44 protein-coding genes, 1 tRNA gene and 2 other RNA genes (2 of these 47 cut by a window edge) are annotated in these 57,671 nt (G+C 61.8%); 14 read left to right on the top strand and 33 right to left on the bottom strand.

What is annotated here, in order from left to right; genetic code table 11:
- Positions 1-556 carry the 5' portion of a DUF58 domain-containing protein gene (locus H4I92_RS14530; RefSeq protein WP_077531258.1) on the bottom strand. It extends 416 nt beyond the left edge of the window, so the window shows 556 of its 972 coding nt (coding positions 1-556); its start codon is at positions 554-556; its stop codon lies beyond the left edge, outside the window.
- Between the two features lie 122 nt (positions 557-678).
- Here H4I92_RS14530 and H4I92_RS14525 point away from each other — a divergent pair, with 122 nt between their 5' ends.
- A complete protein-coding gene (locus tag H4I92_RS14525; RefSeq protein ID WP_218668228.1) occupies positions 679-1,311 on the top strand; it encodes a hypothetical protein in 633 nt (210 codons plus the stop codon).
- A gap of 46 nt (positions 1,312-1,357) precedes the next feature.
- Here H4I92_RS14525 and H4I92_RS14520 read toward each other — a convergent pair whose 3' ends face one another.
- The 5 genes from H4I92_RS14520 to H4I92_RS14500 all read right to left on the bottom strand — a co-directional run bounded on the left by H4I92_RS14520 (position 1,358) and on the right by H4I92_RS14500 (position 9,492).
- Positions 1,358-4,366: a pyridoxal phosphate-dependent decarboxylase family protein gene (locus tag H4I92_RS14520; protein ID WP_077531257.1), complete on the bottom strand. Its 3,009-nt coding sequence runs from the start codon at positions 4,364-4,366 to the stop codon at positions 1,358-1,360.
- A gap of 23 nt (positions 4,367-4,389) precedes the next feature.
- Positions 4,390-6,246 carry an acylphosphatase gene (locus H4I92_RS17090; protein WP_179105724.1) on the bottom strand — a complete coding sequence of 619 codons (1,857 nt, stop codon included), beginning with the start codon at positions 6,244-6,246 and terminating at the stop codon, positions 4,390-4,392.
- Between the two features lie 253 nt (positions 6,247-6,499).
- Positions 6,500-7,480: a DUF6160 family protein gene (locus tag H4I92_RS14510; protein ID WP_077531255.1), complete on the bottom strand. Its 981-nt coding sequence runs from the start codon at positions 7,478-7,480 to the stop codon at positions 6,500-6,502.
- A gap of 244 nt (positions 7,481-7,724) precedes the next feature.
- Complete coding sequence (locus tag H4I92_RS14505) at positions 7,725-8,378, bottom strand: hypothetical protein (protein WP_077531254.1); 654 nt, start codon at positions 8,376-8,378, stop codon at positions 7,725-7,727.
- A 163-nt stretch (positions 8,379-8,541) separates the two neighbouring features.
- Entirely contained in the window at positions 8,542-9,492 is a 951-nt protein-coding gene (locus tag H4I92_RS14500) for an IS5 family transposase (RefSeq protein ID WP_077528626.1), read from the bottom strand.
- A gap of 184 nt (positions 9,493-9,676) precedes the next feature.
- On the opposite strand from H4I92_RS14500, the gene pabB reads away from it, so the two are divergent.
- Positions 9,677-10,981 (top strand): aminodeoxychorismate synthase component I, encoded by a 1,305-nt coding sequence (gene pabB, locus H4I92_RS14495; protein ID WP_077531253.1) that lies wholly within the window; start codon positions 9,677-9,679, stop codon positions 10,979-10,981.
- Positions 10,982-11,052: 71 nt separating this feature from the next.
- On the opposite strand, the gene thrH is transcribed toward pabB, so the two are convergent.
- A complete protein-coding gene (thrH, locus tag H4I92_RS14490; RefSeq protein WP_077531252.1) occupies positions 11,053-11,667 on the bottom strand; it encodes a bifunctional phosphoserine phosphatase/homoserine phosphotransferase ThrH in 615 nt (204 codons plus the stop codon).
- Between the two features lie 148 nt (positions 11,668-11,815).
- Here thrH and H4I92_RS14485 point away from each other — a divergent pair, with 148 nt between their 5' ends.
- Positions 11,816-12,544, top strand: coding sequence for a phosphoadenylyl-sulfate reductase (locus H4I92_RS14485; RefSeq protein WP_179105723.1), 729 nt, complete (start codon positions 11,816-11,818; stop codon positions 12,542-12,544).
- A 6-nt stretch (positions 12,545-12,550) separates the two neighbouring features.
- Here H4I92_RS14485 and cysB read toward each other — a convergent pair whose 3' ends face one another.
- Positions 12,551-13,525, bottom strand: coding sequence for an HTH-type transcriptional regulator CysB (gene cysB, locus H4I92_RS14480; protein ID WP_077531250.1), 975 nt, complete (start codon positions 13,523-13,525; stop codon positions 12,551-12,553).
- A gap of 163 nt (positions 13,526-13,688) precedes the next feature.
- On the opposite strand from cysB, the gene H4I92_RS14475 reads away from it, so the two are divergent.
- A complete protein-coding gene (locus tag H4I92_RS14475) occupies positions 13,689-16,391 on the top strand; it encodes a winged helix-turn-helix domain-containing protein (protein ID WP_077531249.1) in 2,703 nt (900 codons plus the stop codon).
- A 299-nt stretch (positions 16,392-16,690) separates the two neighbouring features.
- Positions 16,691-18,280, top strand: coding sequence for a BCCT family transporter (locus tag H4I92_RS14470; protein ID WP_077531248.1), 1,590 nt, complete (start codon positions 16,691-16,693; stop codon positions 18,278-18,280).
- Between the two features lie 9 nt (positions 18,281-18,289).
- On the opposite strand, the gene dinG is transcribed toward H4I92_RS14470, so the two are convergent.
- The 3 genes from dinG to H4I92_RS14455 all read right to left on the bottom strand — a co-directional run bounded on the left by dinG (position 18,290) and on the right by H4I92_RS14455 (position 22,823).
- Positions 18,290-20,446, bottom strand: a complete 2,157-nt coding sequence (dinG, locus tag H4I92_RS14465) for an ATP-dependent DNA helicase DinG (protein ID WP_077531247.1) — start codon at positions 20,444-20,446, stop codon at positions 18,290-18,292.
- A gap of 67 nt (positions 20,447-20,513) precedes the next feature.
- On the bottom strand, positions 20,514-21,977 hold the full coding sequence (locus H4I92_RS14460) for a DUF3336 domain-containing protein (protein WP_077531246.1): 1,464 nt from the start codon (positions 21,975-21,977) through the stop codon (positions 20,514-20,516).
- Positions 21,978-22,031: 54 nt separating this feature from the next.
- Positions 22,032-22,823 (bottom strand): MlaA family lipoprotein, encoded by a 792-nt coding sequence (locus tag H4I92_RS14455; protein ID WP_218668226.1) that lies wholly within the window; start codon positions 22,821-22,823, stop codon positions 22,032-22,034.
- A gap of 83 nt (positions 22,824-22,906) precedes the next feature.
- On the opposite strand from H4I92_RS14455, the gene H4I92_RS14450 reads away from it, so the two are divergent.
- On the top strand, positions 22,907-23,332 hold the full coding sequence (locus tag H4I92_RS14450; RefSeq protein ID WP_077531245.1) for an acyl-CoA thioesterase: 426 nt from the start codon (positions 22,907-22,909) through the stop codon (positions 23,330-23,332).
- 7 nt (positions 23,333-23,339) lie between these two features.
- Here the strand turns inward: H4I92_RS14450 and H4I92_RS14445 are convergent, their stop codons facing one another.
- From H4I92_RS14445 to ffs, 13 genes are all read right to left on the bottom strand, one after another.
- Entirely contained in the window at positions 23,340-24,461 is a 1,122-nt protein-coding gene (locus H4I92_RS14445) for a beta-ketoacyl-ACP synthase III (protein WP_077531244.1), read from the bottom strand.
- Between the two features lie 70 nt (positions 24,462-24,531).
- Positions 24,532-28,425 (bottom strand): ATP-dependent RNA helicase HrpA, encoded by a 3,894-nt coding sequence (hrpA, locus tag H4I92_RS14440; RefSeq protein WP_218668225.1) that lies wholly within the window; start codon positions 28,423-28,425, stop codon positions 24,532-24,534.
- Positions 28,426-28,673: 248 nt separating this feature from the next.
- Complete coding sequence (locus H4I92_RS14435; RefSeq protein ID WP_218668292.1) at positions 28,674-30,332, bottom strand: AMP-binding protein; 1,659 nt, start codon at positions 30,330-30,332, stop codon at positions 28,674-28,676.
- A gap of 102 nt (positions 30,333-30,434) precedes the next feature.
- Positions 30,435-31,613, bottom strand: a complete 1,179-nt coding sequence (locus H4I92_RS14430; RefSeq protein ID WP_077531242.1) for a vWA domain-containing protein — start codon at positions 31,611-31,613, stop codon at positions 30,435-30,437.
- Between the two features lie 41 nt (positions 31,614-31,654).
- A complete protein-coding gene (locus H4I92_RS14425; protein ID WP_077531241.1) occupies positions 31,655-32,497 on the bottom strand; it encodes an AAA family ATPase in 843 nt (280 codons plus the stop codon).
- A 161-nt stretch (positions 32,498-32,658) separates the two neighbouring features.
- Positions 32,659-35,151: a VWA domain-containing protein gene (locus H4I92_RS14420; protein WP_179105722.1), complete on the bottom strand. Its 2,493-nt coding sequence runs from the start codon at positions 35,149-35,151 to the stop codon at positions 32,659-32,661.
- A gap of 115 nt (positions 35,152-35,266) precedes the next feature.
- Positions 35,267-35,611, bottom strand: coding sequence for a hypothetical protein (locus tag H4I92_RS14415; RefSeq protein WP_077531239.1), 345 nt, complete (start codon positions 35,609-35,611; stop codon positions 35,267-35,269).
- 4 nt (positions 35,612-35,615) lie between these two features.
- Entirely contained in the window at positions 35,616-35,876 is a 261-nt protein-coding gene (locus H4I92_RS14410; protein WP_077531238.1) for a YcgL domain-containing protein, read from the bottom strand.
- Positions 35,869-37,005, bottom strand: coding sequence for a ribonuclease D (locus tag H4I92_RS14405; RefSeq protein ID WP_179105721.1), 1,137 nt, complete (start codon positions 37,003-37,005; stop codon positions 35,869-35,871). The genes H4I92_RS14410 and H4I92_RS14405 overlap by 8 nt, the downstream gene beginning before the upstream one ends.
- A gap of 11 nt (positions 37,006-37,016) precedes the next feature.
- Complete coding sequence (gene recR / locus H4I92_RS14400; RefSeq protein WP_077531236.1) at positions 37,017-37,619, bottom strand: recombination mediator RecR; 603 nt, start codon at positions 37,617-37,619, stop codon at positions 37,017-37,019.
- A gap of 12 nt (positions 37,620-37,631) precedes the next feature.
- Entirely contained in the window at positions 37,632-37,955 is a 324-nt protein-coding gene (locus tag H4I92_RS14395; RefSeq protein WP_077531235.1) for a YbaB/EbfC family nucleoid-associated protein, read from the bottom strand.
- Positions 37,952-39,730 (bottom strand): DNA polymerase III subunit gamma/tau, encoded by a 1,779-nt coding sequence (gene dnaX / locus H4I92_RS14390; protein ID WP_077531234.1) that lies wholly within the window; start codon positions 39,728-39,730, stop codon positions 37,952-37,954. Before dnaX ends, H4I92_RS14395 begins: the two co-directional genes overlap by 4 nt.
- A 108-nt stretch (positions 39,731-39,838) precedes the next feature.
- An RNA gene (ffs, locus tag H4I92_RS14385) (signal recognition particle sRNA small type) lies at positions 39,839-39,935 on the bottom strand.
- Positions 39,936-40,100: 165 nt separating this feature from the next.
- On the opposite strand from ffs, the gene H4I92_RS14380 reads away from it, so the two are divergent.
- The 3 genes from H4I92_RS14380 to H4I92_RS14370 are packed head-to-tail and all read left to right on the top strand — an operon-like array spanning position 40,101 to position 43,389.
- Entirely contained in the window at positions 40,101-40,916 is an 816-nt protein-coding gene (locus tag H4I92_RS14380; RefSeq protein ID WP_179105720.1) for an ATP-dependent zinc protease family protein, read from the top strand.
- Entirely contained in the window at positions 40,913-42,436 is a 1,524-nt protein-coding gene (locus H4I92_RS14375; RefSeq protein WP_077531232.1) for an inactive transglutaminase family protein, read from the top strand. The genes H4I92_RS14380 and H4I92_RS14375 overlap by 4 nt, the downstream gene beginning before the upstream one ends.
- Positions 42,436-43,389, top strand: coding sequence for an alpha-L-glutamate ligase-like protein (locus tag H4I92_RS14370; RefSeq protein WP_077531231.1), 954 nt, complete (start codon positions 42,436-42,438; stop codon positions 43,387-43,389). The genes H4I92_RS14375 and H4I92_RS14370 overlap by 1 nt, the downstream gene beginning before the upstream one ends.
- Before the next feature lie 30 nt (positions 43,390-43,419).
- Here the strand turns inward: H4I92_RS14370 and H4I92_RS14365 are convergent.
- The 4 genes from H4I92_RS14365 to H4I92_RS14350 form a co-directional block, all read right to left on the bottom strand.
- Positions 43,420-43,563: non-coding RNA, RtT sRNA (locus H4I92_RS14365), on the bottom strand.
- A 28-nt stretch (positions 43,564-43,591) separates the two neighbouring features.
- Positions 43,592-43,680: transfer RNA gene (locus tag H4I92_RS14360), tRNA-Ser, on the bottom strand.
- 83 nt (positions 43,681-43,763) lie between these two features.
- Positions 43,764-44,594 (bottom strand): CheR family methyltransferase, encoded by an 831-nt coding sequence (locus H4I92_RS14355; protein WP_077531230.1) that lies wholly within the window; start codon positions 44,592-44,594, stop codon positions 43,764-43,766.
- Positions 44,595-44,611: 17 nt separating this feature from the next.
- Complete coding sequence (locus tag H4I92_RS14350; protein ID WP_077531229.1) at positions 44,612-45,553, bottom strand: chemotaxis protein CheV; 942 nt, start codon at positions 45,551-45,553, stop codon at positions 44,612-44,614.
- A 164-nt stretch (positions 45,554-45,717) separates the two neighbouring features.
- Between H4I92_RS14350 and flgA the strand changes: the two genes are divergently transcribed.
- The 3 genes from flgA to H4I92_RS14335 all read left to right on the top strand — a co-directional run bounded on the left by flgA (position 45,718) and on the right by H4I92_RS14335 (position 47,407).
- Positions 45,718-46,449: a flagellar basal body P-ring formation chaperone FlgA gene (flgA, locus tag H4I92_RS14345; RefSeq protein ID WP_245800990.1), complete on the top strand. Its 732-nt coding sequence runs from the start codon at positions 45,718-45,720 to the stop codon at positions 46,447-46,449.
- Between the two features lie 136 nt (positions 46,450-46,585).
- Positions 46,586-46,909 (top strand): flagellar biosynthesis anti-sigma factor FlgM, encoded by a 324-nt coding sequence (gene flgM / locus H4I92_RS14340; protein WP_143512716.1) that lies wholly within the window; start codon positions 46,586-46,588, stop codon positions 46,907-46,909.
- A gap of 6 nt (positions 46,910-46,915) precedes the next feature.
- Positions 46,916-47,407 (top strand): flagella synthesis protein FlgN, encoded by a 492-nt coding sequence (locus H4I92_RS14335; RefSeq protein ID WP_077531226.1) that lies wholly within the window; start codon positions 46,916-46,918, stop codon positions 47,405-47,407.
- Between the two features lie 13 nt (positions 47,408-47,420).
- On the opposite strand, the gene H4I92_RS14330 is transcribed toward H4I92_RS14335, so the two are convergent.
- Positions 47,421-48,161 carry a cyclic di-GMP-binding domain-containing protein, MshE-related gene (locus tag H4I92_RS14330; protein ID WP_077531225.1) on the bottom strand — a complete coding sequence of 247 codons (741 nt, stop codon included), beginning with the start codon at positions 48,159-48,161 and terminating at the stop codon, positions 47,421-47,423.
- A gap of 105 nt (positions 48,162-48,266) precedes the next feature.
- Between H4I92_RS14330 and mnmC1 the strand changes: the two genes are divergently transcribed.
- Together mnmC1 and H4I92_RS14320 are read left to right on the top strand one after the other, a co-directional pair.
- Positions 48,267-49,382: an FAD-dependent 5-carboxymethylaminomethyl-2-thiouridine(34) oxidoreductase MnmC1 gene (gene mnmC1 / locus H4I92_RS14325; RefSeq protein ID WP_077531224.1), complete on the top strand. Its 1,116-nt coding sequence runs from the start codon at positions 48,267-48,269 to the stop codon at positions 49,380-49,382.
- Between the two features lie 69 nt (positions 49,383-49,451).
- Positions 49,452-50,078 carry a CBS domain-containing protein gene (locus H4I92_RS14320; protein WP_077531786.1) on the top strand — a complete coding sequence of 209 codons (627 nt, stop codon included), beginning with the start codon at positions 49,452-49,454 and terminating at the stop codon, positions 50,076-50,078.
- Here H4I92_RS14320 and H4I92_RS14315 read toward each other — a convergent pair whose 3' ends face one another.
- From H4I92_RS14315 to smc, 4 genes are all read right to left on the bottom strand, one after another.
- Positions 50,079-52,805 carry a hypothetical protein gene (locus H4I92_RS14315; RefSeq protein ID WP_143512714.1) on the bottom strand — a complete coding sequence of 909 codons (2,727 nt, stop codon included), beginning with the start codon at positions 52,803-52,805 and terminating at the stop codon, positions 50,079-50,081. It lies immediately after the preceding gene.
- A gap of 126 nt (positions 52,806-52,931) precedes the next feature.
- Positions 52,932-54,953 (bottom strand): NAD-dependent DNA ligase LigA, encoded by a 2,022-nt coding sequence (ligA, locus tag H4I92_RS14310; RefSeq protein ID WP_077531222.1) that lies wholly within the window; start codon positions 54,951-54,953, stop codon positions 52,932-52,934.
- Between the two features lie 14 nt (positions 54,954-54,967).
- The gene (zipA, locus tag H4I92_RS14305; protein ID WP_077531221.1) at positions 54,968-56,089 is read right to left on the bottom strand and encodes a cell division protein ZipA; all 1,122 of its coding nucleotides are present in this window, start codon (positions 56,087-56,089) and stop codon (positions 54,968-54,970) included.
- 115 nt (positions 56,090-56,204) lie between these two features.
- On the bottom strand, positions 56,205-57,671 hold the end of the coding sequence (gene smc / locus H4I92_RS14300; protein WP_077531220.1) for a chromosome segregation protein SMC. 2,031 nt of this gene lie beyond the right edge of the window; only the last 1,467 of its 3,498 coding nucleotides appear in the window; its start codon lies off the right edge, out of view; the stop codon is at positions 56,205-56,207.

Here is a 57,671-nt window from a genome sequence, read left to right as displayed (position 1 = left end):
GTGGTGTCACCAGGCCCTGGGAGGCAGGACGGAACCAGGTCCAGGCCCGGATGAGACCAAACGGGAAGTCCGTTTCCAGCCGGATCGACGGCAGCTTGAGCGGTCCCCGACGGCGGGTGGCCACCGGCAGCGCGACCACCCGTCCCTCACCGGCTTCAAGGCTGACTGTGACCGGCTCGCCACCGTCGATCAGCAGTCGCAGCGCTGCCCGGGGGCGGTTTTCCTCATCCCGGATGCGTATCGCCATGGGCAGAGATTCACCGGCCTCCGATTCACCCGCGCGCACCAGGCTCAGGTGCAACCCCTCAAGATTACGGTAGGTCTGGAAGATGGTGCCGTAGAACAGCGCTCCCAGGATGAAGGTGAACAGATAGATCAGGCTGTTCTGGTAGTTGATGCCGGTGAGCAGCGAGATCACAAGCACCCCAGTGAACATCAGCCCCTCGCGGGTAGGCAGGACAAAGATGTTACGCCGCCCCGGGCGGTAATCGTCCGCCCGCGGAATCCGCCGGTTCACCCACCGGCGCCAGGGACGTTTCACAATCTTACCGGGCATTTGACCCCTGTCACGCCTGTTAACGGACCCTTACGGTTAGGCACTAATCACTATTGCAATACGCTGTCAAACATCAAATACTGATTGGTGAACAATCAGCTTACGCGCAGGAGCATACGACCATGGCTTTCAGACCGATTCTTACCGTTACCGCACTGGGTGCAGGCCTGATTGCCGGCAGTGCGCTCGCCGATGGTGTACGCAGCCTGTCCCAGGATGAAATGGTCGAGACCTACATTCAGGATTCCGCCATTGTGGTCTCTCCGCGCGGTGATCGCCAGACACAGACCCTTGAGGAAACCCGGACGCGTGCCATCCGGGCACTGGTGCGCCCCGGCGAACCCATCCGCACCGAGGCGGACGAGACGCAGACCGTCATGGACATGCAACGCCACCGTATGGACAGCCTGGAACAGGCCCAGAATCACGCGGAGCAGGAGTTCATCCGCCAGGCGCTAGCCTCCCCCGCGGATCAACTCCAGGGCCTGCAGCCGCAGTTCGATACCAGCCTGCCGCAGCCGGTGATTCCCGGTTACGGCACGCCGGATATCCCCGAGGGCCCCTTCACGCGCAACTATGCCAACGACCAGCTTGGTCTCAGCTTCGATGGTCAGACCCTGAATTTCTCAATGGGCAACAACCCGCCGGGTGTAGGCGCCATTGATCTGCCTAAGGGGATTAATGAGGGGCCGGTCAAGCTGACCCCCAGGGCCGGTGGCGGGTTTGATCTCTCGATCGACGTGCCGCAGCAGTAAGCCCCGCTGAAAGAGCTGTGTACGCGGGCCACCCCGCTCCTGAAAGTCAGAGAAGGGACTGGCTGACGCACAGCTCGATCTTGTCGAGGATCATCCGGATCTGGCGCACTTCCCCTTCCAGATGGTCCTCGAACCCCCCTCCTGACGCGTAGCTGTCCGAGATGATCCGAGCACCCATGCTGATCCGCAGCGCGGAGGTGCTGATCCCCTTCAGCGGAACCGGCTGGCCGATATGGCAGCACTGGCCGGCAGCCCTGCGCATAGCCTCACCCAGCGGCCCCAGACAGTCCCGGTCCAGTTCCTGGTTCAGCAGTTCGTACAACCGCCGGGCCTGGTCCGGGTCCAGAAAGCCACCACCGGGTGAGGACTTCACCACAAACGGAAATATGCTGCGACGGTTCGACAGCTCCCGCCCGGCAAAATCATCCCGGGCCCACCAGTCATCATCCGGCGCAAAGAGTGGCTCGACCAGTGGATGCTCACGGAGAAGGCTCACCACCTGTTCACTGAACCGGTTCAGTCCATCAACCCTGATGTGTTCCGGCACTGTGTAATAGCGCGCCATCTCAGCCAGCGCCGCGCGCCACCGCAGAAGAACCCCGGTCTGGAGAGCCGGACGGGCGCCCGACACCATGGACTGCCAGGTTCCGAGGCCATCTGAGGTTATGTAATCAGCGAACCCTTCGGGCAGTACCGCCCCATGGGACAGCCGCCGCCCCACCCGGGCCGGGAAAACGGCGGCACCGCTGAACGGGGGCCCGGTAAAGAACTTGGAACCGGTCAGCAGCAGAATATCGCCTTTTTCCAGGTGGCTCCGCAGATCCTCCCGATCCGTTCGCAACTGGCAGGCGTCCACCACGATCTGGAGACGGTCACCACAGCTCTCCCTGAGACGGTCCATGGCTCCCCGTGACGGGCACCACCGGCCCAGCTTGGACTGCTCCATGGCATGCAGGATGACGGAGTGGCCCTCGCTGACCAGTGACGTGACACACCCCTCAATGGCGGCATCCATTTCCACCGGGGAGCGAATTCCACCAGTTCCGTCGTGGACATCAATCGCGCGGTAGCCAATGGGCGCCATACCGGTCAGCCGCTCGCCACGGGTAACGGGCACGCCCAGACAGGTTTCACTGTCAAAATGCCTGCCTGTCACCGACTCGGGGGTACCGGAGCCGGTTTCATCCGCCCCACAGACAACACTGACCCACGAGCCGGGGGAATCACTGGCCGTTACACCCACCGACAGCAATTGGGCATCGGTCCCGGAGGGCACGAGAAAGGCCGACGGCTGAAGGTCGCCCAGTCCCAGAAGATCCACCAGCTGATGCTCCAGCTGACGGAAGCAATCCGGAACAACCTCTTTTGGATCGCTGGAAAGCAGGTCATGCAGCAGCTTCTGGCGGTAGTAGTCAGCCGCTTCGTAGGCCTGCCGGGAAACGGACGACGCCGTGGACGAGGCGAATGTGAAGGCATGATCACGGGGCGCGGGTGAGCAGCCGTAGCGATTGAGCCCGGTCACCGGATCCACGATGAGCCTGCCATCACCGCCCTGCATGAAGTGCCAGTGCGTCGGGTTCAGCAGCTGGGGGTAGTGCTGGTCGAGACGCTCGCCGATGCGCCGAGTATGGTGGAGCAGCTGCTCGAGATGCTTCCACTCCGTTCTGTGGTTCACAATGGCGACCCGGATTGCCAGGCATCCATTCAGTGTGGTGGTGGAAGGCGCGGATACCCCCTGAAGCTGCAGCTGCGTCACGATGGCCCTGTTGAGCGCATCCAGATAATGATCCGAACAGACACCGCCTGCGGCACGGCCACCAGGCGGCTGATACCGAAGGCACACGATGTTGCTGCTGACCGGCGCCAGGCATTCCAGGTCGTCAGCCGCGCTGACACGGATTGCCAGCTCACGCGCCAAGCGGCAGTGCTTCCTGACACTGGCCGCCATGCTTTCAAGCCCCACCCCCTGGAAGGTGAACCAGACCTTCAGGGCCAGGAAGCCACGTGAAAGCTCCGGCCCCAGGTCACAGGGCCAGGGCGCGCCCGCTTCAAGGCCCATGGGCTGGGTTTCAAGGTACTCGACAGGCTCGGAGAACGTGCTTCGGTGCGCCTCCGCATCGCGCACGAGCACACCACCGACCGCATACGGCACCTGGAACCACTTGTGGAAATCAAAGCCCACCGAGTCCGCCCGCTCGAGACCGGCCAGATCGTCCGCGTATTCCTCAAGCAAGGCCAGCGCGGCTCCGAATGCGGCATCCGCATGGAACCAGAGCCGCTCCTCCTCGCAGATATCAGCAATCCCCGCCAGGTCATCAATGGCGCCGGTATTCACGGTGCACACCGTCCCGATAACCGCGAACGGCTTCAGGCCGGCACGACGATCATTCCGGATGGATTCGCGCAGCGCCGCAGTGTCCAGCGAGTGATCATCACGCACGGGCACCCGCCTTAATGCCTCACTGCCAAGACCAAGCAGCTGGAAAGCCTTGACCAGCGCCCCATGCGTCTGGGTTGAGCAGTAACCAACCAGGACCGGTCCTTTCCCTTGGACCCCCTGCCTTTTGACTTCTTCGCCCAGAGCCCATCGACGGGCAACGGCAAGCGCAATGACCGAGGCCATCGAGGTGCCACTGACCAGCAGCCCGGAACTCTGCCGCGGAAACCCGAACAGCTCCCGGCTCCACTGGATAACCTGCCCCTCGACAGCATGGGCGATATGGTTCCGGCCACCGAGGTTGTTATTCAGCAAGGCTGCACAGAGCTCACCCAGGGCGCCATAGAGATTGCCACCGCCGTGGACCCAGCCGAAGAACCCGGGGTGGAGGTTCCCGTTGGTATACGGGATCAGATGGTCCTTGAAGTGATCGAGAAGTTCACCAACGGGCTGACCCTGGCTTGGCGCCGGCCCTGTAAACGCACGCAATGCCTGCTCGGGCGCTGGTTGCCAGACCGGCGCCTCCTCAAGCCCCCGATAATGATCCAGCCCGGCTTCAAGCGCTTCATGGAAGAACCGGCTGAGGGAACCGACGTCCTCCGGATCAAGATTCGCCATTATTACCTCGCAACAGCGCTCCGCTAGGCCTCGGCCGTCTCAACAGCAGCCTTCTCAGGCTCCGTGGCGGTATCCCGGACCCGGATTCTCTTCGGGAGCGGTCCCTTCCAGGCCACAGCCTCCACATTCTCAATGGTGGCGTCCTCGGGCCCTTCCGGGTCTGAAAGCAGCTGCGTCACGGCCGCCTCGCTTCCGGCCACAACCGCCTCCACCCGGTCGTCAGCCAGATTCCTGAGCCAGCCCCTCAGGTTATGCTTGTGCAACTCATGCCGGAGCCACTCCCGGAAACCGTGCCCCTGGAGCTCGCCACTGAACAGCACGTGCCAGGCAACGGGGTTGGCCGGGTCCGCCTCAAAGCCATGCGCCTGGGCGGGCCCCTCGAGCCCTTTCGGTGGGTTGAACTCCCACTCCGAAACGCCGGCGCGCGCGCAGAACATCCGGTGCGTCGCCAGGATGATCGCCAGCGCTGCATCATTCTCCGGTGTGTTCTGGTAGGTCTGGCGCAGGAAGCTGCGCATGCTGGCATTGGTCTCGAAGACGACGACCTTCCCGTGGTTTTCCGCTTCCGTGCAGACCGCGAAGTCGACCCCGAAATAATCCAGGTCCAGCGTCTGGAGCGCCTTTTCAAGATTCTCCCATACACCCGGCTCAAACTGCGCCGCAGGATCCTCTATGTAATCCTGTTCCATGTCGTAGAGCCACGGGAACTTACGGAAGGATTTGCGGGTTTCCTCCCCGTGAACGTTCCAGTCCCCGTCGTGCCCCATCCGCAGGTGCGCCGGGTAAAGCCTGCCATCGACCATGAAGGCGCGGTATTTGGGGTGGAACCGGTGACCGTCCGCACGTGGATCGGTAAAAGTCACATCGTGGTACTGGAGAACGTAGACCTCGGCTTCGTCCGTGATCCTGACGGGGGTGGATTCAGGCTCATCAATACGGTACATGTGCCTGCCGTTCTGGAAGCCCGATGGCCGTACGATGATCGGAGCCCTGAGTCCGTGCTCGTTGCTGGCATCCTGGACCCGGTCACTGATATCCCCCTTCACGCGCCCCAGGGAAACGCTTCTCGGCATGAGAATCCCTTCACACTGGCCAAGCCGTTCCGCATTCTCTTCCCGGGTGGTGCGCAGCACCTCTTCCGGCGCATTGATGACTGGTGCACTGAGTTTTCTGCATACCTTAATGGCTTTCCTGAGGCCTTCCTGGCAACGGCCCGCATCGGTGATACTGTTGTAGATGAGGTCAATGCTAGGCAGCTCATCCAGGACCCCGGGGTGGCCGTCGATTACATCCACACTGAGGGAATTGAGCGTGACCGCACCAGTGTCCACCATATGCATCAGATTGTTATGCCCCTCAGTTACGGTGAGCTGCCCAGTCGTGGGGTCATAGTGATAGGGAGCACAGCCTACTGTTCCCAGCACCAGTATCCGAAGCTGTTCCTTTCCGGAAGAGTCCGCCCTAGCCAAAGGCTGCTCGTATGCGGCCTGAAGACCCCACTGACAGCTGAGTGCTTCCTTTCCAAGCAGACCATAGAGCCCTGACAGGAGCTTTTTCGCCGTCAGTGGCTTTTCCTTCGCGATCGTCACCCAATGACGGGTCGCATTGAGCGCGTCGAGGTAACTGCCCTGTCGAAGCGCAAGGCCAACGTAACGCTCGATCAAGGTTTCGTTATTCGGATCGCCACGGGATGCCCGGGAAAAACTGACAACCGCATCATTCAGTTTCTGGTTGATCAACTGGGCTTCACCCAGCCAACGCCACCCTTCGGCATCCGCGGGATCGATTGCAAGTATCTGTCTGGCAGCGGCGGTCACTTCGGCCGCACTGGATGTGTTCTGGAGCCTTGATCGAGCTTCCGAAAGAGCTTCCGGTTCCACAATACTTCCATTCCCGCTTACCCGTGGTGCTTTTGCGGAGGGTTTCCGGTTTTTCCCGATCGTCTGTTTTTTCTGCTTTCGTGCCATTTTCAGAACTCCGATTCCAGCCGCACCGGATCACCGCCTTCAGGCCCCATGCATTTGCGATGCCCTTTCACGGACTCTACCCAAGAGGCACCGGATTTGATGAGGCTGAATTCCCAAAACAGAAAAGCCACCCCGAAGGGTGGCTTTTTCAGCTTCACAGGTCGTTTTATTCGCGACCGTAGATCGCCATTTCGGTGTTGCTGACCTGCAGGTTGCTGATACCAACAGAGCCTACGCTGGCAGTGGTACCGTCACCGCCACCAACATTGATGGTCGGCATCCAGACGTCAGCCTGGAAGTTGTCCAGGTTGACACGGAGCGTTTCACCGTTGGCAGTATCAGTACCACTGAGTGCTTCGCCCTGGCCGATGTCCATGCTGACGACAGCAGCGCCACCGCCCAGCACGTCACCGTTGCCCTGAGCTGCGCCCTTCAGGATATCGAGCGAGCCGGCACCAGCCATACGCATGCCTTCCAGGCCAACAGCAGCCACGTCGAACTCGGCGTCCAGGTTATCAATGGCGAAGCCAGCTTCGATTTCCAGTGAGCCGGAAGAACTGTCGCCACCAACCACGTTGTCGGTGCGGGCAATGATGTCCAGCTGGCTCAGGAACACATCCATATCAATGGAGGAAACCAGTGTAGCTGAGGAATCCCCATCGGAGGACTCAAGCTGGAGCGCATTGTTATCAGCACCGCCAACGTTGAGGTTCATGTCCACCGGAGCCGCATCGCCGTCCGAATCAGTCTTATAGCTCTGCACAGAAATCAGTGCATCGCCATCGTTGAGCGTCAGGTCCTCACCACCAAGAGCTGTGCCGGCTTTCGAGCCGAAATCCTGCAGGGTCTCTTCTCCGCTCTGGCCGGTGGGCAGGTCGACATTGATGGCCACATCAAGCCCATCACTGACCCCCTCGATGCCGCCGATCGACAGGTTGTTCACCAGCAGGGAACCAGTCGCATCAGCATCAGTGCTCTGGCTGTATTCGATCTGATCCATGCTGACCTGGGTGTTCAGCTCGATGGTGACACCGGCCTGGCCAGTGGTGTTGCCCATTTCCGACTCAGACATCGGCTCCATTGCCTGGGTAGCAAACGGAGCTGCGGCAACAGCTGTTGCCAGTGCAAGTTTATTCAGGCCTTTCATGTTTGTTCTCCTTGGAGATTCTTTGATTGCGTCGTTTATTTTTATTGCCGGTCATATCTGACCGGGCAATTGTGATTCTAGGTCAGACAATCAGATCATAGGGTGAACGGGTTCACAGGTGGTGAGCAGTGGGAGCACGAAAAGCTGAATTGTGATTCCATTAACATTCGGTCAGATATTTGACGAAAACGGCCACCCGAAGGTGGCCGCAGGAGTGATCCTATTTCCGAGTAAAAATGCGTAGTTACCCGTTACTCTTCTGCTGGGCCGCCTTGCGCATCATCTGCTTGACCGCCATCTGAAGTTCCGGATTAATCTGCTGGGAAACGGGCTCACCGAAGACCCACTCATCCTCACTGTTCTGCCAGTAGGGCACAGACATGAGCAGACCCAGGCCACCAAGATGCTGCAGCTCCACCATCAGGAACCGCACGTCATCGATACCCCGGTCCCCCTTGATGGATTCCTCCAGTTGCTTCTGGGTCTTCTCCTTTATCCCTTCCGGCAGCGCCATGGTCATGAAAAGACCACTGGCTGCCAGATTACCCCGAAGCGCATTGGTGATGATGGTCTTCTGGACGGCATGGGCCGCTACCTCAGCTTCCATCTTCTGCTCCGGATTGATATGCAGGAACTGGCCCTTGCCCTGATGGTTCGAGACATAGCCATAGGGCACAAAGCTGCCATTTTCCCGGATACTCTCCTGAGCCTTGACCTTGCCTTCCTTGAAGAGCTTTTTCAGCATCCCGACAACCAGTTTCTGCTGCTTCTCCGAGAGCCGGCCAAATGCCATTTCCTTGGTCCCCTGCTCCTTAAGGGCCTCCCCACCCTCCTGGCCCAAGGCGGCGGACGGAACCAAAGCACAGATAATGAGCGCACAGAGCAGCGTTCGGAACATGATATAACCTCCTGGGCGTTAGGGAACCTCTGAATAACCAGTTTTGAACGCCAATTCCCGATTTCGATCCGGAGATGAACCGATTTCGGCGATAAATGCCCGGTCTATTTGTTCATCTTTTGTCCGGTTAACGCCTTTTTGGCGGCCACCGGACACACTTCCCCTACGCGGGGAGGTATCGTTCACCGACAAGCATGTTGCTGAACGCTGCCAACAGGTAAAGCCGATTGGCGTTCTTCGCCAGGCCGCGGTAGCGGACCTTAGCGTAACCAAACTGACGCTTGATGGTACGAAACGGATGCTCGACCTTCGCCCGAACACTGGCCTTGATCTTTTCCGCCCTGGCAAGGTTGCTGCCTTCCGCCAGCTGTCGGGTAACACCAGGGCGCCGGGCGATGAACCAGTCGACGTTCCGGTGCCGGTGCTCTTTGCGCTTCTCAATGCCCCGGTAACCGGAATCGCCAAAAACCCGTGTTTCATCGCCGTGGAGCAACGCGCCAGCCGCATTGAGATCGTGCTCATTGGCAGCAGTCACTTCCAGCGAATGGATCATCCCAAAACCGTCATCCACACCAGTGTGCATCTTCATTCCGAAATACCACTGGTTGCCCTTGCGGGTCTGGTGCATTTCCGGATCCCTCTCGCCGCTTTTGTTCTTGGTCGAGCTGGGCGCGGAGATGATGCTGGCATCCACGATGCTGCCTTCGCGCAGCATCAGGCCCTGGCGCTCCAGGTGCTTGTTCACTTCCTTGAACATCGCCTTGCCCAGGTTGTGCTGCTCCAGAAAATGGCGGAAGTTGAGAATGGTGGTTTCGTCCGGAATCGAATCGGCCAGGGTCAGGCCGGCAAAGCGGCGCATGGACTCGATCTCGTAGAGTTCGTCTTCCATCGCTGGATCGGAAAGGTTGTAGAACAGCTGCATGCAGTGGATGCGAAGCATCACCTGCAATGGATACGGCCGGCGGCCGTTCTCGCCCTTGGGATAGTAGCGGGCAACCTTGTTCTCCAGCTTCTTCCAGGGGATCAGCTGATCCATGCGCTCCAGGAACTTCTCGCGGCGGGTCTTGCGCTTTTTGTTCTGGTATTCGGCTTCGGCAAAGCTGATCTGGCTCATGGCGTGAAGACCTTCCCGATTGGTGGCTCTGGCGCTATTGTCGCAAATCCGGGGGCTTTTTCAGAGGTTCCTTAGTCTTACCATTCGCGCCAATTGTGCACCACAGCAGCACGGCAGCGGCGTTCACGGGGTCACATCCCGGCCACTGAAAGGTTAAACTGTGACGCTTTTCACCGGAATCATCATGGAATCGACACACGTCCTGTCACAGTTGAGCTGGTCGGCGCTGGCACAGTCCCTTGCGGACGACCCCGGCTTCTGTCTGTTTGATGTGCCCAGCGCAACGCATGAGCCCGCGCCCATCCGGGTCATGACAGCCCTGCCCCGATTCCGCGAAACCTGTTACCAGTGTGCCGACCACACCACCGGGCTCAGCCAGCGGGCAAGACTGTCACCCGGCGATGGCGACGGCTGGCTGCCGCTCAAGCTCGGGTTTGTGAGTTATGGCGATGGTGAAATGGAACTGCCGGCACGCAGGCCCTCGCCTGCCCCGCTCATCCAGGTCAACGAGTATGACTGGCTGATCCTGTACCGCCTGGAAACCGGCGAAATGGAGCTGCGCATCCACCCGGACTGCCCACCAGAACGCCAGCGACACATCCAGGGCCGTCTGGGCGCGCTCCATGAAAGGCAAGACCCGGCCCGGCCAGCCCCCTTCGCGCTCACCTCCGGGTTTGAAGCTCTGCAGTCACGCCCGGAGTACATGGAGCGCATCCAGCGTATCCAGGACTACATCCACGCCGGTGACGTATACCAGGTCAACTACGCCCAGCCGTTCAGGGCAACCTATGGGGGCCACCCCATCCATGCCTTCCAGGCGCTGCACAGTGCCAACCCAGGCCCCTGCTCGGCCTACTTCGATACCGGCGTCAATCGCATCCTGAGCCTGTCCCCGGAACGGTTCCTGAGGGTGCGGCAGGGCCAGGTGGAGACCCGTCCGATCAAGGGTACCCGCCGGCGTGGCGGTACCCCCGGCGAGGACCACGAGCTGGCGCGGGAACTGCTGGAAAGCCCCAAGGACAGGGCCGAGAACCTGATGATCGTGGATCTGCTGCGCAATGACCTGGGCCGTTGCTGCCGGATTGGCTCAGTCCGCGCCGAGCCACTCTTCGCCCTGGAAACCTTTGCCAACGTGCACCACCTGGTCTCCTGCATAACTGGGGAACTGGCCCCCGGGCTATCACCACTGGACTTGCTGCTCAGCGCGTTTCCCGGCGGCTCGATCACCGGCGCCCCGAAGCGTCGTGCCATGGAGATCATCCGCGAACTTGAGGAGAAGCCCCGAGGGGTGTACTGCGGCACTTTCTTCCACTGGACCCCGTGCAACGGTTTCGACAGCACCATCGCGATCCGGACGCTGGAATGTCGGGGTGATGAAATCACCTGCTTTGGCGGTGGTGGTATCGTGGCGGATTCCGAACCCGAGGCGGAGTATCAGGAGTCGATCACCAAGATCCGGCTGCTGATGGATGTGCTCACGAACCTGTAGGAGCCTGCCTGCAGGCGATCAATATTCCGTGTATCAGAGATCGCCTGCGGGGCAGGCTCCTAAAGGGGAGCTCAATCGTGCTGGGCGGTGCTGGCGTTGAGGAAGGCCTGTTTGAGGCTTTCGTAGTCATGCACGGCCGGAAACTGCGGGAATTCCCGGATGACATTCTCCGGCGCATGGAACAGTATCCCCGCCTCAGCCTGGGCCAGCATGGTGGTGTCATTGTAGGAGTCGCCGGTCGCGATGCACTTCATGTTGAGAAGCTGGAAGGCGCGCACCGCCTGGCGTTTGGGATCCGGCTGGCGCAGGTGGTAGTCCTCGATGGTGCCGTCCTCGCCCACGCTCAGCCGGTGGCAGAGCAGCGTCGGGTAGCCGAGCTTCTCCATCAGGGGCATGGCGAACTCGTAAAAGGTGTCTGAAAGAATCACCACCTGGAAATGCCGGCGCAGCCAGTCCAGAAATTCCCGGGCACCAGGAAGGGGCTCCAGCTCACCAATGACTTCCCGGATCTCCGGGAAGCCATAGCCGTGCTGGTCCAGCAGTGCCAGCCGTTGCTGCATCAACTGGTCATAGTCAGGAACGTCCCGCGTCGTTGCCTTGAGTTCCGGTATCCCGGTTTTCTCGGCAAACGCAATCCATATTTCCGGGATCAGAACCCCTTCCAGATCAAGACAGGCCAGCTCCACAACGCCTCCTTTTGCCCAATGCCCTTGCCAGTAGTGTTTTTGGGAGCGTCATCATAAATAAAGCCTGAACTGAATGCACGGGTAATAACGCAACCCAAATGTTAGAATTGATGGTGCTGAATTCACCGCCGATCACGGAATCCCATTGATGGACATCGACAGTCTCAACAGCGAGCTGGCGGACGCCTCGCCCCGCAAGATCATCAAAACCGCACTGGAGCGGTTCGACAGTATCGCGATCTCCTTCAGCGGCGCCGAGGACGTGGCCCTGATCGCCATGGCCCACAGCCTCAGGAAACCCTTCAGCGTTTTCACCCTTGATACAGGGCGCCTGCATCCGGAGACCTACCGGTTCGTGGAAAGAGTCCGGCAGGAATACGATCTCGACCTGGAGATCCTGTTCCCGGACGCCCGGGCCGTCCAGGACCTGGTTAATGCCAAGGGCCTGTTCAGCTTCTATGAGGATGGTCACGAGGAGTGCTGTGGTATCCGCAAGGTCGAGCCGCTGCGGCGCAAGCTGTCGGGTCTCGATGCCTGGATCACCGGGCAGCGCAAGGACCAGAGCCCCGACACCCGCAATGATGTGCCCGTGGTTCAGCAGGATACGTCTTTCGAGGGGCGCAATGGGCCGCTGGTGAAGTTCAACCCCATGGCCAACTGGTCATCCAAGGACGTCTGGGACTACATCCGCACCATGGAGGTTCCCTACAACGAGCTGCACGACCGCGGTTTTGTCAGCGTCGGTTGCGAACCCTGCACACGCCCCATCCTGCCCGGCCAGCATGAGCGGGAAGGTCGCTGGTGGTGGGAAGAGGCCACCAAGAAGGAATGCGGCCTGCACGCCGGCAACATGATCGCCAGCTCCAGCGCTGAGTGACCGCACTCAGTAGCTGGGCAGCACTACATCCTCAAAGAGTTCATCCAGCTCCACCTGGGATGTCCTCTGGGCAGCGGCCTCAATAAGATCCCGGCTCAGGTGTGGCGCGAACCGCTGGATGAAATCAACCATGTAGGCACGCAGGAAGGTGCCCTTGCGGAAAGCGATACGGGTGATGCTCGGCTCGAACAGGTGCTGGGCATCCAGTGCCACCAGGTCCGTGTCCACCTCCGGGTCGTGAGCCATGTGGGCCACAATCCCCACGCCCAGCCCAAGGCGCACATAGGTCTTGATCACGTCCGCATCCGAAGCGGTGAATACCACCTTCGGCGTCAGGCCCTCACTCTCAAAGGCCTGATCCAGCCGTGACCGGCCGGTAAACCCCTGCACGTAGGTCACCAGCGGGTACTTTGCCAGCTCCTCCAGTGTCAGGGTCTTCAGTTCCGCCAGTGGATGGTCCTTCGGCACCACGGCGCAGCGGTTCCAGCGATAACCCGGCATCATGATCAGGTCATGGAACTGGTCCAGGGCCTCGGTGCAGATCGCGAAGTCCACCACCCCGTTCGCCGCCATCTCGGAGATCTGCCAGGGCGTGCCCTGGTTCATGTGCAGCGTCACTTCCGGGTATTCAGCCATGAACTCGCGGATCAGCTTCGGGAGCGCATAGCGGGCCTGGGTGTGGGTTGTCGCGATCCGCAGCTCACCCCGGTTCTGGTCACTGAACTCCTGGGCAATACGCTTGATACCATCGGCACGGCGCAGGATCTCGCCCGCCTCGCGGATGATGCTCTCACCCGCGGGCGTAATCCGGGTCAGGTGCTTGCCCGAGCGGGCAAAGATCTCGACCCCGAGTTCATCCTCCAGCATCCGGATCTGCTTGGAGATCCCGGGCTGCGAGGTGAACAGCTCGGCAGCCGTGGCGGAAACGTTCAGGTCATGGTGGGCCACTTCCCAGATATAGCGCAGTTGCTGCAGCTTCATGCCCGGCGACTCCAATGCTTTTACGTTGATCTAAAAATATAGCGTATTATTCCATTTTTTTCGCAGCCTGTCCCGACCCCCGAATCACGAAGCATCTTGAACGTGCAACCTCCAGACCCGACAATGCGACACTGAGCACAGGAACGGGATCAGGGACTTGCCGATGTTACTGGCCACAAAATTCATGCGCCCGGCGGCGGACCCCCGTGCCATCGCCCGCCCCCGTCTCCTGGAACGGCTGCAGCCCGATGCGGCACGGCGCATAACCACCATCACTGCCCCGGCCGGGTACGGCAAGACCACACTGGTGAATCAGTGGTGCACGACCCACGACGGCACCGTGGCCTGGCTCTCCCTCGACGAACAGGACGACGAGCCGCGCCGTTTCTGGTCTTATGCCATCGGCGCCCTGGAAAACACTCTTCTGGGGCACCAGGAGGGCATCCACCGTTATCTGGACACCCCCGGCGGGGAGCATATTGAAGGTGCCCTGACCGCCTTCATCAACACGCTTATCGACCAGTCAGTCGAGCACGCCAACCTGATACTGGACGACTACCACCTGATCCAGGATCCCGACATCCAGCGCCAGATCACGTTCCTTGTGGACCACGCCCCACCGGCTCTGCACCTGGTGCTGCTGTCGCGCACGGAACCGGCCCTGCCGCTGTCCCGGTGGCGGGTCAAGGGCTGGATGGAGGGCCTCCACGCCAGTGACCTGGCCTTTTCCGAATCCGAATGCAGTGCCTTCTTCAACGATTACATGGGCCTGGCACTGGACGACGAGAACGTCCGCGCCATATGGCAGCGGACCGAGGGTTGGGCGGCCGCCATGCAGCTGACGGCCCTGTCCGGCAAGAGCATGAACTCCGGCAATCTGTCGCGGGCCGTACTCAGCGAGGGCGATCACAGCCGCCAGATCAGCGATTACATACTGACCGAAATACTGGATCAGCAGAGGCCCGATGTGCGCGATTTTCTGCTGCGCACCAGCATCTGTCGGCGGCTCAGTGCGGATCTGTGCAACAGTATTCTGGAACGCGACGACAGCCAGGCGGTTCTGGAGCAGCTGGTCCATGCCAACCTGTTCATCATCCCTCTCGACACCCGCGACCAGTGGTTCCGCTATCACGACCTCTTCCGGGAAGCCCTGGCGCAGCGTTTCAGCCAGACCCAACCGGAAGCCTACCGCGAACTCCAGACCCGGGCCATCCGCTGGCTGCTGGATGAGGACTATCTGCAAGAGGCGATCGTGCAGCTGCTCCAGCTGGAGGACTGGGGCTGGCTGGAACAGGTGTTGGAACAGTACGGCAACAACCTGATCCATACCGGCTTCCATGAGCTGGTCCACAAGTGGCTGCAGTACCTGCCAGATGAACGGACCACGAGTAATCCGCGCCTGATGATGCTCCAGATTTGGGCGCTCTTTTTCCTGAACCGCCTCAACAACATCGAGCCCCTGCTGGAGCAGTTGGAAGACGCTCTGGATATCCGCGTGGCCAATTCCGACGACAATGCCGACGTGGCCCTGGCGCTGCACAACGAAATCGCCCTGATCCGCTCCTACATGGCGCGCACCCGCAGCGACCACTCCAGCGCCCGGCATCTGACCCAGCAGGTCCTGAAGGACATCGACCACACCAATATCCCTCTCAAGTCCGTGACCTACTACGGCATCGGGCTTGACTGCTACGCCAACGGGGACCTGGCCAGTGCCACCCATGCGCTGGAATCCGCCGTAGAGCACGGGCGCCGGGAAAAGAAACATGCCACCACCCTTTCCAGCGGCGGCCTTCTGGCGTGGATCCTGTTCTACCAGGGCGAGATGGATCGGGCACTCGACGTGGGCACCAGCGTGCGGGAATGGGTGAACTCCCATCACACGGATCCGCAACAGCCGCGCCTGGTTTCCTGCTGGCAGAACAGCGCCATGGTCCAGATCCATCGGGAGAAGAACGACCTGACCTTGGCGGATACGCACATGACACCACTGCTGCCCCACCTGGATACGGGCAGCGAACCCGGCCAGCACGTGGTGATCCAGTACACCCGGGCGCACCTCGCCTTTTCCCGCGGCCAGTATCAGGACGCAATGGAATACCTCGAGGACGCAGAGCGGGTCCAGAACCAGAAACGCGATGCCATCCTGTTCGAACCCCCGTGCCTGGAGGCCCTGCATATACGCTGCCACCTGGCGCTGGGCGATCGCACCGGCGCACAGGCTTGGCGGGAACGGCTCGAGAACCATAATTACCGCAACCCCATCAACCGCGAACAGGCCCGGATCGGGCTGGCGCGGCTGTTGCTTGCGGATGGTCAGGCGGAGGAGGCGATCAATATCCTGGCGCCCCTGCGGCTCTCCACCGAGAAAGGCCGCCACATCAAGCACCTGATTGAGCTTCTGGCGGTCTACGCCGTCTGCCTGGAACAGCTGGACCGCGGTGAGCAGGCCGCCGTGATGCTGCGCCGTGCCCTTGAGTTGGCCTCCCGGGAACGTTTCCTGCGGCTCTTTGTCGAGGAAGGGCCCGCGCTCGCTGCCCTGTACCGGCGCATTGATCACCATGGACTGCCGCTGGCCTTTCTGCGCGAACTTGACCCCCTGATGGAAGCGGAATCCGCCACAGGCACAACAGACCCCAAACCGGCCACTGGCGGCTCCGATGAACTCCTGGAGCCGCTGAGCCAGCGCGAGATCGAAGTGCTGACACTGATCCATGCCGGTCATGCCAATAAGGAAATTGCACAGCGCATGTCCGTGGCACAGACCACCGTCAAAGCCCATATCCGCAACCTGTACGGCAAACTGGGTGCCAGCAGCCGGACCGGTGCTCTGGCCCGTGCCCGGGAACTGGGGTTGGTCGACTAGGCAACGGCCAGAAACGTGACTCAGTTCACATTTCAGGCACCTTACGCCCTATTACACCCTCTTTTACGCCCTTTGGACGATCCCTCTACGCCCCCTTACGCCCTAAATTGGGCACCGTGAGACGAGTCAACAGGAATTCGATTTCAGGCCTTTCGGATTTCTCCTCACAAAACTCCTTGTTCAGCCACCAGCGGTTTCCGTTGGTGGCTTTTTTCTGACCATTTAACCTGTCAACCATTGATTTCCTGTAGCAGGCTGTCATCATCGCGCGCTTCACTTTATATGGTCGTGAGGCTCCCATGACTCAATCCGAACAGCCCCCGGGCACTTCGCCTATCGATCACCGACGGCTCGGCGATCCAGTGGTTCTCGGTCTCAGCGCCGGGTTCATTGTTCTCTTCATACTGTTCTCCCTGTACGACATCGGCCTTGTCTCCGACAGCATCGGGCAATGGTTTACCGCGACTGCAGCGGGCCTGGGCTCTTATTTCCAGTTGCTGCTGCTGGCAACCTTCTTTATCGCCCTGGGCGTTGCGATTTCACCCGCGGCCGGAGCGCTTGTGGGGAACCGTACCACGCCGGAAATCAGCACCTTCCGCTGGCTTTCCATGATCATGTGCACCCTGCTGGCCGGCGGCGGCGTCTTCTTTGCCGCCGGCGAGCCGGTCTATCACTTCGTGGTCACACCCCCGGCCTTCACCACCGAGCCAGGGACCGCCGAGGCCGTAGCCGGCGCACTTGCCCAGTCGTTCATGCACTGGGGGTTTCTGGCCTGGGCCATTCTCGGTTCACTGACCGCAATCATCCTGGCGCACAACCACTATGACCTCGGGCACCCTCTGCGGCCCCGCACCCTGCTCTATCCGGTATTCGGCCAGCGCATCATGGGTGGCTGGATCGGCGGCGTGGTGGACGCCTGCTGTGTGGTAGCCGTGGTCGCCGGCACCGTTGGTCCTATCGGCTTCCTGGCCACCCAGGTCAGCTATGGTTTGGAGGTGCTGTTCGGCATCCAGGACCGTTACTCCACCCAGCTGATGATTGTCATCGCCCTGGGGGCAATCTATGTAACTTCGGCGGTAACCGGCATCCACAAGGGCATCCAGCTTCTGAGCCGATTCAACGTGATCCTGGCACTCGCCATCGCGGCGGTCATCTTTGTCTTCGGGCCCACGCTGTTCCTCACCAACGCCTACACACAGGGCTTCGGTGAATACATCTCCTCGTTCTTCCGCATGGGCACAATGACCTCCGAGACCGCCCCCGCATGGTGGATGAAATGGTGGACGGTGTTCTTCTTCGCCTGGTTCATCGGCTATGGGCCGCTGATGGCGATCTTCGTCGCGCGCATTTCCCGTGGCCGCACCATCCGCGAGATGATCCTGGCAGTGGCCGTCATGGCGCCGGTCGCCACCACCGTCTGGTTCACCCTGCTGGGCGGCTCAGGGATCTTCTACCAGATGCAGGATGTAATCGAGCTGGCCGAGCCGCTGCAGAACTTCCAGTTCGATGTGGCCACCCTCACCGTGGCCCAGGCGCTGCCGGGCGGTATGCTGATGGCACTGGCGATCCTGCTGCTGACCACGATCTTTGTGGCGACCACCGGGGATTCCATGAGCTACGCGATCTCGGTCGTGGGCACAGGCCATGATGAACCGAACCGCGCGGTACGCGTCTTCTGGGGTGTTGCCATGGCACTGATGGCGGCGATTCTGCTGTACATGGGCGAAGGCCAGATCAGCGCTCTGCAACAGTTCATCGTGATCACCGCGATTCCGGTATCACTCATCCTGTTACCGTCACTCTGGACCGGGCCCAAGGCAGCCTATGCCATGGCGCGGCAGCAGGGTCTGATCAGCTACGAGCCGCACCCGGCCCGCCAGGAGGACTGAGGGTACGGCTCAGGCGGCAATCACTCGGCGGAACGGCGGCAGCGCATCCAGCAGCATGCTGCCGTAACGCCTGGAGATGATGCGGCGATCCAGAATGGTGACCCGGCCGGTGTCGGACTCACTGCGCAGCAACCGCCCGGCGGCCTGCACAAGCCTTATCGAGGCGTCGGGCACGCTGATCTCCATAAAGGGGTTGCCGCCCCTTTCCTCAATCCATTCGGCCAGGCTGGCCTCAATGGGATCATCCGGCACCGAGAACGGCAGGCGCGTGATCACAACGTGCTCCAGGTAGGTCCCGGGTAGATCAATCCCCTCCGCGAAACTGGCCACCCCGAACAGGATCGAGGTCTGCCCGCTGTCCACACGCTGACGATGACGATCGAGCACTTCGGCGCGGGTATGGTCATCCTGGGTGGTTACACAATCCCGCCACGCCTCCGGCAGCATGTCGCGTACCCGCTGCATGTCCCGGCGTGCCGTGAACAGCACCAGTGCTGCGGTGTCGCCTTCCAGAACACCGGGCAGCCGATCCACCAGCCGCTCCGCATAGCTGGCCGGATCCCCGGGCTCCATGCTTGAGGCCGGCACCTCCACAGTGGCGTTTTCCTGGTAACGGAAGTTCGAGGGGATCACCAGGCAACGGCTGTCCGCCGGCAGTCCGGCACGCATGCTGAGCCGATCAAAGCGACCCAGGGCGGTGAGGGTGGCGGAGGTCAGGATGGCGCCGAAACACCGGCTCCAGAGCCGGCTGAACAGGACGTTATCCGCCAATACCGGGCTGCTGTAGAGGGTGATGTCGCCGTTGTCGCCACCACGGCGGTTGAGCCACCGCGCCGGTGCGGGTGTGCGGGTGCTGTCCTCGCCCTCCTCGGCTTCCGGCACCGCCTCGGACCAGGCCTGCCAGAGCCGCAGCTGATCCTCGGCTCGAGCGTGGAACTGGCCCACGACCGGGTACCACGCTTCAGCGGTCTCCCGGTCAATATCGCCTTCCCGGCGCTCGTCCATGCCTTCGTCGAGAAAGTCGGCCAGCTGGTCCAGGCGTCGCGTCAGCTGCGCCTGATGCTGTTGCAGGGCCGTCACCCGGGTGCTCAGCTCGTCCGGCAGCCGTGCCCCCGGAAAACGGTACTGGCCGGTACCTCCGTCCTCGCCGCCCTCCCACGGGGTGTTCTCTTCCAGCCACTCATGGAGTTCCGACAGCATCGGGTCAATTTCTCGCGCCAGATCCGTCAGTTTCTGGACCGTCCTGCCAGCCTCGGCATCGGCCGGCAGATGCGGCAGCAGCTGGGCCAGGGCCTGGCTCAGGCTGCGCAGCCACTGGCGAGTGCCCTCCAACCCCAGGGAAGCGGCGAAGTGGTTCAGGGCCTTGTCCGGCAAGTGATGGGCCTCGTCCATCACGTAGATGGTGTCCTCGGGCTTGGGCAGTATGGCGCCACCGCCCAGAGCCAGATCCGCCAGCACCAGGTCATGGTTGGCCACGATCACGTCCGCGTGCTCCAGCTCCGCGCGCGCCGAGAAAAACGGGCAGCTGTCGAAGTAACTGCAGCGCCGGTTGGTGCACTGGCGGTGATCGGTGGTGACGCCCTGCCAGATGTCATCGGGAATGTGGTCCGGCCAGTGGTCGCGGTCGCCGTCCCATTCCCTTGCGGCATAGCTGGAGAAGAGCTTTTCGTGGAAGGCGCGGGTTTCCGCCGGTTCCCCAGGCTCCTCCTGGAGCATGAACAGCGGAATGGTGTCGCTGTCCTGGTTGCCGTGACCGTGCAGGCGCTGTTCCACCTTTGACAGGCACAGGTAACGCCCCCGCCCCTTGGCCAGGGACCAGCTCACATCCAGCCCCGAGTGGGCTTTCAGGTCCGGCAGGTCCTTGTTCACGATCTGGTCCTGGAGTGCCACCGTGGCGGTGGAAACCACCAGCTGCTTGCCAAGCTGCCGCGCCACCGGGATGGCTGCCAGCAGATAGGCCAGGGTCTTGCCCGTGCCGGTTCCCGCTTCCAGGACACAGGCCTTGTGGGCGGACGTGCGCTGGCCGTCGTGCTCCGTGATCTCTCCGAGGTAGCGGGCAATCTCGGCGATCATCAGGCGCTGGCCGTAGCGCGCTCGCAGGTCCTTGCCAGCCAGAACGGCCCGATAGGCTGCCTGGATCTCAGCCTTGGTATCCTCGTTGAGCATGCGCTCCTGTCCAAAGGTAGGGTAAGGGACCGCTCATGATAGCGGGCGGCTCCCGGAGCGTACAGGCTCAGCTCGCGATCACGTGCAGCTCGGCACCCTTGCGATTGTGCTGACGCAGACGGCGGATGCAGCTTTCAAGGGTGCGCGAGATCTTGGCATGGGTGCGGATCTGGGAGATCAGCGGCCAGGTGGCCCGTTCCCCTTCCAGCATCATCTCCCGCACGAATTCCGGCGAGGGGTTCGACATCATGCGCCGGAAGTGGCGCAGCCGGTAGCGCGGCGCCAGGGTTACGTCTCCCTGGTACTGCTGCGCCATAATGGTGTAGATCTGGCCACAGGCCTGGCGGGCCAGCTCGGGGCGCATGCGCCGCCTCAACACATCGAACAGCCCCTTGCCGTGGAACTGCATCTCCGCCCGCAGCAGTGACAGTGGCAGGCTGGCGAGACTCTCCCGGGGCTGCCCGTGATCCCGGCGCAGGAACGGCACCACATGGGGGTTGGTCTGGCTGACCAGGGTGAAATTCACATCGTAGAGGTGCATCAGGCGCTCACGCGGCAGGTCACTGACCACGGAGCCGTCCACAAAGCGCAGGCGCGGCATGTAGGGCACCGTGGCGCCCTGATGGTCCTTCTTCTGGAGCTGAACCGGCGGGAACACCCCGGGCACGGCGGAGGAGGCGAGCGCTGCGCTCCAGACCAGCATATAGGGTGAAGTATAGCCACTGAGCAGGCGCGCCCCATGCTGGCCCTGGTCCGAGGAGACGCTGATATTGGTGGAACGGCCGGTGTGCTGGAATGCCTCCTCAAAGGTGAACTCGCCGATATTCTCGCGCAGACACTGTTCCAGAACGCTCTGGTCCATGAACCCGGCCCCGCGCAGGCCGTTGATCACCCCCTTCCAGCGCCAGGCCTTGAGATTGTGGCGCTCCGGCTCCAGCAGCTGGTCAAGCTCATCATCCGGCGTGGTGCCCACCATGGCCGCCATCACAGCCCCGGCACTGGAACCGGAGATTACCTGGGGCAGCAGGTCCCGCTCCCAGAGGGTGCGGATCACGCCAAGGTGGAACAGGCCGAGCGTGGCACCGCCGCTGAGCAGCAGCGCCGGGCGGCCATAGCTCAACAGGGTATCCTTGAAGAACCCCAGCTTTTCGCTTTCAGGCAGCTCCTGCATGGGCGTGTCACACAGCAGGTTGATGGACTCGCACACCTGATTCACGTATTCCTCAATCAGGTGCTTGGTGCCCACATAGCTGTTGTGATAGAGCGCGGGATTCGAGATATTGCCGAGATCGTGGTGCAGGCCTTCACGGATGGCGCGCTTGAGCCGTGCGTAGTCGCCGGTCTGGTGGTAGTGGCGCAGCTCCCGCAGGCGGTCGTGGATGAGGTTGTAGTTGTAGAACTCGGAGGCGAATTCCTCCTTCCACTCCACATTGCCTTCCAGGTAATCCAGCTCCAGCGCCGCCGCCTTCCACTGTTCATAGGTGCGGGCCTGGGCGAGCAGTGTGCGGTAATGCGCGATCCTGCGGTTCATAATGGACTCCACTGACCACTACCCGGTTGCAACTGACCTGAGTATAGCCCCCGATCAGAAATCCTCGAGCATCAGATCCTCATCATCGTTGGCAAAGGGATCACTTTCCACTTTGCCATCATTGACCTGGTACTCACGGCGCTGCAGGTAGATATTGCGTATGAACGTATAACGGTCACCCGTAATCTGCTCCTCGTAGCCCAGCAGCGAGGCCCTGAGATCCACCCCGTAGAGCGCGTAAAGGAAATAGAGTTCGGGAGTGTCCACTTCATCCATGAGATCCGGGACAGCGTAGTCCACCCCTCTGCCCGCCGTACCACGGACCGTTGAGGGGCCAAAGAACGGCAGCATCAGGAAGGGGCCACTGTCAGCCCCCCAGTAGCCGAAGGTCTGGCCGAAGTCTTCTTCCTTTTCCGGCAGTTCCATATAACTGGCTACGTCTACCAGTCCCAGGAGCCCGAAAGTGGTGTTGAAGATGAAGCGGCCGGTGCTGATCAGCGCATCCTCGCCCTTGCCCTGGAGCAGGCTGTTGAGGATGTTGCCCGGCTCGCTCAGGTTACTGAAGAAATTGCTGACCCCATCATTCACGGGCTCCGGCGTAACACGGTTGTAACCACGCGCCACGGGCCTGAGCACATTGCGGTCCAGCACGTCATTGAAGGTGAAAATGCTGCGGTTGAACGACTCCCAGGGGTCGCGGTCGTCAAAGGCGGTACTGTCCGCAACCTCCTGTGGGTCCGCATCGCCGGGCAGTGCATTGCCCGAGCCGTCTTCGGGCTGCTGTGCACTGGCACCCGCGGTCATTGCCAGGGTGAGACTGAGCGCGAGCAGGGTACGTTGCATCATCAATCTGGGAACCTATCTGCAGGGGGATTGAAATCATCTTTTGCGGCCCTAGAATCAACGCCATCCATGAAACAGGAGCCATCATGTCCAAGAACACACCCGAGGGCCGTCTGGTCCATGAGGAAACCTTTCCTGTCCGCTGGGGCGACCAGGATGCCTATGGTCATGTGAACAATACGGTTTATTTCCGGTTTTTTGAAGAGGCGCGGATCCGGTGGTTCGACAGCCTCACACTGACAGCGGACGGCCAGGGCGAGGGGCCTGTGATTGTAACCACCGCGGCGACCTTCCATCAGGAGCTGATCCACCCTGCCACAATCCGGATTGAAGTGCGCACCGGCAGGGCCGGCAACAGCAGCCTGGAGAACATCTACCGGGTTCTGGACGCTGATGACGGTACGCTCTATGCCTCAGGCAGCGCCAAGGTGGTTTGGATCGACCATGACACGGGCCGCCCCACCCCCCTGCCCGACCAACTGCGGGCGCTGGACGTGGAAAGCGGCCAGTAGGGCCGCTTCAGCGCTTGCGGACGACGACGTTGCCGATGGAATAGCCGGCCCCGAAGGAACAGATGATGGCGTAATCGCCACTGTTCAGGTCGGACTGGTACTGGTCGAAGGCGATGATGGAGCCCGCGGAGCTGGTGTTGGCGTATTCGTCCAGAATCACTGGCGCCTCGCCCGGCTCCGCGTCACGCCCCAGCACCCGCTTCGCGATCAGCTCATTCATATTAAGATTTGCCTGGTGCAGCCACATGCGCCGCAGCTGGTCGGTACCGAGGCCAAGGGCCTCCAGATGTTCCCCGATCAGCTCCGCCACCAGCGGAGAGACTTCCTTGAACACCTTGCGGCCTTCCTGAACGAACAGCTTGTCCGGCTGCCCGATGCCGGATTCATCCGCACGGTTCAGGAACCCGAAGTTGTTGCGGATGTTGTTGGAGAAACGCGTCTTGAGCCGTGTACCCAGTACATCAAAGCCACGCCCGGCCGGAACATCATCTGGGTGCTGGACGATGATGGCCGTGCAGGCGTCGCCGAAAATGAAGTGGCTGTCCCGATCGCAGAAATTCAGGTGGGCACTGCAGATCTCCGGGTTCACAACCAGCACCGTGCGGGCATGCCCGTTGCTGATGGCATCCACGGCATTCTGGATGCCGAAGGTCGCGGAACTGCAGGCCACGTTCATGTCGTAGGCGAAGCCTTCCACGCCCAGCGCATCCTGGACTTCCACCGCCACGGCCGGATAGGGGCGCTCCAGGTTCGAGCAGGCGACAATCACCGCGTCCAGATCCCCTGCCCTGATCCCGGCCCGTTCCAGCGCCTGGTCCGTGGCCTTCACTGACATCTCACACTGGATGCCATAGTCCGAATTCGGGCGCTGTGGAATCGAGGGCTTCATGCGCTCTGGGTCAAGAATGCCCTCCTTGTCCATCACGTGCCGGCGCTTTATGCCTGACGCCTTCTCGATAAAACCGGAAGAGGAAGGCTGCAGGGCCTCGAGTTCACCCCGTTCAATGGCCGCCGCGTTACGCACGTTGTAGAGTTCCACGTACGCATTGAACGCCTCAACAAGCTCGTCGTTGTCAATGACGCTGGGCGGCGAGAAGAGACCGGTGGCGCTGATTACTGCTGTCGACACGGTATGGCTCCGGTTGTTGTTGATTACGGAAAATAGTAACACATCGAACCGGGGTGTCAGGTGTATGGGTTTACCGGCGGACCTGCTGCCACTGGCGCTCCAGGCGCTGGGGCGAGACTGTGACAGCGGTTCCCAGCTGCTGTGCGAAATACGAAACACGGTATTCCTCCAGCATCCACCGGTAGGTGATCAGCGCCTCGTCCTCAATGCCCTGCACGGCCAGTGCCTCACGGCGTTCCACATAGCGCTCCCAGAAGGGCTGGAACTCAGAGAGGAACGCCCGTTCCCGGCCTGCCTCTCGGGGCATCTTGTCAAGCCGGATCAGCGCCGCGTCCATATAGCGTGGGAAATGCCTAAGCCACTCTGGGGGCGTTGCCGCCATGAACCCTGGGTAAATCAGCTGGTTCATCTGGAACTTGAGGTCCGCCATGCTCTGGGCAACGTTCAGCGGAATCTTCCCCTTCAGCCCCTTCATCACCCGGTGATAGCGCTCCATGATCTGCAGCAGGAGCTGGCTGTTGGCCTCCAGCGCCGGAATGAACTCACTGCGACCGTTCTCCACTCGTGCCTCCAGGTCCCGTTCACGCCGCGGCAGTGCCTGGTCCGCGAGAAAATGGGACTGAGCGGTTGCAATGAGCAGGTCGTCCAACAGCTCGGTCTTGCGCCCGACAGGGGCGAACAGCAACGAGGCCTCATGAAAACCGGGCAGCCTGCGGTCCAGGTCCCGCAGGGTATTACCAAGGCGGTTCACCAGGATGCGCGCAATGCCCCGACGATTCAGGTACCAGGCATGGACCGGGTCCAGCACCTGCGTCTGACGTACCCCCTGACCCTCATCTTCCAGAACCGGATAGACACGAACCTGCATGCCACCCTGCTCGGTCTCGACACTCTCCGGCAGGTCGCCGCCCGGCCAGTCGGAGACAACCGTCTCAACTTCGGATTCCTCCGGGGCCTCCTGCATGGCACTTTCCAGCGCCTGATGAGCCTCATCCTCGTGGCGTGCGATCAGCCCCTCCACATCCCGCCCCTGATCCAGGATGTTGCCCTTGCCATCAATCACCTGCACGTTCATGCGCAGATGGTCAGGCAGGTGATCCGGGTCCCAGGCATCCTCGGGGATCCGCACGCCGGTCATGCGCTGGAGCTGTTCCCCCAGTCTACGGGGCAGTGGTTCATTGCAGGGGGTGAGATTGGCGAGGGCGGCGTCCACGAAGTCCGGCACCGGCACAAAGTTGCGGCGCAGTGACTTGGGAAGGCTTTTCACCAGCGCAATGGCGCGATCGCGCAGCAGCCCCGGCACCAGCCACCCCAGCCGCTCCACCGGCAGCTGCTTGAGCGCCATTATCGGCACCCGGATGCTCACGCCGTCCTCGGCCGTACCCGGTTCGAAATGATAGCGCAGTTCAAAGGTGAGGCCGTGCCATTGCAGCGTATCGGGATACAGGCTCTGCGTGTCCGTCCCGGGCTCTTTCTGGAAGACATCGGACTCGGTCAGGTAGAAGCGACTGAGTTGCTCGTCGTCAAGCTGCTTCCACCAGCGCTCAAAACCCTTGCCGCTGACAATGTCGGCGGGCAGGCGCTCATGGTAGAACTGGAAAAGGGTCTCCTCATCCACCAGCAGATCCCGCCGGCGAACCTTGTCCTCCAGCGAAGTGACCTCTTCGATCAACTCCTGATTGGCCAGCACGAAGGGGGCCCTGGTCCTGTACTCGCCTTCCACCAGGGCCCGGCGGATGAAGATCTCCCGAGACAGCTCCGGGTCGATCCGGGCGTACCCCACTCGGCGATTGGCCACGATGGTCAGCCCATAGAGTGTGACCGACTCCATGGCCATGACCTGGGCCCGCTTCTTCTCCCAGTGCGGCTCCGCGTGGTTGCGCCGGACCACGTGTTCGGCGAGTGGTTCGATCCACTCCACCTCGATCCCCGCCACCATGCGCGCAAACACCTGACTGGTCTCCACGATCTCGGCGGCCATGATCCACTTCGGAGGTTTCTTCGCCAGTGCGGAGCCCGGAAAGATCCGGAATTTGCGGTTACGCGTCCCGTGGAACCAGCCCTTCTCCTCCTTCAGCGCCACGTTGCCCAGCAGGCCGGCCAGAAGCGCCCGGTGCACGGAACCGTAGTCCGCCGGACGCTGGTTCACGCGCATTCCCTGCTCCCGGGCCAGCAGCAGGATCTGGCGATGGATGTCACGCCATTCGCGCATGCGCAGGAAGGCCACGAAATGCTTCCGGCACCATTTCTGGAGCTGGTTGCCGGAAAGGGTCTGGCGTTGCTCCTCCCAGGTGTTCCAGAGATTGAGCAGGCTGTTGAAGTCCGAGTGGTTGTCTCGGAACAGCGCGTGGGCCTGATCCGCCTGGGTCTGCTTGTCACCGGGGCGCTCACGCGGATCCTGGATGCTGAGCCCGGCCGCGATCACCGCCACCTCGGCCAGACTGCCCTCCCGCTCAGCCGCCAGCAGCATGCGCGCCAGCCTTGGGTCCACCGGCAGCCGCGCCATGCGTTGCCCCGCCTTCGTGACCCGGCGACTCCGATCCACCGCCCCCAGCTCTTCCAGCAGCTTGTAGCCATCATTGACCAGGCGCTTGTCCGGCGGGTCGATGAAGGGGAAACGCTTGACGTCCCCCAGCCCCATGTTCGTCATCTGGAGGATGACCGAGGCGAGATTGGTACGCCGGATCTCCGGATCCGTGAACTCCGGCCGGTTCAGGAAATCCGTCTCGTCATAGAGCCTGAAACAGATCCCCGGCGCCACACGCCCGCAGCGCCCCTTGCGCTGCTCCGCGCTGGCCTGGGCAATGGGCTCCACCGGCAGCCGCTGCATCTTGGATCGCACACTGTAACGACTCAGCCGGGCCAGCCCGGTATCAATCACGTAATGGATGCCCGGCACCGTCAGCGACGTCTCCGCCACATTGGTCGCCAGCACGATCCGCCGCCCGCCGTGCGGCTGGAAGACCCGGTTCTGCTCCCGGTTCGAGAGGCGTGCATACAACGGCAATACCTCGGTATGCCTGAGATCCGCATGCCGCAGCGCCGTGCTCACCTGCCGGATGTCCCGCTCCCCCGGCAGGAACACCAGGATGTCCCCGGGCCCCTTGCCCTGATCCTTCTCATAGTCCTCGATCTCGTGAACGATCGACTCGATCGCCCCAGGCCACCCCGACTCCGGATCCTCCGCATCCGCCAGCGGCCGATACCGCACCTCCACCGGATACGTCCGCCCGGACACCTCCAGCACCGGCGCATCGTCGAAGTAGGCACTGAACCGGTCCAGCTCGATGGTCGCCGAGGTGATGATCACCTTCAGATCCGGCCGTTTCGGCAGGATCCGCTTGAGCGCCCCCAGCAGGAAATCAATATTCAGGCTGCGCTCATGGGCCTCATCCACGATGATGGTGTCGTAACGGTCCAGGAACCGATCATGGGTCAGCTCATTCAGCAGGATGCCGTCCGTCATCACCTTGACCAGCGAATCCTCACTGGTCTGGTCACTGAACCGCACCTGATACCCCACCGTCTCACCGACCCGGGTCTCCATTTCTTCCGCCAGACGCTGCGCCACCGTGCGCGCCGCAATCCGCCGCGGCTGGGTATGCCCCACCAGCCCACGCCGGCCACGCCCGGCCTCGATCGCCATCTTGGGCAGCTGCGTCGTCTTACCCGAGCCGGTCTCACCGGCAACAATCACCACCTGGTGCTGCTCAAGCAGCTCCCGGATATCCGCCGCTCTCTCGGAAACCGGCAGCGAGTCCGGATAGGAAATGGACGGTACCAGCCCCCGACGTCGCTCCAACGCTTCCCGCCCTTCCTTCAGAAGGCCTTCAATACGCTCACGGGTCTTGCCATCCGGCTGCCCACGGCCCATCAGCCGCAGAATACGCGCAGCTTCCCACTGCCGGCAGTCAGCCAGGGACTGTTTGATCTGTTCTCGCCAATCGTTCTTCTGGTCAGTCAATGAAAGATGCGCTCCGGAATGCAGAGGAGATTAAGGTGGAGTGAGGTGGGGACTGTTTAGCGGGAAGCTCTGGAGCCATGGATGGCGGAAGAGCAGCGTACAGGGATGTATTCACAGCGTTTCCCGATAAACAGTCCCCACCTCACTCCATCCTGCAACCCGTTATCGGGCATGTTGTTGAGACTTCATAGAACAAAAAACCCCGCCTGATCCAGACGGGGTTTCAAGACACCAGCCTTCAGGCAGCCTCAGCTGTCCCGAAGCTCCTTCCGCAGAATCTTGCCCACGTTACTCTTGGGCAGTTCATCCCGAAACTCAACATGCTTCGGCACCTTGTAGGCCGTCAGGTTCTCACGGCAGTACTTGATGATCTCATCCCTGGTCACATCCTCTTCCTTCGGGACCACAAAGATCTTCACCGCCTCACCGCTCTTATCATCCTGAATGCCCACGGCGGCACATTCCAGAACCTTCGGATTGCCCATTACAACGTCCTCAATCTCATTCGGATAGACGTTGAAACCGGATACCAGGATCATGTCCTTCTTGCGGTCCACGATCCGCACAAACCCATCATCCTGAATCATCGCCACATCACCGGTGCGGAACCAACCTTCCGAGTCAATGGACTTGCTGGTCTCCTCAGGGCGCTGCCAGTAGCCCTTCATGACCTGTGGCCCCTTCACACACAGCTCCCCGGCTTCACCGACCTGTTGATCATTGCCCTCATCGTCAATGGTCTTGGCCTGGGTACCCGGAATCGGAATACCAATGGTGCCGATCTGGGCGTTCCCCAGCGGGTTAAGGGTCACTACTGGCGAGGTCTCGGTCAGACCATACCCCTCGGTGATCTCGCAGCCGGTCACCTGCTGCCACTGGTCCGCTGTGGGCTTGGTCAGCGCCATACCCCCGGCCACCGTGATCTTGAGGTTACTGAAATCGAGGTTGCGGAAATCCTCGTTGTTGGCCAGCGCCACGAACAGCGTGTTCAAGCCCATGAAAACCGTGAACTGCCACTTCTTCAGCTCTTTGACGAAGCCCGGAATGTCACGCGGGTTCGGGATCAAAATACTGTGGCTGCCACTCTCAAGCATTACGCCGCAGTTCATGGTGAACGAATAGATGTGGTACAGCGGCAGCGGCGCAACCACCACTTCCCTGCCCTCATCCATCTGCTTCTCAACCATCGGCTTGACTTGGAGCAGGTTCGAGACGAGGTTCGAGTGGGTCAGCATGGCGCCCTTGGCCACACCCGTGGTGCCACCGGTGTACTGGAGCACCGCGATGTCCTCACGCTGGATGCTGACGGGCCTGTACGTCAGGCCGGCGCCGTTCTTGAGTACTTTCGGGAAGGCGTGGGCCTTGGGCAGATTGTAGGCCGGCACCATCTTCTTCACGTGCTTGACCACGCTGTTCATCAGCTTGCGCTTGAGCGGCTTATGCAGGTCCGCAAGCTCGGTGACGATCACATGCTCGAGACCGGTGTTCGGCAGCACCTTCTCCACATTGCTTGCCATGTTCGCCAGGACGATCAGCGCGCGAGCGCCTGAATCGTTGAATTGGTGCTCCATCTCCCGGGTGGTATAGAGCGGGTTGGTGTTCACAACCACCAACCCGGCCCGCATAGCGCCGAAAATGGCGATCGGATACTGGGGAATATTGGGCATCTGGATGGCGATGCGATCACCCTGCTGGAGATCCGTCTCGTTCTGGAGCCAGGCCGCGAACGCGCGGCTGTAGTGATCCAGATCCCGGTACGTCAGTGTCACACCCACGCCACTGAATGCAGGCCGGTCCGCAAACCGCGCCACGGATTTCTCGAACACATCCAGCATGGTGCTGTACTGGTTCGTATCCACGTCCCGGGAGAGATCTGACGGGTACTTCTCTTTGAAAAACTGCTCCATATCCATGACGGATCTCCTGAGTAACCTGTCGTTTGATTGGTGTTTTTGTGGCTTTGGATCTTAAAGCCTTTTTACGATCACGTCATCCGTGCGCAATCCGGTTCAGCGGCTGAGATAGCGCATCGCGGACTCCAGCCCCTCCAGGCTCATCGGGTACATCTGGAAACCCACGAGTTTCTGGATCATCCCCATGGAACCGCCCTGCCCCCAGTAGTCCTCGGGCAGCGGATTGAGCCAGACCACCTTGCTGAAGTGGTCCGTAAGCCGTTGGAACCAGGTCGAGCCCGCCTCCTCGTTCCAGTGCTCGATGGACCCGCCCGGATGGCTGACCTCATAGGGCGCCATGGTGGCGTCCCCCACGAAGATCACCTTGAAGTCCGACGGATAGGTGTTGATGACATCCCAGGTGGGCGTTATTTCCGTGGTACGGCGGCTGCTGTCCTTCCAGACCCCCTCGTAGATGAAGTTGTGGAAGTAGTAGTATTCCAGGTGCTTGAACTCTTCCCGGCAGGCCGAGAACAGTTCCTCACAGACCTTCACGTGCGGGTCCATGGAACCGCCCACATCAAAGAACAGCAGCACCTTCACCGCGTTGTGGCGTTCCGGCACCATTTTCAGATCCAGATAGCCGCCATTGCGTGCCGTGTTGCGGATGGTGTCGTCCATGTCCAGGTGCTCGGGCGCTCCCTCGCGGGCGAACTTGCGCAGGCGCTTGAGCGCCACCTTGATGTTGCGCGAACTGATGGTGACGCTGTCATCCAGATCCCGGTATTCGCGCTTCTCCCAGACCTTGACCGCGCGCCCGTGGCGCCCTTTTTCCTGGCCGATGCGGTAGCCTTCCGGGTTATAGCCGTTGGCACCAAACGGTGAGGTACCACCGGTCCCGATCCACTTGTTGCCACCCTCATGGCGGTCGGTCTGCTCGTCCATGCGCTGCTTGAAGGTTTCGATCAGTTCTTCAAGACCACCCAGAGACTCAATCTGCGCTTTCTCTTCCTCGGAGAGATGTTTCTCGAACTCGGAGCGCAGCCAGTCATCGGGAATCAGCGCCTCAAGCAGCTCATCCAGGTTCTCGATGCCCTTGAAATAGGCATCGAAGGCCCGGTCGAACTTGTCGTAATGGCGTTCGTCCTTGACCAGGCAGAGCCGGCTGAGGAAGTAGAAGTCCTCCAGATCCGCGAACGCCAGGCGCTTCTGTAGCGCCTCGGTCAGGTCCAGGAATTCGCGCAGGCTGGCCGGCACTCCGGCACGGCGCACTTCCAGGAAAAAGTCGATGAGCATAGGGCCCCCGCTGTCAGTGGATCCGCGCTGTAACCAGCGTATCAGCGACGCCGGCGCGCCATGAATGCCAGTTTTTGCAGCAGGTGCACGTCCTGTTCGTTCTTGACCAGTGCCCCGTAGAGCGGCGGCAGCGCATTGGACGTGTCTTTGTCCTGGATCACCTTCTGGGCCAGGTCGTCCGCCATAAGCAGCTTGAGCCAGTCGATCAGCTCGGAAGTGGAGGGCTTTTTCTTGAGGCCCGGAACCCGGCGCACATCGAAGAAGATCTCCAGCGCATCCTGCACCAGCTGCTGCTGAATGCCCGGGAAGTGCACGTCCACGATCTCCTTCATGGTGTCGTGGTCGGGGAAATCGATGTAGTGGAAGAAGCACCGGCGGAGGAAGGCGTCCGGCAGCTCCTTCTCATTGTTACTGGTGATCACCACGATCGGGCGCTGTTTCGCCACCACCTGCTGCTGCGTCTCGTACACGTAGAACTCCATGCGATCGAGTTCCTGCAGCAGGTCATTCGGGAATTCGATATCCGCCTTGTCGATCTCGTCGATCAGCAGCACGGCCCGCTGATCCGCCTCGAACGCTTCCCAGAGCTTGCCCTTGACGATGTAGTTACCGATGTCGTGCACCTTGTCGGAACCAAGCTGGGAGTCACGCAGGCGCGAAACCGCGTCGTACTCGTAGAGCCCCTGCTGGGCCTTGGTGGTGGACTTGATGTGCCAGGTGATCAGCTCGGCGCCGACGCCCCGTGCCATCTCCTCGGCCAGCATGGTTTTGCCGGTACCGGGCTCGCCCTTGATCAGCAGCGGGCGTTCCAGTGTGATGGCCGCGTTGACCGCCATCTGGAGCTCATCCGTGGCAACGTAATTTTCGGTACCCTCAAATTTCATGTCAGCAACACCTCAGTCAGGAAACCTGGCGGCCATGAGGCCCTGTTGAGTCAGGGCCCGGCCTTCTGCAAGGTGCGAAGTATATAGGCAGGGCGTCGGGGCCAACAAGTAAGCGGTTGGCCCCGGAGGCGGAACCACCGCACAGCCAAGGGCGGTGGTCCTCAGCGGTTTCGGTTACCATCGTCGTCTTCTTCTCCGGAGTCCGCCTCTTCTCCCTGGTCCGGCAGATCATCGAATTCAGATATGTCGAAGTCCTCCAGCGAGAACTCATCCTCATCAGTGTTCTGCTGGTTCTCCTCCAGTATCTGGTCGGCCAGCGCCTCCGGATCCTCGGGGGCTTCATCATCGCCAAGGGTCGGAATAGCGTCGTCGGGCTCGGCGGTTTCCTCCGGCTCCTCGGTAACCGGTGTTTCTTCCGTCTCAGGTTCCGGTGCGGTCTCCTCTGGCTCTGACGCGACCCCTGAAACCGGTTCGGGTTCGGGGTCAGGCTCCGGCTCCTCGGATGCTTCAGCGGTCTCCATATCCTCCACCGTGGGAACGGATTCATCCGCCGATTCGCCGCTGTCGTCCTCCGACCCGGAGGACGTTTCATCCCCGGAGCCCAGCTGCTGTGCCTGATAGGCGGCAGCAGCCTCCGCAAGTGAGGTTCCTTCGTCCGCTTCAGGCTCAGACTCCGTTTCAAGATCGGCTTCCAGGGCCGGCTCTTCCTGGTCCGATACCGCTTCCGCCTGTTCGGCCTCCGGGACGGTTGCCGTTTCCTCCTGCTCAGGCTCCGGTTCCTTACTGGCGCTGCGGCGACGCAGCCACCACCAGAGCCCGCCGGCGATTGCAGCCAACCCGATCAGGCCGCCACCAGCACTGCCCCAGAGCAGCCAGTTTATGCCGCTGTCCGCCTCTGGCTGCGGCTCTGGCTCGGAGGGGTCTTCCGGCACCTCAACCGGCTCGGGATCAAACAGGGGCTCTTTCTGCTCAGGCTCGGAAGGTGTCTCCGGTTCGGGTGCCGGCTCGGGTTCGGGCGCAGGTTCAGGCTGCCGCGCCTCTGGCTCCAGCGCCTGGTAGTCAACACCATCAGACGTTCGCGGAAATTCCGCTGCGAAAGCGGGCGTATTCAACGACACAGCCCGCCCGTCCTGAGTCTCCGCCTCCATACGGAGCCGTACCTGATAGGTCCCCTCACCCCGGTCACCAGTGAGTGTCAGTATCCGTTCATTGCTCCCGGAGACCGATTCCAGCGCCCGTGTCCGGGGTTCCCCATCCGGACCGGTCACCGCAGCCTCCGCCTGGATGCTGTCCGCCACAAGGCCTGGGTCCCGGGGAATCACCCGGAACGTCCAGCGACTGTCCTCCCCGGTACCTAGACCCTGTATCTCCGTATCAAAAGGTGGCGTCAACGTCACCTGCTGGCGTTGGCTGCGCTGGAAGGTTTCCCCTTTCCCAATGAGGCGGACCTCGTACTGCCCGGGTTCGGTCAGCGTTCCGATTTCGCCATTGAAGACGCCATTGGCAGGAACCCGATCTCCAGAAAGCCGGACGGTTCCCTGGCGATCACCCTCCGAATTGCGGATCTCGGCCCGTACGTTCATAACGCCGAGGAAATCTTCATCCGTAAGCCTGTCACCATCCTCATAGAAGGTCACGTTCAGATCCAGCACATCCGAGGCAAAGAAACGGGTGGGCAAGTCACCGACCGCCATACGCAGCTCACTCACCACCTTGATGCGGCTGTCCGGTCCCACCATGGCGTCCACTTCCCAGCGCCCGGTGGCAGGATCCTCGATGGTCACCAGGTCATAGGTTTCCGCCCGGTGCCAGCGTGAACCTTCCGGAAGGTTGTCACGCGTAACCCGATTGCCCGAGGGATCCACAAGCTCCGCGGAGTCGCTGCCCTGGTCCCGGAAGATCAGCGCCGTGAATTCATCCACGCTGTCATCAATGGAAAAACCGTTGTTCTCAAGCGGCACCTCTTCCGTTGGAGAGGCTGCCCCAAAGGCCGAGAGGAAGGCGCTGATCAGCTCCGAATCGGAACGTGCAATGGCGTGATGGCCACCGGTCTCAGCGGCGAGCTGTTCCAGCAGCGGACGATCGGCTTCATCGGAAAGCGCAATGGTGTGCAGATGGGCCCCGTGCTCCCGGAAGTGCCCGAGTACGTCATCCAGGATGCGTTCGCGCTCCTGCTGGCTGGCTTCCTCTCCCTCCGGGACGTCAACCATACCATCGGTCAACAGAACGACATGGGTGTTGTCGTAACCACCACCGGGCCAGAAATCCTCGGTGGCGGTCTCCAGCGCCCGCCCTATGTGGGTGTATTGGCCCGGGGACTCAATACGGGAGCGGGCATCGCGCATCTCCTGGCGCCACTGGTCGTCCACCTCTTCCAGCGGCACCAGCATGTTTACGTAGCGCCCAAAGGTCCACAAACCACTACGGGCCCCTTCCGGCATGAGCTCCGCAAGCATGGGAACCGCCTGAGCGCGCAGGTTGTCAGGATCGGTGCGCTCCATGCTCCCGGACACATCCACCACAAACCGCACGTCGATGTTATCGGGGAGTTCCGGTGCCTGAGGCTGCGACGCCTGTTCCTGAGCCTGGACCGTCATCCCTGCAATGAGGGAAAAAAGCAGAATGGTCAGGAGGGCGTGAAATGATCTGAGCACTAACTGTCCCATGGCGGCCTTAATTCATGTGGTAGCTGGGAGGAGCGAAAAACGGCTGATTACACTCAACCTATAGCAGGAATCCCGTAGAATGAAAGCGCCGTCCATCAGGGCGTCAGCTTTTGCGGCGTCTGTACCGTATCCAGCCGGAATCCATGGCCAGCACAATCAGCATGAACGCCGCAGCAAAGGTATAGACGAACAGGGTGCTCCCCATGACATCGGGCTGGTCAAGCACCACGGCATAGAAGAAATTCAGCCACGCGGGCACCAGCCATTCCGCGGCCCGCTCCGAGGCCACGGGCGTCAGCAGCACAACGGCGAACAGCCCCTTGAGAAACTGGCGCAGAATGCGCAACGGCAGCCACCATACAATCCCAGCCCAGAACCTGTAGACGATCAGGAATCCAAGCAGATAGACCACCCAGGCAATGTTGTATTCAGTCAGCAGCAGTTCCATGGGCTTATTCCGTGGCCTCCATCTGCTTGGGAGGCATCTGGAGATAGAAGCCCTGGTCCCCGATCGCCTGGAGCACCTCATTGGCACTGGCACGCGCCAGCTTGCGATCCGGAGTCAGCACCAGATCCATGGCATGAACCGGCTGTCCAAAATAGGTCATCAGTGAGGCCGGGAGCGTGGCCGGATCCGTCTCCCTGGGCAAGAACACGTACATGCCCTCACGCTTGCTGCTGCGGTAGATGCTGATCAGGTGCTTATCACTCATGGAAACAGGCTTCCAGTTCCTCTCTGCGGGGTGCCAGTGCCCGACCGCGCCAGCCCTGCGTCAGTAGGTCAGGGAGGCGGCCCTCGCGAAGACCGGCACGGACGGCAGGCTCAAGATAACGCCTCGAGGCGATAAGTTCCAGCGGCAGATCCAGGCTTTCCGCCTGCTCGGCCAGAATTCGTTTTACGTTCCGGTAATGGTTTTTCTCGTTCCGGGTCAGCGGTGCCGGTATGGACTCAACGGCCTGCTCCGGGCCTTCAACCACCTCTGAGATCACCGCCAGGAGTGCGTCTCCCTCACGCCGCACCACCCCGCTGGGCATACCCTCTATGGCCGCAAGCGCCTTGCGGCTGCGCGGCAGGGCTTCGGCCAAACGGATCAGAAGCCTGTCCTCAATGACGCGGCCACGGGGACGGTCCAGCTCCCGGCAGCGGTGCTCACGCCAGGTGCACAGCGCCCGCAGTACCGCCTGTTTGCCGGGGCGCAGCCGCCAGGCTCCAGTGAGCCGCAGGTAATAGGATTCCGGCGTGTCAGCAACACTCTGGCGCTCGCACCAGATCCGGCTCTCCTCCGCCAGCGCTTCCTCGAACCCCCTCGCGGCAACCTGCGCCATCAGCTGCTCATGAAGCGGGCGCAGATAGTGGACATCGGCCACCGCGTAATAGAGCTGGGCATCGGACAGCGGGCGTGCCAGCCAATCCGAACGGGTTTCGCCCTTGCCCAGGGCCACCCCGAGACAGGATTCCACAAGGCGGGCATAGCCCACGGACATGCCGTGGCCGGCAAAGGCAGCCGCCAGCTGCAGGTCCAGTGCGCCGCGAACACGAACGCCGAGCCAGTCCCGGAACAGCTCGATGTCCTCGCTCATGGCGTAGAGATGTTTCGAGCGGTCCGGATCCTCAAGCAGCCCGCGCAGCGCCCCGGAGCCCTCGGCCGCCCGGGGTTCCACCAGCGCGACCTGCCCCGCGGCGGCGACCTGCACGAGGCCGGGAATGGCATGAAAGGTGGTCACCCGTTCAAATTCAGAATCCATGCCAACCGGCTGCTCAGGCGGCAGAGCGGCCAGCCAGTCATCCAGCTGTTGTGGGGTGTCGAGCCAGGCGGCCTGATCAGGGTTGGGTTGATCCATGGGCGACTCCATCAGCCGGCGAAGGGCCGGCGGCCCCGCAGGGCATGGCTGAGCGTGCCGCCATCGACACCGCCGAGCTCACCCCCAACAGGAAGGCCCTGAGCCGGCCGGGTGATTGTGACCGTTTCCGGATCCACACGGTCCGCAATGTAGTGGGCGGTGGCATCACCCTCCACCGTGGCATTGGTGGCCATGATGAGTTCGGTCACACCCCGTTCATGAATCTGGGCCAGCAGCTGATCCACTCCGATATCCTCCGGGCCTATGCCATCAATGGGTGACAGATGCCCCAGCAGCACAAAGTAGTAGCCCCGGTAATCCCCTGACTGCTCAATGGCGGCAAGATCGGCGGGAGACTCCACCACGCACATCAGTGAACGGTCCCGCCTTTCATCGGCACAGACCGGGCAGAGGGCATCCTCGGCAAAGGTCTGGCAGCGTTCACAGCGGCCAATGTTGGCCAGGGCATCGTCAAGCTGGCGTGCCAGAGCGGCAGCCCCGGAACGATCCCGTTCCAGAAGCTGGAACGCCATGCGCTGGGCGGACTTGCGCCCCACACCAGGCAGGCACTGTAATGCATCAATCAGCGCCTCAAGACGCGGACTCAGACTCATGGGCCCTCCGGCTCAGGACGGCATGTTGAAACCAGGGGGCATGCCCATGCCCTGGGTCATATTGCCCATCTTCTCCTTCTGGTATTCCTCGACGCGGCGCACGGCATCGTTCACCGCCGCCGCCATCAGGTCCTCCAGGACCTCGCGGTCCTCGTCCATCAGCGAGGGATCGATGTCCACGTTGCGCACGTCATGGCGCCCGTTCATGATCACCTTGACCATGCCGGCGCCGGACTCGCCAGTCACCTCGGCTTTGGCAATCTCTTCCTGCGCCTTCTGCAGGTCTTCCTGCATCTTTTGCGCCTGCTTCATGATGTCGTTCATGCCACCCTTCATCGTGCCACCTCTCTGCTGTCTGGTACCGCCGCCGGCGATGCCCGCGGCGGCTGTATACTGTCTTCGATCACCTGGCCGCCGAAACGCTCGACAATCTGCTGCACCACGGGATCCCCGTGAATGGCGCTGACCGCGTTCGCCTGCGCCTCCTCCATCTGCGCCTGGCGGTGTCCTTCGGGGGTTCCCCCGCCCGGTTCGCCCTCGCGGAACACCAGGGTCACGCTGCTGCCCACTACAGCCCCCACCGCTTCGCGAATCCGTTGCTGGTGGCGCTCATGCAGAAGCTGGTAATGCCCGGGGGCCAGTGTCAGCACCCAGGCGCCCTCCTCCTCATGACAGGCCGCATTGGCGGCGAGGGTTGCCGGCATGCCCTGCAGCGGCAGCTGATCAAAATCACGGCACCAGTCGAAACCAGGGGGGTCAGCGGGTTCCACAGTGGGCTCAGACGCCGGTGCCGTCTCTGTAGCCGTTTCCAGCGAAGCGTTCCCGGCATTCCGGTCCGCTTCGTCCTCGGGAATCGGTGGCTCAGGCTCGGGCACTGGTTCCGGCGCCGGTTCGGGCTCCGGTTCAGGTTCAGGCTGAGGCTCCGTTTCGGGCTCCGGCGCGGGGGCGGACTCCGCGGAATCAGCCCCAGGTGTTTCCAGAGCCGGTTCACTCTCCGGACGCCCACCCTGCGGCGGTGTCGCAACCGGCTCGGGCCGGAAGGCCAGCATGCGCAGCAGCGCCATCTCAAACCCCATGCGGGCATCCGGCGTTATCGCCAGATCCCGCCGGGCCGTCAGCGCCGTCTGATAGAACAGCTGGGCATCCTCCGCACTCAGTTGCCCTGCAAGGGTCCGGACCTGTTCCCGATCCCCCTGGCTGTTGTCATTGCTCCCGGGAATCGCCTGTTCCAGCGAAATCCGGTGGAACACATCCAGCATGTCCGCCAGTACCGCACTGTAATCCGGTGCATACTCCGCGATCCGATTCACTTCCTTGAGCAGAGCCTGGCCATCACGCTGGACCAAGGCATCCAACATGCGGAAGATGTCCGCCCGGTCCAGGGTGCCAAGCATCCGGCTGACGCTCTCGGATTCCAGGCGCCCGCCACTGAACGCTACCGCCTGGTCGGTCAGACTCAGGGCATCGCGCATGCTGCCATCGGCGGCGCGCCCCAGGAGCCAGAGGGCGCTGTTCTCATACTCGATGCCTTCCTGGGCCAGGATGTGCTCCAGATGGGAGACGATCAGTTCCGGCCCCAGGCGCTTGAGATTGAACTGCAGGCAGCGTGAAAGGATGGTAACCGGCAGTTTCTGGGGGTCGGTGGTCGCCAGCAGGAACTTAACGTGGTCCGGCGGCTCCTCCAGTGTCTTCAGCAGCGCGTTGAAGCTGTGGCTGGAGAGCATGTGGACCTCGTCAATGAGGTAGATCCGGAACCGGCCCCGGGTTGGCGCGTACTGGACGTTGTCCAGCAACTCCCGCATGTCTTCCACGCGGGTCTGGGAAGCGGCATCGATCTCGATCAGATCCACGAACCGACCCTCCTGGATCTCGCGGCAGCTGTCGCATTCGCCACAGGGACTGGAGCTGATCCCCCGCTCGCAGCTCAGGCACCGCGCCAGGATCCGCCCGATCGTGGTTTTGCCCACGCCCCGGGTACCGGTGAACAGAAACGCCTGATGCAGCCGGTCCTGATCCAGCCCATGCACCAGCGCCCTGAGCACGTGCTCCTGACCAACAAGATCCTGAAACCGGGAAGGGCGCCATTTACGCGCAAGTACCTGATACGTCATGCCGGACCATCCATTATCTGATGGGATACCTTATCACGGCCTTATCTTGGGCTGGCAAGCAGAGGGTCTGGCCGGGAAGCAGAGCTCGGGAAAGGAAAACTGGGGGTGGCCTGCCAGCGACACTCCGGCACACGAATCCACCGCTACGGCTGCTCCCTTCCGGGCCTGACCGGGTTCACGGTTTATCGTTGCGAAGGCACCAGCAGGACCACCATCGCGCTCAGTCCGGCGGTTATGAGCCCGCCTGCGCTGAGACTGCGGAGTCTATCACCGCCGTAACTTGCGCTTCAAGCGTAACCCATCGTCAAACAGAGGTGCAGCCTCTATACTCCCCATGTCTGACGGATACCCCACAACAAAGAGGATCCCCATGCCAGCTGCGCCACGCATCCTGATTATTCTGTCGGCGCTGATGAGCGCCGGCTGTGCCCACTTTATGTCCCCCGCCCCGGCGGACAAGGATATCAAGGTGCTCAAGACGCAGCTGGCGCAGCAGCAGGATCAGCTGGCTTCCCAGCAGGTGCTGCTCAACGCCCTTCTGGGTGAGAACAGAACTGTGGCGGAACAGCAGCAACAGGGCTTCGCCAACCTCCAGGATCAGATGGAGCGGCTACGCAGCGCGACCAACCGCCATCTCGCATCCGGCAGCAGCAGCACCGATGGCGACACCTGTCCGATACTGAACACCAGCGTCTCCAACGGCAACGAGCAGTGCTCAGGACTCACGACGATCGGGTCCGTTGAGGGCATCCGCCTGCTGCCCCCGGACCATCTTTTTGAGGCCCGGATCGACACCGGCGCGAACACGTCGTCGCTGGATGCGCGGGATATTGAGTTCTTCGAGCGCGACGGTGATGACTATGTCCGCTTCACGCTGGCCGGGGAGCATTTTGCCGACAGCGGCTCCCTGGAGATGGAGCGCCCCGTCTCACGGTTCGTGGAGATCATCCAGGCATCCACCGATGAAAATGAAAGGCGAGCAGTGATTGAGCTCCAGTACCGCGTCGGCTCCATCGAGCGGGTTGCGGAATTCACCCTGAGCAACCGCGAACGCCTGACCTACCCCGCCTTGATAGGGCGCAATATCCTCAGGGACCTGTTCACAGTGGATGTATCAAGACAGTTTATACTCAGCGACCCGGATGAACTGGAAAAGGCCGCCGGCAGTGTCGAGGGTGAAGAATGAGGCAGCAGCCGCTTTTCTTCCTGGCTGTATCGGTGCTGATCATCATTGGCGTATCCATGATGTGGCTGCGGCATGACCGCCTGGGTATTCCCCTGCTGCCGGAGAACGACACACCGGTGTGGCTGGTGGAGGCCCGCATCGATTTCGTCGCTCTTGGCGACGAGACACTGGCAAGCCTGAGCTTGCCGGATGACCCGCCGGGTTACCGGATCATTTCCGAGCAGGCCGCCTCTCCAGGTTACGGGTTCTCGCGGGTCAACGGATCCCCGGGGCGTCGTGGTGAATGGTCCAAACGGGAAGCAACGGGCCGCCAGACGCTCTACTACAAGGTCCAGTTCGCTCCGGGGCAGAACGGTACCGCCCAGCGCAACGGCAGCGCCGCCCCCCCTTCTGAGCCCCAGCAGATCATCTGGGAGGAACCCCAGGCCACGGCCGCCGCCGACCTGCTCGAAACAGCCATGCGGCGCTCCAGCACGCCCGCAAGCCTGACCCGCGAACTGATCAAGGCCGTCCAGAGCCCCAATGACCAGAACGCGGCACTGCTGCTGGACCAGCACTCCCCCCAGCAGCTGGTGGTCCGCCTCCTGAACCAGTCCGGCGTCCCGGCCCGTCTAGCCATGGGCCTGAAACTGGAGGACGCCCGACGCAACCAGAGCCTGCAACCACTAGTGGACGTCTACATCGAGGATACCTGGCACCTGTATGATCTGGAACGCGGTGGCCAGGAGGGCATCACGCCCAACACCCTCGTCTGGCACCGGGCCAGCGGGCCCGTGCTTGAGGTCATGGGCGGCCAGAATTCACAGGTGCGTTTCTCGATGATGCGCCAGAGCATTCCCGCCCTGGACCTTGCCCAGAGCCAGGCCTCGGCGGACGAACCACTGGGTTACATCAGCCTCTACCAGCTGCCCATCGAGGAACAGGGCATGCTGAAGCTGCTGCTGCTCCTTCCCGTGGGCGCCCTGGTTGTAGCCTTCATGCGGATCGTCATCGGCATCCGCACCTCCGGCACCTTCATGCCGGTACTGATCGCACTTGCCTTTATCCAGACAACGCTTCTGCCGGGGCTCACCGCCTTCTTGACCATTGTCGGACTGGGGCTGCTCCTGAGAGGCTATCTGTCTCGCCTGAATCTCCTGCTGGTGGCGCGGATCGCCGCCATGATCGTATTGGTGGTGCTGCTCACAGGGCTGCTGAGTGTCTTTGGCCATGAAATGGGACTCAACCTCGGGATGACCATCACCTTCTTCCCGATGATCATCATTGCCTGGACCATCGAACGGATGTCGGTGATCTGGGAGGAACAGGGGGCCCGGGAAGTCGCCATACAGGGCGGTGGCAGCCTGCTGGTGGCCATTGGCGCCTATGGGCTCATGCAGCTAGGGGTGGTACGCCACCTCACCTTCAATTTCCCGGAAATCCATCTGATCCTCCTCGCGCTGATTCTGCTCGTCGGTCAGTACACCGGCTACAAGCTCTCCGAGCTTTACCGGTTCCGGTCCATGGCGGAGCAGGACTGATGCTCGCGTCCCCCGCCGCACTCCGGAGCCGTGGCCTGCTGGGGATGAACCGCCGGAATGTGGCGTATATTTCCCGATATAACGAACGCCGCCTCTACCCGCTTGTGGACGACAAGAAGCTCACCAAGGAGCGGGCCATGCGGCATGGCGTGGCCACGCCCACCCTGCGCGATGTCATTGATACCCAGCACGGGGTCCGCGACCTGGGCGAACGCCTGAATCACCTCAGCCGGTTTGCCATCAAGCCCTCACGGGGAGCCGGTGGCAAGGGCATCATGGTCATTCATGAACGCGACGGTGAACAGTTCCTGAAGGCATCCGGACAGGCTCTGACGCTGGACAACCTGCAACGTCACTGCTCCAACATTCTTGCCGGGCTGCACTCCCTTGCCGGAGCCCCCGACTCTGTGATCATCGAGGACCTGATCGAGGCGGACCCGTACTTTGAGTCGCTGTCCGTCGAGGGCGTTCCCGATATCCGGGTCATCATTTTTCGCGGGATACCCGTAATGGCCATGCTGAGGCTCTCAACACACGCCAGCGACGGCAAGGCCAACCTGCACCAGGGGGCCATCGGCGTGGGTCTGGACCTCGCCAGTGGCCGCTGCATTCATGCTGTCCAGCACTCCAGGCGCGTGCACAGCCACCCCGACACCGGTGTTGACCTCAACCACATCGCCATCCCGGACTGGCAGAATCTCCTTACCCTCGCGGCCCGGTGCCATGACCTGACCGGGCTGGGCTATCTGGGCGCGGACATCGTGGTTGACCGCAACCGGGGGCCGCTGATGCTGGAGCTCAACGCGCGGCCCGGCCTCGCCATCCAGATCGCCAATGGCAAGGGACTTCTACCACGGCTGCAGTGGATAGAGGCGCAGGAGAACATCCCGGAAAATGCTGAGGCGCGGGCCGGGATGGCAATGGCGGAGTTTGGAGAAAGAATCGAGACATAAAAAAACCCGGCACAGGGCCGGGTTTTGTATTGGCGGAGAGGGAGGGATGATTCGGCGCTGCGCGCCTCACCCCCTTCGGGGGCCGCCTTCGCTGCGCTCAGGCGTTCCTCGGCCTGCCAGGCAGGCCTCGGTCGAACCCGCGAGGCTTCTCACCCTGCCCAACCGGCCAATAAAAAACCCGGCACATGGCCGGGTTTTGTATTGGCGGAGAGGGAGGGATTCGAACCCTCGGTACGCAGTACGTACACGCGCTTTCCAGGCGCGCTCCTTCGACCACTCGGACACCTCTCCTTTGATCGATACGCGTGGGGCTGTGGGGCCCGCCGCGTTTGATGGGCGCAGACTGTACGCAAAACGCGAAGCGAACGCAACACTCACTTGGCACGGTAGATGATTCCGGGCCGGCACTGGACCATTTCGTAGTACTGGTTGAGCCCGTTAAGCGACTCGGACGCGCCCAGTATCAGGTAACCCCCGCGCTTCAGTACACCGTGGGTGCGTATCAGGATGTCCTGCTTGAGATCGCCGGAGAAATAGATCAGCACGTTCCGGCAGAAAACGATATCGAACTTGCCGAAGTTGAACCGTTCCAGCAGGTTATGCTCACGGAAGGTCACCATGTCACGGATCTCTTTCCGGACCTGCCAGCTACCGGACGGAAGCTGGGTGAAGAACTGCTTCTGGCGATCCGCGGAAAGCCCTCTTCCCAGGGCCAGCAGTTCGTAGATCCCATCCTTGGCCGCGTCCACCACGGGTTTGGACACATCCGTGGCGATGATCTCCACGGGGCGCCGCAGCCGGCCTGGGTTACGGCGCCGGTACTCGTCGATCACCATGGCGATGGAGTACGGCTCCTGCCCGGTTGAGCAGGCTGCCGACCAGATACGCAGGGGCTGGCTGGTGCTTTCCGCGCCCATCTCCCCCAGAAGCCGCTCTTCGAGAATGCGGAATGGATGCGTATCCCGGAACCACAGCGTCTCGTTGGTGGTCATGGCGTCAATCACGGTCTCACGCAGTTCGCTGCGTGGCTGCTTACGCAACTGCTGAACCAGTTCGCCAAGGCTGTTGAACCGGTTTTCCGCCATGATCCGCCGCAGGCGGCTTTTCACCAGGTACTGCTTGTTCTCGCCAAGTAGAATGCCGGAAGCATCCTGCAAGAACTCCTTGAAGGCGCGATAGTCCTCCTGGCTGATCTCGGAACTCATCAGTGTCTGCGTCTCCGTCAGGACGGCATGTGGTGTTGCTGGTCCATGACTGCCATGACCCGCTCGGCAAGCTCGTTGGGATTGAACTTGGCCATGAATTCATCAGCACCGACCTTCTGGACCATGGCCTGATTGAAAACACCGCTGAGCGAAGAATGCAGCATGATGTACAGGGGGGCCAGCCCCGGATTGTTCTTGCAGTGTGTCACCAGCGTGTAGCCATCCATCTCCGGCATTTCCACATCCGAAATCATCAGTGCCAGATGATCGTGGATTGCGCTGCCATCCGCAACCAACGACTCAAGGTACTGAAGCGCCTCTCTGCCGTCATTGCAGATGACCACCTCAAGCCCGACCGCTTCCATGCAGCGCTTGATCTGCCCCCTTGCCACGGACGAGTCGTCTACTACCAGCACGCGCATTGCGGCTTCACCACCGGTATCCAGCGTCGACTGGAAGGACTCGCTCACGTTGTCATCAATGGGTGACACCTCCGCCAGGATCTTCTCCACATCGAGAATCTCCACGAGCTTCTCCTCCAGCTCGGTCACTGCGGTTAGATACTCCGCCCGGGCCCGTTTGGGCGGCGGGTGCACATCCTCCCAGTTCAGGTTGACGATCCGCTCTACCCGACGCACCAGAAATCCCTGGGTCTTGCGGTTGTATTCCGAAACGATCACCAGTGATTCCGACAGCTCCTCATCCGGGATGGGCTGTCTGCCTATGGCCATACCGGTATCAATGATGGGAACCGTCTCACCCCGGACGTGGGAGACTCCCCTCACCACAGGATGGCTGTGGGGGATTGCCGTCAGCCCCGGACAAGGGAGTACTTCCCGGACCTTGAACACGTTGATGCCGTAGAACTGGCCTCCCTTGAGCTGGAACAACAGCAGTTCAAGCCGGTTCTGCCCCACCATCTGGGTACGCTGATTCACGTTATCGAGTAGTCCCGCCATAGTCCTGCCCATCCTGATGATGCCGGCATGGTTGTTGCAACATTATCTGTCAGAATGCCAACAACCCCGGCTGATGCCGGATTTTTGCCGGTTTGGTTAGTGCCGCCCTGACGCAGGTCGAACGCGGCACCGATTACCCGCAAGGATAGGACATTTTGACCACCATGCGCATCGCCAACGCCAATCCATTGCCGGTTTTCCGTCGTGTCCTCCTGGCGGCCCTGCTGCTGCCCGGGGTGGCAGCTGCCTCAGAACCGGAACAAAACACCGCTGAACGCATCACAGAGGCGGCGGACCGTTTCCTGAAATCCTTCAGCCAGAAACAGGCCCAGAAAGGGCGCGAGGTTGAATACGAGATCGGCAGCGTGGACAACCGGCTGTCCCTCAACCGCTGCCCACAGCCACTGGAGGTTGAATTTGCCGGCGACCCGAAGCGTTCCACACGGAGCACCCTGCTGGTCAGCTGCGAGGGAGATCGCCCATGGCGGATCTTTCTCAGCGCCACGGTGCGCATCCAGGTGGACGGCTGGGTCGCGGAGCGCCCCATTAGCCGCGGAGAGCGCCTCAGCTCGAATATGCTGCGCTCCAGCCAGGTGGTCCTCAACGAACAGCGCCGCAGCGGGTTCCGGGATGCGGAGCACATGATCGGGATGCAGGCCAGGCGCACCATCCGCGCCGGCACCGCCATCACGCCCCGAATGCTGGAAAAACCGCTGGCGGTGGAGCGCGGCGACCGCGTCGTCATCTCCGCCGGCAACGATGTATTCTCCATCACCACCCGGGGCAAGGCGGAGCGCAGTGGCCGTGTGGGTGAGCAGATTCCAGTGGTGAATGAAAACTCGGGACGCCGGATCCGGGGTCGGATCACCGAGCCCGGGCGCGTCGCCATCAACTGAGCGCAAGCGGCAGGATCGTGCCGATCGGCGGCAGTTCCCTGCCTGCTGGTGAAAAAATTGCCGAGCAAGGCTAAAGTCTGCGGCCACGCTGCCGTTACAATTTACAGAGAATCCGGATTCGAACGGGGTGAAAGCCATGGCAATCGACTTCAATGGGGCCAACAACAACGCCCTCAACACCCAGAAACAGACCCTGCGGCAGCGCGACGACGCCCAGGGACAGAAGGCACCACAGCAGCCCGCAGAAGGCGGCTCACAGGCGCGTGAAAGCACGCGGGTGGACCTCAGCCCTGACGCGCGCAACATCAAGGCTGCTGAGCAGACGCTCCAGCAACAGCCGGAAGTGGACGACGCCAAGGTGTCACGTATCCGAGAAGCGCTTGAGGACGGTTCCTACTCAGTCGATGCCGAAAAACTGGCCCAGAAAATGCTTGATGTGGATAACAGCATTTTCGGGTAAAACGCCATGACTGACCGCAAGACAACGTTCGAAACGCTGGATCAACTGCTGAAGAAAGACGAGGCCAACCTCACCCGGCTGGCCGAAGTACTGGAGCAGGAACACCGGGCCCTCGCCGGCAATGATATGCAACAGCTGGAACAGGCGACCAGTGAGAAGAACGAATTGCTCGACGCACTCAGGGAGCGGGCGAAACAGAAAATCCGCCTGCTTGCCCAGATCGGGTACCGGCCGGACAGCGGTCAGGCCATCAGCGATTACCTGCGTAACCAGGCAGGCGCGGACTCAGTCCTGATGCAACGCTGGGAAGCCGCCCAGAAGCAGCTCAACGAATGCCAACATCGCAATGCCGTAAACGGCCGTATTCTCGGCCACCTTCAGCGCCGAATCTCCCGAATCTCGGACATCATCCGTGGCGCGGACCAGCAACAGGCACTGTACGGAAGCACCGGCGAGTCCCGCAGCCTTACTCACAGCCAGGTATTCGCCAGCGCCTGAATCCCCGGCCCGCTCAGCGGGACCGGATCGTCAGGCTGGAGTCACTGGAGAAACGGACATCCCTCATGGTGATGTTACCCATGGAACGGGAAGCCGGGGCGCCGTCCACGCGGATGCCTTCCATGCGGATTTCACGGATACGCTCAGGCATGGCAAGGCTCACACCGCCCTGCTGGCCAATGGTGAATCCGGGGCCTTCCGGCCCGAACTCCACACCGGTGACCGTAACGTCCGCATCCAGAAAATTCATTGCAGGCAGGAAAGCGCGCGCCGTGAATTCCAGGGCATCCAAAGCCTGGTCTTCAGCTTCCCGGTCGGACTCAGGAATTACAGACAGCTCAACCGCACCCGCCGGCAACGCGCCACCCCCCTGTGCAACCACGCCCCCCATTTCGCCCTCACTGAGCGGCTGCATACCGGGTCTATCCACGCCCACCTGCTCGCCGCTGGTCTGCGGCGCCTTGGTGGGGAGTGCAGGGGTGGGCGATGCCAAAGCAGCCACCGGCTGCAGGGGCGTAACCACCATGGCGGTCAGGGCTGCTGCATAGCGGTACCGGTTCTGGTGTCGCAGCGTGCGCTGCAGCTCCCGCTCGGAAAGCCAGTCTGCACGTATGAGAATTGCACCCAGCTTTTCGCCGGACTCTCGCTGTTCCTCCAGCGCCACCTGGAGCTGGTAGTCCGAGATGTAGCCACGATTGACCAGTAGCCGGCCAAGACGGCTTTTCTCAAGCTGCTGGGAGTTGGGCGTTGCCATGGATGTCACCCTCTTGTTGTGCAATCCGAAAATCCGAGATCATAGTGGCGCGGCCCGTTCTCCGTGTACAGAAATTAAACTTTATGAAAGGTAACGGAACGTCAAATGGCCTCTCATGATGCAACGGATCCACAACGGCGCGTGATCATCATTGGCGCCGGGGTCGCCGGAAGCCTTGCGGCACGCCGACTCGCGGAGAGCGGCATACAGGTGACGATGCTGGATCCTGCCCTGCCCTTTCCTCTGGATCCGGAACGCCGGGGCGCGCTCTATATGAAGCCGGCTGTGGACTACAACCCGGAAACCCGCCTGGCCCATCAAGCCTTCCTGGCAGCCCCAGAATTCTACACCCGCCTACAGACCGAACACCCGGAGATCGATTTCTGGTCTGGCACCGGGACACTGAGCCTCGCCTGGAACGAACGGGAACAGCAGCGGCAGGAGAAACTCCTGGCCCGCAACCAGTGGAATCCGGAATTCCTGGAACCGGTCGACAGTGACCGGGCCTCGCTGTTGAGCGGGCTTGAACTCGGGGTGCCGGGGCTCTGGTTTCCAGGCGGTGGCCACATACGCGTGGATGCGTTACGGCAGGCCGCGCTCAGCCATCCATTGATACGGGTGATCACCGCAGTGGCGGACGGGGGCCGGATCCAGCCCGACACCGATTTCTGGCGGCTGGCCCTTCCGGAAGGGGGCACCCTTGAGGCATCCACGCTGGTTGTCGCCACCGGTGCCGCCACCAATGAATGGGCACCGAACCTTCCGCTGGGCCGCATCCGAGGACAACTCACCACCCTGCCCGCCACCTCAGCAGCTCCCAAAGTAGCGCTGGCCGGGGCCGGTTATGCACTGCCTCCGTTCCATGGCCGGGTATGTGTGGGAGCCACCTTCGACCGGGATTCCGGCCTCGGAACACCGGATGCCCCCAGCGATAGGGCCAACATCGAGAACCTGGGCCATTGGCTCCCGGCACTTGCGGGTCAGCTGGAAGAGAACCACGACCCCGGCCACTGGGTTGGTTTCCGCAGTACCACGCCGGACCATATGCCCGTCGCAGGGCACCTCAATGACCGGTTTGTGCTTGCCGGCCTGGGCGGCAAGGGTCTGATGTACGCGCCCCTGCTCGCTGAGCACCTTACAGCCCTGATCTCGGGCTCGCCTTCCCCTCTTCCGGCGGACGCCGCTCAGCGTGTGAGTCCCCTGCGATTCTTTAAGAGTTAGCGCTGGTTCCTTGAATTTTCCGCAAACCGGCCGATAACCTTTGGAAACGCATCAATGGGGGGCAATGCCATGGCCATTCATATTGCGGAGCCGGGCCGGCCGGTGGGTACACGGCTGCCCGAAGCACTGCGGGCAAGGCGTGTCCAGGGTACGGACGAGACCGATGCCATCCGCCGGACTGCATCGAACACGGAGCAGCCCGAGGAGCCGGCACGGTTCCAGGGGAAGCCCCAGGTCCGTCGCGCCCTGCAGGAATACCAGGAGGAGTCAGGCGGTGAAGGCGACGCGGAGTCTCCCTATCTGCCTTCAAGCCGGCTTGCTTCCCCGGCGCTCCACACCATCAGCGCAAAGGCCTCACTGCGGACAGCCCTGGATACCATGGCCCAGCACCTGGTCCATCACCTGGTGGTGACCACCGAGGCCGGGGAAGTCGCGGGCCTGATCGATGAAACCTGGGTACTGCGCCAGATACGGGAAGGCATGGACGAGAACGCGCCACTGTCCGGCTGTGAGCTCCCCTCCTTCATAACCGTCACCCCGGAAACAGACGCCCACCATCTTGCCCAGCAGATGCTCAGCCATGAACTCAGCGCTGCGCTGGTGATCAACCACAACAACCAGCCGGCAGGCATCATCACGGGCACGGATTTCCTGCGCCTGTATGCAGACGGACACCACCTGCATACAACCATCTGATCAGGGTGTGGGCGGCTGCGTGAGCGCGTTCCCGCTCTGGTCGAAAAGACGAATCCACTGCTCAGAGCCTTCATCAGCTACAAGATAAAGCTTGCGGTCGCGATAGTTATCCATGTCCGCTATCGAGTCCGCACCATCAACAATGGTGCTCCAGCGCTGCTCAATCGATGGCTCATCCTCAGACGAGGACCCGGTGTAGCGAACACCCATCAGGTAGACCCTGTCGTCCCCGGTCTGCCCGGCAATAAAAGCGTCATCCCCGGAAACGGCAAGGGCCTGGATATTACTGACCTGATCATCCAGATCGCTGGGATGGATCGCTCCCTGCAGAGCGCCATTGCTGTTAACGGCAATCAGGAAGGGCCTGGCAGAACCCTCCGCGTCCTCCTCAAAATCTCCGGAGCCATCTCCTTCATAGGGGCCGCCCTCATCACCGGCCAGCCAGAAACGGCTCCCGTCCGCATCGGACAACGTCGCTCTGTCTTCCCCTTCCGTGCCGAACTGGACCCGCTCATTCACGGCCCCACCATCCGCATCACGGGAGAACAGATAGAAGTCCTCACCGCCGATAAAGGAACCGGGATCTACCGCACCCCTGTCGCTGCCCAGAGCCACGATGCCAGCTGTGTCGGTGGCAAAAAGCCCGTTGAGTAGTGGATCAGTGGCCTCCAGACTTTCAGTCCAGGCCGGATCCGCAATCGGGTTTCCATTGCTGTCTTCTCCGGTATCAATCCGCCCCGCGCGCACCGAACCGTCACCAACAGCGCTCGCGTAGAGTGTTCCGTTCTGGTTCACATCCAGCGTCTTCTGATCCCATACGCCGCCCGCAACAGGCGATCTCTGCCACAGGAACTCATCGCCTCTCTCAGAGCGCTCCGTCTCATCATTACCGTCATCATCGAAATCGCGCGTGGAGATGGTGGAGCGGAAAAGCTTCACCATCCCCTCATCGGAAGCGGTTGGATAAGCCACTCCAAGGTAGCGGGTAACCTGTGGGGAACCTTTTGTGCCGGTATTCTGGCCCGCAAAGGCCAGCTGGATTGCTTCCGACGTCTGGGGCCAGTCACCACTGTCCACACCACTGTTTTCCCCCAGGGCCACCACGTCACTCTGCGCACCCGCACTCACATCGGGATTGCCAAGCCGGTTGATGCTCTGAAGACGGATCGCCCTGGAGCTGTCAACGCCCGCGACATAGACCTCCCCCAAGGCTCCGGCAACCAAGCGATCAACAGGGAACCCAAGCTCACTCTGCGTCACATCATCGGGCCATTCGCTGATATGGGTCTCAACGGTGCTGTCCGTGGTCGCCGCCGCGAATTCGCGACCGTACTGGAAGCTCTGGTCAAACTGCAGCTCCCGCATGACTTCCTCCCTGAGAGGGGCATCAGACCCGGTCTGCGCCTGTACGTAGAAGGTGGCCTCGTTACTGCCCTTAGCAAACTCAATGACCAGCGAGTCATCATTGCCGTCCTCATCAACCGTCGCACACTCACTATCACTGCTCCCTTGGTCAGGACAAAGCTTCACCTCCCAGGGAGAACCATCATTGACCTCTGCGACTTCAACCGCCGCGTAAAGCGTTTCACCGGTGTCATTAGAGCGGTTCAGAGTGGCCGTTACCTCCCGCCCCCCGTTTTCACTCACCGTAATACTCTCCGCCTCAAAATCCGCCGTCGGGGTATCGTCCTCAATCGAGATGCTTCGGGTACGCACCGCGCCGTTTTCATCCAGGCTGGCAATACCCTCTGTTACCTCCTGAAGCTCAACGTTGAAGACTTCAGTGTTCTCGGCAAGGTTGTCGTCATGGACCCAGACCGGGATGAAGCAGGTGGTCTGCCCGGCTTCAAAATGGAGCAGCCCGGTACCTCCGGTGTCATCTTCGCTCAGGTACTCGAGGTATTCAGGCGGCTCCGGGAACCCGGATCCGTAGCGGGTGTTACCGTCCAGAACCAGGTCCTCCCCGTAGATCGCCTGATTCTGCTTACCGTCCTCATACTCACAGGGCAGTTCCTCTGCATCCGCCGGATCACACTCCTGGCCCTCAATGCGGAAGCGCACGGCCATGGGCTCGACCGAAGGCTGCCCCAGATCCACCCGGATCAGGGCTCGATGGGTCTGGTAGTCCCTGGCGGCGCCGCTGTAGTCACCAGGACCCGTTACCTCCTTATCCCCGGTAACAATATTCTGGTGATCAACCGTCACACCCGGGCTCACACTCATGTCCGGAACCTCACAGACCTCGTCCGAATCCTTGCTCACCTCAGGCTCATAGGGTTCCCCCTCGGTCACAGTGCCGGCAGCCAGCTCCAGGGGGTTGTGCCGGACCTCGACGCTGAACTCGCTGTCCCCGATCAGGTTGCCATCATTGGTGGCGATGCGGATGTTGTCGTACTGACCCAGATCATCCTCGCCCTCGCGGCCGCCCGTAATGCCGGGAACACCTCTCAGGACGATGCCCTTGCGGGCTTTGTTGGTAGTCGCTTCCAGGGCCAGCCAGGAGGGGTTGTTGACCAGCGAATAGTTGAGGAGATTGTCGCCGCCCACGGCGCCGAAGTTGTAATTGTAGTCCACGCCCAGATAGGCCACCTGGGGTGGAAAACCGAGAATCCGGGGATCCTCCGGGGAATTGCTGGTATCACCGCAGCCCATCAGCAGCAGTGGCAGGGCCAGAAGCAGCGCCTTCAGGGAACGGCGCAATGGAACAGCGTTCGTGCTCACACTCACGGATGACATTCTCCCGGGTCGGGGGCCGTCGGGTCTCGAAACGTCATCCATGGTAGGGGATCCGCCATAGGGCGGATCCGTACTGGTTCTCAGATTCAGGGGGCGGCTGACGATTCTGTGACACAGTCACGCTTCGCCGAGCCACTCCAGAAAGGTTGCTTCATCAAGGATGGTCACGCCCTGCTGGCGGGCCTTGCTGAGCTTGGAGCCACCGCCCTCGCCCGCCACCAAGTAGTCGGTGTTGCTCGAAACGCTGCCGGCCACCTTCGCTCCCCGGGCTTCCAGCGCGGCGCGGGCCTGGTCCCGGGAATACCGCTCCAGTGCTCCGGTCACCACCACGGTTGTACCGGAAAAGGGCGATTCCGAATCGGCCACCCGTTCCGGTGCCCGATAGCTGACGCCGGCCTCGCGCAGACGCTGGATGATCTCGCGGTTATGGGGTTCGGCAAAAAAGCTGCGGATATGACCCGCCACCACGGGGCCCACATCCTCGATCTCCTGAAGCTGTTCCTCATCCGCGTCCATGAGGGCGTCCAGCTCCCCGAAGTGCCGTGCCAGCCCCCGCGCGGTGGCCTCACCGACCTCGCGGATACCCAGGGCATAGATCAACCGATCCAGATCCGGCTCGCGGCTGTCGGCTATGGCGTTCACCAGGTTGGAGGCAGACTTCTCGCCCATGCGCTCAAGCCGGGTCAGATCCGACACCTTCAGGTGATAAAGGTCCGCCACCGTCTCAACCATGCCCTCGTCCACCAGCACGTTGACCCACTGCTCGCCCAGCCCCTCGATATCCAGGGCGCGGCGGGAGGCGTAATGCCGGATGGCCTCCTTGCGCTGGGCCGGGCAGAACAGGCCCCCCGTGCAGCGCGCCACAGCCTCATCCTCGGGCTGTTCGATGGCGGAGCCGCATTCCGGGCAGGATTCCGGCAGCTCGATCACACGGGTACCTTCAGGCCGTTTCTCGGTCAGCACACGCACCACCTGGGGAATCACGTCCCCGGCCCGGCGGATCATCACCCAGTCGCCCTCGCGCAGCCCCAGCCGGCCGATTTCATCCATGTTGTGGAGAGTGGTGTTGCTGACCGTGACGCCCCCCACAAACACCGGGTCCAGTCGCGCCACCGGCGTTATGGCACCGGTACGACCCACCTGGAAGGCAACCTCGCGCACCCGGGTCATGACCTCGTGGGCCGGAAACTTGGTGGCGATGGCCCAGCGTGGCGCCCGGGAGACAAAACCCAGCCGGTCCTGCAGCGCCAGATCGTTGACCTTGTAGACGATGCCGTCGATCTCGTAATTGAGCGTTTCCCGTTTCTCGAGCATCTCACGGTAATAGGTGATGCAGTCCTCGATCCCGGTCACCAGGCGGACTTCGGGATCAATCCGGAAGCCCCAATCCCGCAGCTTGAGCAACTGGTCGTAATGGCGGGCCGGCAGACCGGCATCCTCGGGGACGTCCACGCTGTAGGCACTGAACGACAGGGGCCGCCGCGCCGGCACCCGTGGATCCTTGTTGCGGAGACTGCCCGCCGCCGCGTTGCGCGGGTTCACGAAGGTCTTCTCCCCGGCCTCCACCAGGTGCTGGTTGAGGCGCTCAAACCCATCCAGGGGCATGTAGGCCTCCCCGCGTACCTCAAAGGCATCGGGGTAGTCATCACCATAGAGCTGCAGGGGGATCGCGCGGATGGTGCGGACATTCGCGGTGATGTCCTCGCCGGTGTAGCCATCGCCACGGGTGGCGGCGCGGTGAAGCACACCGTTGCGGTACAGCAGGCTGATTGCAAGGCCATCGAGCTTGGGCTCGCAGGCATAGTCCACCGGCTCATCGCGGCCCAGCCGCTCCCTTACGCGGCGGTCAAAGTCCCGGAGCTCATCCTCGTCAAAGGCGTTGTCCAGGGACAGCATGGGCGTTTCGTGGGGCGCTTCCGCGAACAGGGAGTCCGGGGCCATGCCCACCCGCTGTGTCGGCGACTCGGGGGTTACCAGCTCGGGATGCTGTGACTCCAGCTCCTGCAGTTCCCGCAGGAGCCGGTCATAATGCTCATCCGAGACTTCCGGGTCGTCGAGCGCGTAATAGCGGTAGTTGTGATGGTCGATTTCCCGACGCAGGGCGTCGATACGCTGTTCGGGGCTGTCTTCCCGGGTCACGGGCGGCAATCCTCTCAGGCTCTGGCCGGGGAGCGGCGCTTGCGTTCGAACTCACGGATGCGCTGGCGGCAGTGTTCAATGGTCTGGCTGGTCATGACGCTGCGGTGCTCGTCACGCAGCTCGCCTCCCAGGTTGCGCACCACGGTGTTGGCGGTTTCCAGCATGAAATCAAACGCCTGTACTGGCTGGCTGGGCCCGGGTAGGCTCATAAAAAAACTGAGCCCGGGGGTTTCGAGGGTCTCAATCTCCTCCGGCGTCAGGGTGCCGGGCGACACCGCGCTGGCCACGCTGAACTGAACCGGCGTGCGGGTATCCGCTTCCTCATGCCGGTGATAGATGCCAAGATCGCCGTACTCCATGCCACAGGCTTCCAGAATGCGCTTGATGGTGGCGCCGGTGTAATGCCCGTCATCCCGGCAATGGGCATGGATGACGATCACCTCCTCGGCTTCCGGCCGGTTGGCGCCAGCTACCGGCGGTTCTTCGGGGGCATTGCCGGCCTCTGGCGTTTCCTGCTGGGGTGTGGTGGCGCTGGCACTGGAATCCGCCCCACTGCTCTCCGCCTCTTCCGGGGCCACACCATCACGGATACGGCTCCAGATCTCCCGGGCTCCGGCACTGATACGGCTGGCGGCTTCACCGGCAGCGTCGCCGGCCTCCGCCGCGCGCTCACGGAGGACGGATTCACCCCGGACCCGGGCCGGGCCCACAATGCCGTCGTCATCCGCTGCCGTAAGGGGTTCGTCTTGGGGTTCCGGATCAGAGGGCCGCTCCGGCTCCTGTTGGGATGCGGAGTCTGGCCCCTCAGCCCGCTCAGGTTCGAGTGTGGGAACGCGCTCAGGTTCGGGCTCTGGCCCGGTCTCCGGCTTCGACGCTGGCTGGGGCTCAGCGGCTCCCGCCCCGGCAGCCTCTTCCCCGGAATCCGGCCCGGCGCCCCTGACCGGCCTCGCGCCACCAGTGGGCAGTTCCGGGTTGTATCCATCGTCGATCGGGGTCTGCCCGATACCGTCCCCGCCCATGCCGCGCTGGATTTCCAGCGAGTCCTGGCGGGCACGGCGCATGCGCCGCAGTCCGTCAACGACCACGCCGATGATCAGCAGCGCCCCAATGATGATCAGCCACTCTCTGAGACTCATGATCCTCTATCTGTCCTCAAGGGTTACCCCCAGCGCATCCGGGTGCGCCCGTTTTGACTGCCACTTTAGGCAATGACCCCGGTCAAGACAATGCCGGGGCATTGCGGCTTGTTCATCAGCTGTCGGCCAGTACCGCCGCCTCTTCCACATCCACGGAGACCAGCCGGGACACCCCGGGCTCATGCATGGTCACGCCCATGAGCTGATTGGAGAGTTCCATGGAGATCTTGTTGTGGGTGATGTAGATGAACTGAACGTGCTCACTCATCTCCTTCACCATCTTCGCATAACGCCCGACGTTGGCGTCATCCAGCGGCGCGTCCACCTCGTCCAGCATGCAGAAGGGGGCGGGGTTGAGCTGGAAGATCGAGAACACCAGCGCGATCGCGGTCAGTGCCTTCTCGCCACCGGAAAGCAGATGGATGGTGGTGTTCTTCTTGCCCGGAGGCCGCGCCATGATGGCCACGCCGGTTTCGAGAAGGTCGTCCCCGGTCATCTCCAGATGGGCGCTGCCCCCGCCGAAGACCCGAGGGAAGAGGTTCTGCAGCCCCTGATTGATGGCATCGAAAGTCTCCCGGAAGCGGGCACGGGTCTCGCGGTCGATCCGGCGGATGGCGGATTCCAGTGACTCCAGGGCCTCCTGCAGGTCCTGATCCTGTTCATCCAGATAGGTCTTGCGTTCGCTCGCCACCCGGTACTCGTCGATGGCCGCCAGATTGATGGCGCCCAGGCGCTGGATGCGGTTGCCGATGCGGGTCAGCTCCTGCTGCCAGGCCTCGGCGGTGGCGTCCTCGGGAAGCCCTTCCTGTACGGATTCCCGGCTGACCTCCAGTTCCTCAAGCTGCTCCAGATACTGGCGGGCCTGAAGTTCGATGGCCTGGGTGTCCATGCGCAGCTTCTCGAGTTTCTCCCGGGCCTGCTGCACATCCTGCTCCACCTGGCCGCGGCGCTGCTCCCGGTCCCGGACCTGCTCATCGATGGCATCCAGGGCCTCTCGCGCCTCGTTGAGCTTCTCTTCCTCCTGCACGCGCCGCTCCAGCAGCCCTTCCAGTTCCATCTCCAGGTCCTGGATCGGGGCCTTGGCGTTCTCCCGGGTCTCGCGCTGAACCTCAATACGTTCGTCCAGACGCCCCTGCTGGCTCTTCATCCGTTCCAGGGTCTGCTCCAGGGCTTCCTTACGGTTTTTCAGGTCCTGCACCTGCAGCTGGAGCTGGTGATGGTGGTCCCGGGCATGACGGGCCTGCTGGCGCTCGTCATCAAGCTTCGTGCGCAGGTCATCACGTTCGCTGAGCAGTGATTCCTTCCAGTCCGCATTCTCGTTCATGCGGTCCATGGCTTCCTGCCAGCTGGCACGGGCCTCTTCCAGCCGCTCGTTCTCATCCGCTTCCTGGGTATCCAGATCCGCCAGATCCTCGCTGATCCGCCGTGCCCGCTCCCGGACCTGCTCCATGCGGGCGCGGAAGGCCTCAAAACGGGATTCCGTGGCGGAGAGCGATTCACGCGCATCACTGAGTGCCGCGCGTGCCTCTTCCAGTGCCGCCTCGGTCTCATCACGCGAGGCCCGCAGCTGCTGCAGGCGCTC

Source organism: Vreelandella halophila, assembly GCF_019903425.1.
Lineage (GTDB): Bacteria > Pseudomonadota > Gammaproteobacteria > Pseudomonadales > Oleiphilaceae > Halospina > Halospina halophila.
Note: the sequence above shows the minus strand (reverse complement) of the source record. Positions and strands in the feature narration are given on the sequence as shown.

Bases quoted from the DNA above. Each gene is read 5' to 3' on its own strand.
- H4I92_RS14485 (WP_179105723.1), top strand. From the start codon at position 11,816: ATGGACATCGACAGTCTCAACAGCGAGCTGGCGGACGCCTCGCCCCGC.
- H4I92_RS14395 (WP_077531235.1), bottom strand. From the start codon at position 37,955: ATGAAGGGTGGCATGAACGACATCATGAAGCAGGCGCAAAAGATGCAG.
- H4I92_RS14450 (WP_077531245.1), top strand. From the start codon at position 22,907: ATGTCCAAGAACACACCCGAGGGCCGTCTGGTCCATGAGGAAACCTTT.
- H4I92_RS14425 (WP_077531241.1), bottom strand. From the start codon at position 32,497: ATGAAATTTGAGGGTACCGAAAATTACGTTGCCACGGATGAGCTCCAG.
- H4I92_RS14455 (WP_218668226.1), bottom strand. From the start codon at position 22,823: ATGATGCAACGTACCCTGCTCGCGCTCAGTCTCACCCTGGCAATGACC.
- dnaX (WP_077531234.1), bottom strand. From the start codon at position 39,730: ATGACGTATCAGGTACTTGCGCGTAAATGGCGCCCTTCCCGGTTTCAG.
- H4I92_RS14350 (WP_077531229.1), bottom strand. From the start codon at position 45,553: ATGGCGGGACTACTCGATAACGTGAATCAGCGTACCCAGATGGTGGGG.
- H4I92_RS14405 (WP_179105721.1), bottom strand. From the start codon at position 37,005: ATGGATCAACCCAACCCTGATCAGGCCGCCTGGCTCGACACCCCACAA.
- H4I92_RS14525 (WP_218668228.1), top strand. From the start codon at position 679: ATGGCTTTCAGACCGATTCTTACCGTTACCGCACTGGGTGCAGGCCTG.
- H4I92_RS14330 (WP_077531225.1), bottom strand. From the start codon at position 48,161: ATGGCAACGCCCAACTCCCAGCAGCTTGAGAAAAGCCGTCTTGGCCGG.
- H4I92_RS14410 (WP_077531238.1), bottom strand. From the start codon at position 35,876: ATGAGTGATAAGCACCTGATCAGCATCTACCGCAGCAGCAAGCGTGAG.
- H4I92_RS14460 (WP_077531246.1), bottom strand. From the start codon at position 21,977: ATGAACCGCAGGATCGCGCATTACCGCACACTGCTCGCCCAGGCCCGC.
- H4I92_RS14475 (WP_077531249.1), top strand. From the start codon at position 13,689: ATGTTACTGGCCACAAAATTCATGCGCCCGGCGGCGGACCCCCGTGCC.
- H4I92_RS14355 (WP_077531230.1), bottom strand. From the start codon at position 44,594: ATGAGTTCCGAGATCAGCCAGGAGGACTATCGCGCCTTCAAGGAGTTC.
- H4I92_RS14430 (WP_077531242.1), bottom strand. From the start codon at position 31,613: ATGCTCATCGACTTTTTCCTGGAAGTGCGCCGTGCCGGAGTGCCGGCC.
- H4I92_RS14335 (WP_077531226.1), top strand. From the start codon at position 46,916: ATGACTGACCGCAAGACAACGTTCGAAACGCTGGATCAACTGCTGAAG.
- recR (WP_077531236.1), bottom strand. From the start codon at position 37,619: ATGAGTCTGAGTCCGCGTCTTGAGGCGCTGATTGATGCATTACAGTGC.
- H4I92_RS14415 (WP_077531239.1), bottom strand. From the start codon at position 35,611: ATGGAACTGCTGCTGACTGAATACAACATTGCCTGGGTGGTCTATCTG.
- H4I92_RS14375 (WP_077531232.1), top strand. From the start codon at position 40,913: ATGAGGCAGCAGCCGCTTTTCTTCCTGGCTGTATCGGTGCTGATCATC.
- H4I92_RS14380 (WP_179105720.1), top strand. From the start codon at position 40,101: ATGCCAGCTGCGCCACGCATCCTGATTATTCTGTCGGCGCTGATGAGC.
- H4I92_RS14520 (WP_077531257.1), bottom strand. From the start codon at position 4,366: ATGGCGAATCTTGATCCGGAGGACGTCGGTTCCCTCAGCCGGTTCTTC.
- H4I92_RS14320 (WP_077531786.1), top strand. From the start codon at position 49,452: ATGGCCATTCATATTGCGGAGCCGGGCCGGCCGGTGGGTACACGGCTG.
- H4I92_RS14470 (WP_077531248.1), top strand. From the start codon at position 16,691: ATGACTCAATCCGAACAGCCCCCGGGCACTTCGCCTATCGATCACCGA.
- H4I92_RS14510 (WP_077531255.1), bottom strand. From the start codon at position 7,480: ATGAAAGGCCTGAATAAACTTGCACTGGCAACAGCTGTTGCCGCAGCT.
- dinG (WP_077531247.1), bottom strand. From the start codon at position 20,446: ATGCTCAACGAGGATACCAAGGCTGAGATCCAGGCAGCCTATCGGGCC.
- flgA (WP_245800990.1), top strand. From the start codon at position 45,718: ATGCGCATCGCCAACGCCAATCCATTGCCGGTTTTCCGTCGTGTCCTC.
- H4I92_RS14370 (WP_077531231.1), top strand. From the start codon at position 42,436: ATGCTCGCGTCCCCCGCCGCACTCCGGAGCCGTGGCCTGCTGGGGATG.
- mnmC1 (WP_077531224.1), top strand. From the start codon at position 48,267: ATGGCCTCTCATGATGCAACGGATCCACAACGGCGCGTGATCATCATT.
- H4I92_RS14435 (WP_218668292.1), bottom strand. From the start codon at position 30,332: ATGGAGCAGTTTTTCAAAGAGAAGTACCCGTCAGATCTCTCCCGGGAC.
- pabB (WP_077531253.1), top strand. From the start codon at position 9,677: ATGGAATCGACACACGTCCTGTCACAGTTGAGCTGGTCGGCGCTGGCA.
- H4I92_RS14500 (WP_077528626.1), bottom strand. From the start codon at position 9,492: ATGAGCCAGATCAGCTTTGCCGAAGCCGAATACCAGAACAAAAAGCGC.
- flgM (WP_143512716.1), top strand. From the start codon at position 46,586: ATGGCAATCGACTTCAATGGGGCCAACAACAACGCCCTCAACACCCAG.
- H4I92_RS14505 (WP_077531254.1), bottom strand. From the start codon at position 8,378: ATGTTCCGAACGCTGCTCTGTGCGCTCATTATCTGTGCTTTGGTTCCG.
- cysB (WP_077531250.1), bottom strand. From the start codon at position 13,525: ATGAAGCTGCAGCAACTGCGCTATATCTGGGAAGTGGCCCACCATGAC.
- zipA (WP_077531221.1), bottom strand. From the start codon at position 56,089: ATGAGTCTCAGAGAGTGGCTGATCATCATTGGGGCGCTGCTGATCATC.